The 57,671-nt window shown below is 56.1% G+C and carries 51 protein-coding genes, 1 other RNA gene and 3 pseudogenes; 24 read left to right on the forward strand and 31 right to left on the reverse strand.

All coding sequences use genetic code 11. From position 1 onward, the window contains the following. Window positions 1-71: 71 nt before the first annotated feature. The 9 genes and pseudogenes from QY76_RS06605 to QY76_RS06645 form a co-directional block, all read right to left on the reverse strand. On the reverse strand, window positions 72-755 hold the full coding sequence (locus QY76_RS06605; RefSeq protein ID WP_034165523.1) for an ABC transporter ATP-binding protein: 684 nt from the start codon (window positions 753-755) through the stop codon (window positions 72-74). Then, window positions 752-2,413: an iron ABC transporter permease gene (locus QY76_RS06610; protein ID WP_034165524.1), complete on the reverse strand. Its 1,662-nt coding sequence runs from the start codon at window positions 2,411-2,413 to the stop codon at window positions 752-754. The genes QY76_RS06605 and QY76_RS06610 overlap by 4 nt, the downstream gene beginning before the upstream one ends. A gap of 13 nt (window positions 2,414-2,426) precedes the next feature. After that, the gene (locus QY76_RS06615; protein ID WP_081854083.1) at window positions 2,427-3,473 is read right to left on the reverse strand and encodes an extracellular solute-binding protein; all 1,047 of its coding nucleotides are present in this window, start codon (window positions 3,471-3,473) and stop codon (window positions 2,427-2,429) included. A gap of 202 nt (window positions 3,474-3,675) precedes the next feature. Then, window positions 3,676-5,210: pseudogene (emrB, locus tag QY76_RS06620) on the reverse strand (multidrug efflux MFS transporter permease subunit EmrB). Between the two features lie 17 nt (window positions 5,211-5,227). Beyond that, window positions 5,228-6,403: a multidrug efflux MFS transporter periplasmic adaptor subunit EmrA gene (gene emrA, locus QY76_RS06625; RefSeq protein ID WP_045425685.1), complete on the reverse strand. Its 1,176-nt coding sequence runs from the start codon at window positions 6,401-6,403 to the stop codon at window positions 5,228-5,230. A 343-nt stretch (window positions 6,404-6,746) separates the two neighbouring features. Beyond that, complete coding sequence (gene mprA / locus QY76_RS06630) at window positions 6,747-7,265, reverse strand: transcriptional repressor MprA (protein ID WP_034165528.1); 519 nt, start codon at window positions 7,263-7,265, stop codon at window positions 6,747-6,749. 609 nt (window positions 7,266-7,874) lie between these two features. Beyond that, on the reverse strand, window positions 7,875-8,360 hold the full coding sequence (locus QY76_RS06635; protein WP_034165529.1) for a DUF1198 family protein: 486 nt from the start codon (window positions 8,358-8,360) through the stop codon (window positions 7,875-7,877). 152 nt (window positions 8,361-8,512) lie between these two features. Further along, complete coding sequence (locus QY76_RS06640; protein ID WP_012849587.1) at window positions 8,513-9,037, reverse strand: Dps family protein; 525 nt, start codon at window positions 9,035-9,037, stop codon at window positions 8,513-8,515. A 154-nt stretch (window positions 9,038-9,191) separates the two neighbouring features. After that, window positions 9,192-10,070, reverse strand: coding sequence for a LysR substrate-binding domain-containing protein (locus QY76_RS06645; protein WP_034165531.1), 879 nt, complete (start codon window positions 10,068-10,070; stop codon window positions 9,192-9,194). A gap of 107 nt (window positions 10,071-10,177) precedes the next feature. On the opposite strand from QY76_RS06645, the gene QY76_RS06650 reads away from it, so the two are divergent. After that, window positions 10,178-11,170 carry a TDT family transporter gene (locus tag QY76_RS06650; RefSeq protein WP_174434928.1) on the forward strand — a complete coding sequence of 331 codons (993 nt, stop codon included), beginning with the start codon at window positions 10,178-10,180 and terminating at the stop codon, window positions 11,168-11,170. Window positions 11,171-11,415: 245 nt separating this feature from the next. Further along, entirely contained in the window at window positions 11,416-12,885 is a 1,470-nt protein-coding gene (locus QY76_RS06655) for a sensor domain-containing diguanylate cyclase (RefSeq protein WP_045425690.1), read from the forward strand. A gap of 639 nt (window positions 12,886-13,524) precedes the next feature. On the opposite strand, the gene QY76_RS06660 is transcribed toward QY76_RS06655, so the two are convergent. Beyond that, a complete protein-coding gene (locus QY76_RS06660) occupies window positions 13,525-14,232 on the reverse strand; it encodes a ribonuclease (RefSeq protein ID WP_034165534.1) in 708 nt (235 codons plus the stop codon). A gap of 441 nt (window positions 14,233-14,673) precedes the next feature. On the opposite strand from QY76_RS06660, the gene QY76_RS06665 reads away from it, so the two are divergent. The 5 genes from QY76_RS06665 to QY76_RS06685 all read left to right on the forward strand — a co-directional run bounded on the left by QY76_RS06665 (window position 14,674) and on the right by QY76_RS06685 (window position 18,887). Further along, a complete protein-coding gene (locus QY76_RS06665; protein WP_034165536.1) occupies window positions 14,674-15,534 on the forward strand; it encodes an alpha/beta hydrolase in 861 nt (286 codons plus the stop codon). Between the two features lie 526 nt (window positions 15,535-16,060). Continuing rightward, window positions 16,061-17,344 carry a serine dehydratase subunit alpha family protein gene (locus QY76_RS06670; RefSeq protein WP_034165538.1) on the forward strand — a complete coding sequence of 428 codons (1,284 nt, stop codon included), beginning with the start codon at window positions 16,061-16,063 and terminating at the stop codon, window positions 17,342-17,344. A gap of 63 nt (window positions 17,345-17,407) precedes the next feature. Further along, window positions 17,408-18,145 (forward strand): AzlC family ABC transporter permease, encoded by a 738-nt coding sequence (locus QY76_RS06675; RefSeq protein ID WP_174434943.1) that lies wholly within the window; start codon window positions 17,408-17,410, stop codon window positions 18,143-18,145. Further along, entirely contained in the window at window positions 18,138-18,464 is a 327-nt protein-coding gene (locus QY76_RS06680; protein WP_034165540.1) for an AzlD domain-containing protein, read from the forward strand. The genes QY76_RS06675 and QY76_RS06680 overlap by 8 nt, the downstream gene beginning before the upstream one ends. 36 nt (window positions 18,465-18,500) lie before the next feature. After that, a complete protein-coding gene (locus tag QY76_RS06685) occupies window positions 18,501-18,887 on the forward strand; it encodes a RidA family protein (RefSeq protein WP_034165541.1) in 387 nt (128 codons plus the stop codon). A 116-nt stretch (window positions 18,888-19,003) separates the two neighbouring features. On the opposite strand, the gene QY76_RS06690 is transcribed toward QY76_RS06685, so the two are convergent. The 6 genes from QY76_RS06690 to QY76_RS06715 all read right to left on the reverse strand — a co-directional run bounded on the left by QY76_RS06690 (window position 19,004) and on the right by QY76_RS06715 (window position 23,742). Next, window positions 19,004-19,300, reverse strand: coding sequence for a YciI family protein (locus QY76_RS06690; protein WP_012849576.1), 297 nt, complete (start codon window positions 19,298-19,300; stop codon window positions 19,004-19,006). A 736-nt stretch (window positions 19,301-20,036) separates the two neighbouring features. Continuing rightward, window positions 20,037-22,373: a primase-like DNA-binding domain-containing protein gene (locus QY76_RS06695; RefSeq protein WP_045425698.1), complete on the reverse strand. Its 2,337-nt coding sequence runs from the start codon at window positions 22,371-22,373 to the stop codon at window positions 20,037-20,039. A gap of 14 nt (window positions 22,374-22,387) precedes the next feature. Beyond that, window positions 22,388-22,708, reverse strand: a complete 321-nt coding sequence (locus tag QY76_RS06700) for a DUF5375 domain-containing protein (RefSeq protein WP_045425701.1) — start codon at window positions 22,706-22,708, stop codon at window positions 22,388-22,390. After that, complete coding sequence (locus QY76_RS06705; protein WP_045425703.1) at window positions 22,705-22,932, reverse strand: hypothetical protein; 228 nt, start codon at window positions 22,930-22,932, stop codon at window positions 22,705-22,707. Before QY76_RS06705 ends, QY76_RS06700 begins: the two co-directional genes overlap by 4 nt. Next, window positions 22,929-23,501: an ash family protein gene (locus tag QY76_RS17765; RefSeq protein WP_071844217.1), complete on the reverse strand. Its 573-nt coding sequence runs from the start codon at window positions 23,499-23,501 to the stop codon at window positions 22,929-22,931. Before QY76_RS17765 ends, QY76_RS06705 begins: the two co-directional genes overlap by 4 nt. Then, complete coding sequence (locus tag QY76_RS06715; RefSeq protein WP_045425709.1) at window positions 23,476-23,742, reverse strand: AlpA family transcriptional regulator; 267 nt, start codon at window positions 23,740-23,742, stop codon at window positions 23,476-23,478. Before QY76_RS06715 ends, QY76_RS17765 begins: the two co-directional genes overlap by 26 nt. A gap of 572 nt (window positions 23,743-24,314) precedes the next feature. On the opposite strand from QY76_RS06715, the gene QY76_RS06720 reads away from it, so the two are divergent. The 3 genes from QY76_RS06720 to QY76_RS06725 are packed head-to-tail and all read left to right on the forward strand — an operon-like array spanning window position 24,315 to window position 25,896. Further along, a complete protein-coding gene (locus tag QY76_RS06720; protein ID WP_045425712.1) occupies window positions 24,315-25,067 on the forward strand; it encodes a hypothetical protein in 753 nt (250 codons plus the stop codon). Then, window positions 25,064-25,306 (forward strand): ogr/Delta-like zinc finger family protein, encoded by a 243-nt coding sequence (locus QY76_RS17770; RefSeq protein WP_071818543.1) that lies wholly within the window; start codon window positions 25,064-25,066, stop codon window positions 25,304-25,306. The genes QY76_RS06720 and QY76_RS17770 overlap by 4 nt, the downstream gene beginning before the upstream one ends. 14 nt (window positions 25,307-25,320) lie before the next feature. Beyond that, window positions 25,321-25,896, forward strand: a complete 576-nt coding sequence (locus QY76_RS06725) for a phage polarity suppression protein (protein WP_045425715.1) — start codon at window positions 25,321-25,323, stop codon at window positions 25,894-25,896. A 378-nt stretch (window positions 25,897-26,274) separates the two neighbouring features. Here QY76_RS06725 and QY76_RS06730 read toward each other — a convergent pair whose 3' ends face one another. The 7 genes from QY76_RS06730 to smpB form a co-directional block, all read right to left on the reverse strand. Further along, window positions 26,275-26,622, reverse strand: a complete 348-nt coding sequence (locus QY76_RS06730) for a hypothetical protein (protein ID WP_045425719.1) — start codon at window positions 26,620-26,622, stop codon at window positions 26,275-26,277. Between the two features lie 139 nt (window positions 26,623-26,761). Continuing rightward, the gene (locus QY76_RS06735; RefSeq protein ID WP_045425871.1) at window positions 26,762-27,097 is read right to left on the reverse strand and encodes an STAS-like domain-containing protein; all 336 of its coding nucleotides are present in this window, start codon (window positions 27,095-27,097) and stop codon (window positions 26,762-26,764) included. After that, window positions 27,078-27,326, reverse strand: coding sequence for a hypothetical protein (locus tag QY76_RS19205; protein ID WP_235439458.1), 249 nt, complete (start codon window positions 27,324-27,326; stop codon window positions 27,078-27,080). Before QY76_RS19205 ends, QY76_RS06735 begins: the two co-directional genes overlap by 20 nt. Window positions 27,327-27,343: 17 nt before the next feature. After that, a complete protein-coding gene (locus QY76_RS06740; protein ID WP_045425726.1) occupies window positions 27,344-28,189 on the reverse strand; it encodes a hypothetical protein in 846 nt (281 codons plus the stop codon). After that, on the reverse strand, window positions 28,186-29,409 hold the full coding sequence (locus QY76_RS06745) for an integrase domain-containing protein (protein WP_034165561.1): 1,224 nt from the start codon (window positions 29,407-29,409) through the stop codon (window positions 28,186-28,188). Before QY76_RS06745 ends, QY76_RS06740 begins: the two co-directional genes overlap by 4 nt. Window positions 29,410-29,593: 184 nt before the next feature. Then, window positions 29,594-29,957: a transfer-messenger RNA gene (gene ssrA, locus QY76_RS17775) on the reverse strand. A gap of 48 nt (window positions 29,958-30,005) precedes the next feature. Then, window positions 30,006-30,488 carry an SsrA-binding protein SmpB gene (gene smpB / locus QY76_RS06750; protein WP_015872308.1) on the reverse strand — a complete coding sequence of 161 codons (483 nt, stop codon included), beginning with the start codon at window positions 30,486-30,488 and terminating at the stop codon, window positions 30,006-30,008. Between the two features lie 153 nt (window positions 30,489-30,641). On the opposite strand from smpB, the gene QY76_RS06755 reads away from it, so the two are divergent. Beyond that, window positions 30,642-31,076, forward strand: a complete 435-nt coding sequence (locus QY76_RS06755) for a type II toxin-antitoxin system RatA family toxin (protein WP_034165562.1) — start codon at window positions 30,642-30,644, stop codon at window positions 31,074-31,076. Beyond that, window positions 31,069-31,353 (forward strand): RnfH family protein, encoded by a 285-nt coding sequence (locus QY76_RS06760; protein WP_034165564.1) that lies wholly within the window; start codon window positions 31,069-31,071, stop codon window positions 31,351-31,353. Before QY76_RS06755 ends, QY76_RS06760 begins: the two co-directional genes overlap by 8 nt. A 41-nt stretch (window positions 31,354-31,394) precedes the next feature. Here QY76_RS06760 and bamE read toward each other — a convergent pair whose 3' ends face one another. From bamE to nadK, 3 genes are all read right to left on the reverse strand, one after another. Beyond that, the gene (bamE, locus tag QY76_RS06765; protein ID WP_034165566.1) at window positions 31,395-31,745 is read right to left on the reverse strand and encodes an outer membrane protein assembly factor BamE; all 351 of its coding nucleotides are present in this window, start codon (window positions 31,743-31,745) and stop codon (window positions 31,395-31,397) included. 167 nt (window positions 31,746-31,912) lie between these two features. Beyond that, window positions 31,913-33,574 (reverse strand): DNA repair protein RecN, encoded by a 1,662-nt coding sequence (gene recN, locus QY76_RS06770; protein ID WP_034165568.1) that lies wholly within the window; start codon window positions 33,572-33,574, stop codon window positions 31,913-31,915. Window positions 33,575-33,685: 111 nt separating this feature from the next. After that, window positions 33,686-34,564 (reverse strand): NAD(+) kinase, encoded by an 879-nt coding sequence (nadK, locus tag QY76_RS06775; protein ID WP_015872303.1) that lies wholly within the window; start codon window positions 34,562-34,564, stop codon window positions 33,686-33,688. A gap of 172 nt (window positions 34,565-34,736) precedes the next feature. Here nadK and grpE point away from each other — a divergent pair, with 172 nt between their 5' ends. Further along, the gene (grpE, locus tag QY76_RS06780; protein ID WP_045425737.1) at window positions 34,737-35,315 is read left to right on the forward strand and encodes a nucleotide exchange factor GrpE; all 579 of its coding nucleotides are present in this window, start codon (window positions 34,737-34,739) and stop codon (window positions 35,313-35,315) included. Between the two features lie 45 nt (window positions 35,316-35,360). Here grpE and ung read toward each other — a convergent pair whose 3' ends face one another. Then, complete coding sequence (gene ung, locus QY76_RS06785; RefSeq protein ID WP_034165570.1) at window positions 35,361-36,056, reverse strand: uracil-DNA glycosylase; 696 nt, start codon at window positions 36,054-36,056, stop codon at window positions 35,361-35,363. Between the two features lie 399 nt (window positions 36,057-36,455). Between ung and grcA the strand changes: the two genes are divergently transcribed. After that, window positions 36,456-36,839, forward strand: coding sequence for an autonomous glycyl radical cofactor GrcA (gene grcA, locus QY76_RS06790; RefSeq protein WP_015872299.1), 384 nt, complete (start codon window positions 36,456-36,458; stop codon window positions 36,837-36,839). A gap of 79 nt (window positions 36,840-36,918) precedes the next feature. Here grcA and QY76_RS19210 read toward each other — a convergent pair. Next, window positions 36,919-37,346, reverse strand: a pseudogene (locus QY76_RS19210) (IS4 family transposase); the annotation flags it as partial. Window positions 37,347-38,016: 670 nt separating this feature from the next. Here QY76_RS19210 and QY76_RS06805 point away from each other — a divergent pair. The 9 genes from QY76_RS06805 to QY76_RS19570 all read left to right on the forward strand — a co-directional run bounded on the left by QY76_RS06805 (window position 38,017) and on the right by QY76_RS19570 (window position 53,974). After that, the gene (locus QY76_RS06805; protein ID WP_034165574.1) at window positions 38,017-39,756 is read left to right on the forward strand and encodes a ShlB/FhaC/HecB family hemolysin secretion/activation protein; all 1,740 of its coding nucleotides are present in this window, start codon (window positions 38,017-38,019) and stop codon (window positions 39,754-39,756) included. 64 nt (window positions 39,757-39,820) lie between these two features. Continuing rightward, a complete protein-coding gene (locus QY76_RS06810) occupies window positions 39,821-46,537 on the forward strand; it encodes a filamentous hemagglutinin N-terminal domain-containing protein (RefSeq protein ID WP_049648776.1) in 6,717 nt (2,238 codons plus the stop codon). Further along, a complete protein-coding gene (locus QY76_RS06815) occupies window positions 46,537-49,749 on the forward strand; it encodes a hemagglutinin repeat-containing protein (protein WP_049648777.1) in 3,213 nt (1,070 codons plus the stop codon). Before QY76_RS06810 ends, QY76_RS06815 begins: the two co-directional genes overlap by 1 nt. Next, on the forward strand, window positions 49,685-50,773 hold the full coding sequence (locus QY76_RS06820) for a VENN motif pre-toxin domain-containing protein (protein ID WP_052365574.1): 1,089 nt from the start codon (window positions 49,685-49,687) through the stop codon (window positions 50,771-50,773). Before QY76_RS06815 ends, QY76_RS06820 begins: the two co-directional genes overlap by 65 nt. Continuing rightward, window positions 50,770-51,012, forward strand: coding sequence for a hypothetical protein (locus QY76_RS06825; protein WP_045425743.1), 243 nt, complete (start codon window positions 50,770-50,772; stop codon window positions 51,010-51,012). Before QY76_RS06820 ends, QY76_RS06825 begins: the two co-directional genes overlap by 4 nt. A 298-nt stretch (window positions 51,013-51,310) precedes the next feature. Further along, entirely contained in the window at window positions 51,311-53,023 is a 1,713-nt protein-coding gene (locus QY76_RS19215) for a VENN motif pre-toxin domain-containing protein (protein ID WP_235439459.1), read from the forward strand. Then, a complete protein-coding gene (locus QY76_RS17795) occupies window positions 52,995-53,270 on the forward strand; it encodes a hypothetical protein (RefSeq protein ID WP_071844130.1) in 276 nt (91 codons plus the stop codon). The genes QY76_RS19215 and QY76_RS17795 overlap by 29 nt, the downstream gene beginning before the upstream one ends. A gap of 21 nt (window positions 53,271-53,291) precedes the next feature. Then, a complete protein-coding gene (locus tag QY76_RS06835; protein ID WP_049648778.1) occupies window positions 53,292-53,555 on the forward strand; it encodes a hypothetical protein in 264 nt (87 codons plus the stop codon). 290 nt (window positions 53,556-53,845) lie between these two features. Continuing rightward, entirely contained in the window at window positions 53,846-53,974 is a 129-nt protein-coding gene (locus QY76_RS19570; protein ID WP_256379294.1) for a hypothetical protein, read from the forward strand. A 107-nt stretch (window positions 53,975-54,081) separates the two neighbouring features. Here the strand turns inward: QY76_RS19570 and QY76_RS17805 are convergent, their stop codons facing one another. From QY76_RS17805 to QY76_RS17820, 3 genes and pseudogenes are all read right to left on the reverse strand, one after another. Further along, the gene (locus QY76_RS17805) at window positions 54,082-54,582 is read right to left on the reverse strand and encodes a hypothetical protein (RefSeq protein WP_071844132.1); all 501 of its coding nucleotides are present in this window, start codon (window positions 54,580-54,582) and stop codon (window positions 54,082-54,084) included. A 148-nt stretch (window positions 54,583-54,730) separates the two neighbouring features. Next, window positions 54,731-55,417 (reverse strand): Sir2 family NAD-dependent protein deacetylase, encoded by a 687-nt coding sequence (locus QY76_RS17810; RefSeq protein WP_072006776.1) that lies wholly within the window; start codon window positions 55,415-55,417, stop codon window positions 54,731-54,733. Window positions 55,418-55,948: 531 nt separating this feature from the next. Further along, window positions 55,949-57,049: pseudogene (locus tag QY76_RS17820) on the reverse strand (IS3 family transposase). A 370-nt stretch (window positions 57,050-57,419) separates the two neighbouring features. Here QY76_RS17820 and QY76_RS19685 point away from each other — a divergent pair. Beyond that, window positions 57,420-57,566: a VENN motif pre-toxin domain-containing protein gene (locus QY76_RS19685; RefSeq protein ID WP_081854092.1), complete on the forward strand. Its 147-nt coding sequence runs from the start codon at window positions 57,420-57,422 to the stop codon at window positions 57,564-57,566. Window positions 57,567-57,671: the final 105 nt, after the last annotated feature.

A 57,671-nucleotide genomic window follows, 5' to 3' on the forward strand; every position in this document is an offset into this window, starting at 1 on the left:
ATACCCCGTGAGCGTACTGCCCACGGGGTATTTTTTTATCCGCACCTCACCGCGGCGGCGGCGCGCGTGGGTTACGCCGCGTCGGCGCAGCTCAGCGCCTGACCGTGGGCGATATGCAGGATCGGGCCGCCCATCGTGCGCGCCTCCTGGGCGCTATGGGTCACCAGCAGCGCGGTCTGTCCGGCGGCGGCGAGGATCGCTCGCACCTCTTGTCCTAAGCGTTCGCGGGTGCCCTCGTCCAGGCTGGAGAAGGGCTCATCCAGCAGCAGGATATCCGGCTGGGGGGCCAGGGCCCGCGCCAGGGCGACGCGCTGCTGCTGGCCGCCGGATAGGGCGTGCGGGTAGCGTTCGCCGATCCCTGACAGCTCGATCAGCTGCAGCAGATCGGCGACGCGCGTCCGCTGGACGGCGCGCGGCTGGCGACGCAGGCCAAAGGCGATGTTCTGCGCTACGGTCAGGTGCGGGAACAGCGCGTAGTCCTGAAACACCATGCCGACGCGGCGCAGCTCCGGCGCCAGGTGCTGCTGTGGCGATGCCACGCAGCGCCCGGCGATGCGGATGCTGCCGTGGCTGAGGCGCTCAAATCCGGCGATCGCGCGTAGCACGGTGGTCTTACCGCTGCCGGAGGCGCCGAGCAGGCAGGCCAGCGTCCCCTGACGCAGAGACAGGGAGAAACCGTTCAGCACCGGCTGGGCACCGGCGCCCGCGCCATAGCTGACGTGCAGATTATCCAGGCATAAGGCCATTTCGTTCATCGCGACTCTCCCGCGTGTTTTAACTGGTTGCGTACCAACAGCGTCATGGGTAGGGTGCCGGCCAGTACGATCAGCAGCGCCGCGATGGCGCCGTCTTCGTAGGTGCCGCGCGCGGCCTCGGCATACAGCAGGGTCGCCAGCGTTTCCACGTTGACCGGACGCAGCAGCAGGGTAATGGGCAGCTCTTTCATGACGTCGGCGAAGACCAGCAGCGCGCTGCCGATCAGCGCCGGCCGCAGCAGCGGCAGGTGTATGCGCCAAAAGGTCGCTCCCTCTCGCTCGCCCAGCGAACGGGCCGCCTGCTCCAGCGATGGGGCGATACGCGCCAGCCCGGCGTCCAGCGCGCCGAGGGTAATGGTCTGAAAGCGCAGGGTGCAGCACAGAACCAGCAGCAGGCCGCAGGAGAACAGCGGCAGACCGCGTATCTCCAGCGCCGTCGCCAGCCAGGCATCGGCGCGCAGCGCCGGCGGCATAAAGCCAATGGCCAGAATGGTGCCCGGTACGGCATAGCCCAGCGAGGCGAGGCGCAGGGTGATCCGGCGCAGCGGCGGCGTGGGCGGCGCCAGCGCCCGAATACGCGCATACCAGCTCAGCGCCAGGCTGATCGCCACCGCCAGCAGCGTGACACCCAGCGACAGCAGTAGGGTATTGCGCAGCGCCGCCAGCAGCTCGGCGGAGAGCAGGGTCTGGCTTTCCAGCCGCTTCAGGCTCTGCCAGATCAGGTGCAGCAGCGGAATGATAAAGCCGAGCAGCAGCGGCAGCGCCGTCGCGGCGCTGAGCAGCCAGGCGCGCGCGCCGCGCAGGGGCTGCGGCTGCAGGGTGCGCAGGCCGCGGCCCGCATAGCGTTGGCGCCGGCGTCCGTATAGCTCCAGCGTCAGCAGCAGGAAGATAAATCCCAGCATCATGCAGGCGATCTGGGCGGCGGCGGCGATGTCTGAACGGGTGATCCAGGTGGTATAGACGGCGACGGTCAGGGTCTGCACCCCAAGGAACTCCGAGGCGCCGAGATCGTTCAGGGTCTCCAGCAGCGCCAGGCTGATGCCGACCGCCAGCGCCGGCCTGGCCATGGGCAGCACGACGCGCAGAAAGGTACCGCGCCCGTTTTCGCCGAGGGTGCGCGCCGCCTCGAGCAGGTGTGCGGGCTGGCTGATGAACATCGCCCGCATCGTCAGATAGATATAGGGGTAGAGTACCAGGCTAAACAGTACGATGGCCCCGGCGACGCCGCGAATATCCGGCAGGCGGAACTGGCGCGGGCTGTCATAGCCGAGCAGCAGGCGCAGCGCGCTCTGCAGCGGGCCAATCGGGTGCAGCAGATCCAGCCAGGAGAAGGCGACGATGTAGGTTGGCATCGCCAGCGGCAGCAGCAGTCCCCAGCTCAGCAGGCGCCGCCCGGGGAACTGAAAGGCGCTCACCGCCCAGGCGCAGCCGACGCCGATGGCGCCGGCCAGCAGCGCTACCCCGGCCAGCAGCAGCAGGGTATTCAGCGCGGCCTGCGGCAGGACATAGCGCCACAGATCGCGCCAGTGCTGAACCCCACCGTCGGCGGCCAGCCACAGCAGCGAGAGCAGCGGCGTGACCGCCAGCAGGGCGACGCTCATCGCGCCCAGCGCCAGCGGCGTCGGGCGCGGCAGGGCGTCGCGTATCCGGAGGCCCATCGGGGGCCATCGCTTACTGATCGAAGCCAACTTTATCCACCAGCAGGCTGGCCTGTTTACGGTGTTTGACGATCTCGGTCAGCGGCAGCGGATCCGGGGTAATGGTGCCAATGGCGTCGGCGATGGTTGGGTCCAGCGCCACGCCCTGGCGCACCGGGTATTCGTAGTTGGCGCGGGCATAGCGCTGCTGGGCTTCTGGGGAGACCAGATACTCCATCAGCTGTACGGCGGCCTGACGGTTTGGCGCATGGCGGGCCACGGCGGCGCCGCTGATGTTGACGTGGGTGCCGCCGTTGGCGAAGGTCGGTCTGATCACGTCGATCGCCTCGCCCCATTGGCGGGCATCGCTGCCCGGCTTGGCGTTTTTCAGGTGTCCCACATAGTAGGAGTTGGCGATACCGATATCACAGATGCCGCCCAGAATATCGCGCGCCACGTCGCGATCGCCGCCGGTCGGCTTACGCGCCAGATTGGCCTTCAGCGCCCGCAGCCATTGCTCGGTTTTGGCTTCGCCCTGATGGGCGATCATCGCTGCCACCAGCGCGGTGTTGTAGGGGTGCTGGCCCGACCGCATGCAGATGCGGTTGTGCCACTCCGGCTTGGCCAGATCCTGATACTGCAGCGTACGGCCGGGGAGATCCTTGGCGATGTAGAGTACGCGGGCGCGCATCGATAGCGCGAACCACTGGTTGTCGCTGCCGCGCAGGTTGGCGGGGATGGCCTGGGTCAGCGTTGCGGAGTCGACCGGCTGGGTGACGCCCGCCTCGACCAGATCCAGCAGATTACCGGCGTCGACGGTCATCAGCAGATCGGCCGGTGAGTTGGCGCCTTCGGCCTTCAGTCGCTCCAGCATTCCGTCTTTGATATAGACGGTGTTGACCTGCACGCCGCTCTGCTGTGTCCATCCCTCCAGCAGCGGTTTGATCAGACCCGGTTCCCGGGTGGTATACAGCGTCAGCGAGCCGTCGGCGGCGGCGGGCAGAGCGCTGAGGCCAAACAGCAGGCCGGCGGCACCGAGCCGCAGCCAGGCGGTAACGGCGGTGGATAAGCTACGCATCATCGGTTTTTCTCCTGGTCAGCGGGCCTGCGCACGACGTTCGGCGCCGCCCTGTGGAATGAGATAGTAAATGATAATTACTTTTAATTTCAATTTAATTCTGTTTATCGCCAACGAGGGCCCCAGGTAGAGGGGATGGCAGGGAAAAAACGTTAAAAAAAACCGCCCAGGATGGGCGGTTGAGAGAGGCACGTGGCGCGTTGGATCAGTGGGCGCCGCCGCTGTCGCCTGCGCTGGAGAAGGGGGGCTTGGCGAACCAAATCAGTATCAGCAGCACCAGGAAGACGCCGGCCGAGGCCCAGAAGATCTCGTTTGCCGAGATGATCAGGCCCTGGGCGGTGATGTCCTGGGCTATCAGGGCGGAGGCCTGGTGGCTGTTCAGCCCCAGCTTTTCCATTTCGCCATAGGCCTGCTGGGCGACGGGATTATACGGGGTGATCGATTCGGCCAGGTGGGTATGGTGCAGCGCTTCGCGCCGCGTCCACAGCGTGGTGGTGATCGAGACCCCGATCGAGCCGGCCAGGGTACGGCAGAAGTTGCTCAGGCTGGAGGCCGCGGCGATGCGCTCCGGCGGCAGACCGGACAGGCTGATGGTGGTCAGCGGCATAAAGAAGCAGGCCACGGCAAACCCCTGGACAAACTGCGGCCAGGCCGAGGCGCCAAAGTCCATGCCTGGCTCAAAGCTGTAGGCACGCCAATAGAAGCAGACGGCATACATGATGAAGCTGAAGGTGACCAGCCGTCGCATGTCGAGCCGGGCGCCGAAGCGGCCGATGATCGGGGAGAGCAGCACCGGAATTAACCCTACCGGCGCCGAGGCCAGTCCGGCCCAGGTGGCGGTATAGCCATACACCTCCTGCAGCAGCTGCGGCAGCAGCACGATGGCGCCAAAGTAGAGCATGTAGGCCAGGCTGATGCACAGGACGCCGATGGTAAAGTTGCGGATCTTGAACAGCGAAAGATCTACCACCGGGTGATCGTCCGTCAGCTCCCAGATCAGCAGGAAGATCAGCGACACGACGGCGATCACCGTCAGCAGAACGATCTCCGGCGAGTTAAACCAGTCCAGCTCCTTGCCTTTGTCCAGCATCACCTGCAGGCAGCCGACGCCCAGCGCCAGCAGGATCAGGCCGACGGTATCGATAGGCTTATGCTCGATGCGCGTCTCTCGCCCTTTCAGGGTCGACATGCTCACCAGCACCACGCCGATCCCCAGCGGCACGTTGATAAAGAAGATCCAGCCCCAGTGGTAGTTGTCGCTGATATAGCCGCCGAGTATAGGCCCACAGATCGGGGCGACGATCACCGTCATCGACCAGAGGGCCAGCGCCATGTTGCGTTTGGCGGGGGATAGTTACCGAGCAGCAGACTCTGAGAGAGCGGGATCAGCGGCCCGGCGACCAGTCCCTGCAGCACGCGGAACAGGATCAGCATCTCCAGGCTTTGAGATATCCCGCACAGCCAAGAGGTCAGGGCGAAGAGCCCGGTTGACCACAGAAATAGCCGCACCTCGCCAAAGCGCTTGGCCAGCCATCCGGTGATGGGGATCGAAATGGCGTTGGCCACCCCAAACGAGGTGATGACCCAGGTTCCCTGAGAGTTGGAGGCGCCCAGGTTTCCGGAGATGGTCGGGATGGCCACGTTGGCGATCGTGGAGTCCAGCACCTGCATGAAGGTGGCCATCGACAGCGCGATGGTCACCCAGGCAAGCTTGGCTCCCTCAAGCGGTTTTTGTTGCACAGTCACCTCGGCGCAGATTAAGCGGCATTGGCCTGGATGATCCCGGCGATCTCGCGATTCACCGGCGCCAGATCCAGCGTCAGCACATTGCTCTGGTAGGCCGGCGTCTTACGCACCTGTTGGGCTAGCACCTCGCCGCGGGTATTGGCGGTGTCGACGGTGACCAGCGTGGAAAGCCCGATGCGCAGCGGATGCTGCGCCAGCTGCTGAGGATCCAGCTCAATGCGTACCGGCAGGCGCTGCACGACCTTGATCCAGTTGCCGGTGGCGTTCTGCGCCGGCAGCAGAGAGAAGGCGCTGCCGGTGCCCATATCCAAACCGGCCACTTTGCCTTTAAACACCACGCCGTCGCCGTACATATCGCTGACGACGGTGGCCGGCTGGCCGATACGCATATTGGCCAGCTGAGTCTCTTTGAAGTTGGCGTCTATCCACATCTGGCTGGCTGGGACGATGGCCATCAGCGGCGTGTTGGGGCTGATTTGAGCGCCGACCTGTACGCTGCGTTGGGAGACATAGCCGGTTACCGGGCTGCGGATCTGGGTACGCTCCAGCGCCAGCCAGGCATCGCGCACCTGGGCAGCGGCCTGCAGCACCGCCGGCTGTTTTTCCAGCGGGGTATTCAGGATCAGCGCCTGATTAGCGTTGTACTGCTGGACCGCGACGTCCAGCGCGGCGCGGGCGCTCTCCATGGCGTCCTGCGCATGCTGCAGCTCCTCGCGGCCAATGGCGCCGGAGCGGCTCAGCGCCAGACGGCGCTGGTAGTCGCTGCTAGCCTTACTCAGTGCCACCTGACTCATGGCGATGTTGGCCTGGTACTGCTTGGCGTTGACCATCAGCTGGTGGGTCTGGCGTACGCTGTTGGCCAGCGCGGTTTTCGCCCGCTCATAGGCCTGCTGGGCGTCGGTTTTATCCAGCGTGACCAGGATGTCGCCCGCCTTCACCAGATCGGTGCCCTCAAAGTTAACCCGGGTTACGCTGCCGGAGACCTGGGCGTTGATCTGTACCAGGTTGCCGGTGACATAGGCATCATCGGTCTCCTGGTGGTGGCGCAGAACGATAAACCAATAGACCAGGTAGGCAGCGGCGATCAGGATGAACACGCCGGTCATCCCTAGCATCCAGGTTTTACGTTGTTTCTTTTTATTGGGTGCAGGCGGCAGGGTTGCCTGTGTCGCCAGGTTTTCACTCATGGTGTTTCTCCGCATTTCCTCTTGGAACCATAGTCATATGATGGGTATTGCATGTCGAATTTTCCCCGCGCGCACGCTGATAACCACCGTCGCCGTGCCGCCGGCGTTGGGCAGCATAGGAGAGTGGGCGGAGGAATGAAAAGATAGATCGTCTTAACCGCGCATTGAAACAGACACGGATACACATCGTCTGGTGGATACGTGCGCTGTGCGGTCAGAGAAAGAGCGATTGTACATTCTGGATGGCGGGTCAGACCGCGCGTCGTTCGGCGCTGCCCCGAGGGCTGGCGATACAAACGCGCGATCGTCTACGTAACGGTAAGCATAATCTCAGGTGAATGGCTTACTGTGGCAATCCGGACTGTTCCATCTCTTCAATGCGCGATAACAGCTTACGAGTCAACACTTCCAGCTGCTGCTGCTCCTCCTGAGTCAGCGTTGACCATAAGAAGTGTAGACACTTATGCTGCGGCGGAATGATCTCGGCCAGAAATGCCTTGCCTGCCTCCGTCAGGTGCAGATGCAGGCAGCGGCGATCGTTGTCACTTTCGCGGCGCTCGATCCAGCCGCGCTTCTCCAGCTCATCGGCGATACGGGTCGCGTTAGTACGCGATGATCCCAGCGCCGCGCTCAGCTCGGAGGGTTGAATACTATAGTCTTCCTGCGCATCCAGCGTAATCAGCGCCATGAACAGCGTTTCATTAATCCCTTGTTCTTTCAGCATCTTGTTGCGATTTTCCAGCAACTTATTCTGCATATGCATGCACAGACGGGTCAGCAGAATCTCCTGATAGGGAAAATCCAGCTGTCGCTTAGCGCGCTGCTTTAGCATCTCTTCGATTTGAGTGATAGAACGTGGCATTGGATCATGACCTCATTAGTTTCATTGGGTATAGTAACTTTGGTTATCAGTCTTGTAAACGATGTTTCTGAGAAAAAAGTGAAGCCGCGTGCTAATAAATTTAATGGCGAAATCATAACGGCATTAATGAATTTTTTTAATGATCTCTTACGCAAGGGCGCACGGAGACTGCCGTGGGCGCGGGAGCGCTGCGGATGCCACAGTGCCGTCAGGCGACGCTCGTCTGCCGGACGGAGTGGGAAGTGTGCGTGTGAGTTATACATTTTTTCACTGTTATTGAGTTAGGCCAGTAACTCTTTATTTTTATAAAAAATGTCCTTACTGATGGCACCGGGTCGATCGGCCGGCACAGGCATCCGCCGTGGACGCCTGGGTATTGCACCGCCGTCATGGCCATGACGGCGGTGTCGGTTCAGGGAGCCATGCCCACGGGAAACGGGTACGCCGCAGTACGACGCGACGACCTTGTCCGAGGAGAAAACGCACGGATTGAACCATATCGTTAATTAGTTAGTGTGAGAATGAAAAGTTCTGGTTTTTAATATGCAACAGATTACATGTCAGATTTGTGACATGTGCCGCAAGAAACGTTAACGGCCCTTATTATAGTCAACGGAAATGGTCAAGGATGTAGACATTATCACCATTTTCTTCTGTCTCCAGCGCCTGCGGTGCAAACAATTGCTGATAGCGCAGGCGGAATGCCAACATTTCATCTGTATCTGGCTCCAGATCGCGTAAAAAATCGAGCGTCAGACGCACCTGATGCGGGCTGATATCGGCGTTAAAACCGGCCTTGCGCAGCAGTGAGCGCCAGTAGCGCAGGTTGTCGTCGTCACCGTTAACGATAAACGTTTGATAGATGAGTAACACCACCGCGCCATTATTGAGGTGAGATTCACCGCCGCACTGCAGATAGCGGACAAATGCCTCCCCCTGCGTCTTCCCCATCTGGCTGAGCAGCGACTCGACGTGCACGGGCTCGATATTCAGACGCTGGGTCAGGCGTTGGCAGGCCCGTCGGGTGGGGGTATTGAGAACGCGGAAGCCGGCGATAAACACCAGTGCCAGCGTGGCGAGCATTAACCAAATCATGCCGGTCTCCGGGAGTGACAGTCGCTCCATCATACGGATAAAGGGTCGGTTCAGCCAGCGCAGGGGGGAGACAGGGCACGCAGCGCCCTACGAAAGTACCACGCAGGAAAACGGCGCCGCAGAGGGCGCCGTGACAGCGACAATAAACGATCTTATGCGCGGCGGCAGGCTTCAAACAGGAACCAGACGCGGCGTTCAGTTTCGTCGATCCAGTTTTCGATCAGGCTGGCGCTGGAGATGTCGTGATACTCATCGCAGACCGCATGGGCGGCGCGCAGCTCAGCGGCGACCTGTTTGTTGTCTTCACACAGCTCGGCCAGCATGTCGATGGGATCGACGTACTCGGCATCGTTGTCCTTAATGCGCTGCATCCGGGAGATTTCGCCGATGGAGTGCAGGGTATTGCCGCCAACTTTACGTACGCGTTCAGCAATATCATCGGTCATGGCAAACAGCTGTGCGCTTTGCTCGTCCAGCAGCAGATGGTAGTCGCGGAAATGCGGGCCACTCATATGCCAGTGGAAATTCTTGGTTTTCAGGTAAAGGGCAAAAATGTCGGCCAGCAGTGCGTTCATTGCTGCGCTGATTGCTTTGGTTGCCTCATGGCCCAGATCGGTTGGCGTGGCCAGGGGAAGGCGTTGGCGTGCTTGGACGTCGCTTTTTTTAACCGTGCTCATCTTGATCTCCTTAGAATTAGATAATCAAAGCAGCAGTAGTGCTCAGTACCCAAGCAGTATAGATCATTCAACGTCAGTGTGGATTTATTTGTAATACAAAGAGTTTCAAGTAGATGCGGCCAGTAATCGTTACACGGGCGTGTATGGCGCCCGCCTAAGCTGACCAGTGACGGCAAAATTCAAGCCATAGATTTAGGGTGGGGGAGATATACTTGCTGCGCTGCAGGCACAGGGAGAAACGGCGGCTAAAGCGCGGTTCGCAGGGGAGGATACAGAACTGCCCTGCGTACAGCGGCTGCTCCAGCATGCGGCGGGAAATAAAGGTAATGCCCAGATTGTTTTTGACGCACGCCAGGATAGCGTCAAAGGCATCCAGCGACAGCACCACCTGTGGGTTGTCCAGGCGGGGCGCCAGCTGGTGGTCAAAGAATGCCCGGCTGGCTGAACCCGCCTCGCGCAGCAGCCAGCGCTCCCGGCTGAGCTGCGCATAGCTCAGCGGGCCCCGTCCGGCCAGCGGGTGTTCAAGGCTCGCGACCACCACCATCTCATCCTCCAGCCACGGCTGGCTGATTAGCGCAGGGTCGGTGACCGGCCCCTCCAGCAGCGCCACATCTAGCTCAAATCCGGCCACCATGCCGGCAATGCTCTGGGTGTTGGCGATGATCGGCAGGGGCAGCCAGCCGTAGCGCAGCTGGAATGCGCTGAGCAGCTCCGGCAGCAGATAGCTGCCGATGGTCTTGGTGCAGCCGACCATCAGCCGAGTATCGCCGTTGCCATTGTTGAACAGACTCTCCACCCCCTGCATCCGGGTCAGCAGCTCGTCGGCCACCGGCAGTAGGCGCTGTCCCTCATGGTTCAGCAGCAGGCGGGCGTGCTGGCGCTCAAACAGCCGCACCTCGAGCTGGTTTTCCAGCTCGCTCAGGGTTTGCGACAGGGCCCCCTTGGTCATAAACAACTGCGACGCCGCCTGGGTCAGGGTGCCGCTGCGGGCAATGGCGACAAAGACGCGCAGCTGTTTGAAGGTGATGTTCATTGTTTAGGTTTCCTAAACCAATGGTAAGAAATTTATTGATTTTTTAAATAATATCCTGTGGCTATAGTATGCGCCATAGAAACAATGAAAAACGTAGAGGTGTTCAAGTGTTAAGATTAATTCATCGCAAGGTTCGCAGCATGCCGACGCCGGCGGCTGGATTGGCTCTGGGTATTGCCAGCATTGGCTGGGGATTGGAAAACGCGCTACCGTTGCACGGCATCGGACAGAATATTGGCGCGCTGATCGCTGCCGCGATCCTGCTGGCGTTGACCGTTCGCTTTATTTTTCACCCCGACACTCTGATGCAGGATATTAAGCATCCGGTGGTGGGCAGTATCGTACCGACCTTCGCCATGGCGACGATGGTGGTCTCCGTGGCCGTAGGCCACTACTTTCCCCGCGTAGGGCAGGGGCTGTGGTTGGCGGCGGTCGCGGTACACCTGATCGCGCTGGCGCTGTTTTTCTTCCACCGCGCCCGTGAGCCGCGCATGCACCATATGGTGCCGAGCTGGTTCGTGCCGCCGGTCGGTATCATTGTCGCCGATGTCTGCTGCCCTGGCGCCGCCTTTATCCCGTTCGCACAGGTCCTGCTGGTGATCGGGATGGTCAGCTACCTGATCATGCTGCCGCTGATGATTTACCGCTTCATGTTCTGCAATGAGGTGCCGGATGCCGCGAAGCCGACGATCGCCATTATGGCCGCTCCGGCAAGCCTCTCTCTGGCCGGCTACCTGACCGTCGTTCAGCAGCCGTCATTACTGATCTGCGCCATTCTGCTGGGGATCGCCCTGCTGATGACGGTCGTGATTTACTGCTCCTTCTTCCGTCTGCTGCAGCTGCCGTTCAGCCCGGGCTATGCGGCCTTTACCTTCCCTATGGCCATCGGCGCCACCGCGCTGTACAAGATGTCCCATCTGGTTGCCCAGTATCCGGGGGCGGCGGACTACGCGGCGCAGCTTCACCTGATGGCGACGGTAGAGGTGGCGGTGGCCACGGTGATCATCGCCTATGTCGCCCTGCGCTATGCCCACAACTACTGGCTGCCGGGTCTGCGTCTGGCCGGCAAGAACGATACAACGTTTAACAACGTGGCTTAAGGTGTGGAATATCGTATGAAGAGCAACTGCATTAACGTCGTACCCTTGATGGCTATCGTCCTATTTATCGGCTGTACAGCTTGGGCTCTGTTTCTTTAAAACTGTGATGACTCTGTAAGTGTTCTGTCGTATTCCCCGGCCCACTGCGCCGGGGTTTTTTTTATATTCTCCCCGCCCACAGCAGCCGCCCCGGCTGTTCTATAGTAATAAAGTGATATCCCCCGATGTCCTGAAGGAGAGAGGCCGTGAACGACAGCGATCCGCAGCTGGCGCGTTACTCCCCCGAGCTGGTATCCCTTACCTCGCGGCAGCATGACGCGGGCGATGAGGTGTACCACCATATCCTGGGGCTGGGGCTGAAGATCCTTAACATGCAGATCGGGGTTATCAGCCGGGTGAACAATCGGATCGCCAGCGTCGTCTTTCAGTATCCCGCGCTCGCGGGGCTGCAGGAGGGGCACCATCTCGCGCTCGCAGCGGGCTTCAGCGCCAGCGTGGTGGATCAGAGGACGCTGGTCGTGCAGACCGCGGTCTCCGATGCGCAGCGTCAGCGCCTGCCGCCGCCCTACCGCGCGCTTCCCGTTGCCAGCTATATCGGTATTCCGCTGACGGTGGACGGCGAGTTTTACGGCCTGCTGGAGCTGCTGTCACGCAATGGACGTAATCGCCCCTTCAGCAGTGGACAGATCGCCTGCGTGCGCTTTATGGCCAGCAGCATCGGCCATATGCTGTATCAGGCGACGCTGCTCCAGCGTAACGCGCAGCTGCTGCGGGAGAATCAGCGTATCAATGAGATCATTGATAAGGCGTTTAAATACGCGGCGATTGGGATGGCGTTGGCATCGCCGGAGGGCTACTTCCGACGGGCCAACCGCACCTTTTGTAAGATGCTGGGATACAGCGAGGCGGAGATGCTGCATACCAGCTTTCAGTCGATAACCCATCCGGATGATCTGGCGCTGGATTTGCAATACCTGCAGGATCTGGCACAGCGCCGCATTGAGTTTTACTCGGTGGAGAAGCGCTACCTGAAGCGGGATGGCGCCTATCTGTGGGTACGTCTGAGCGTATCGGCCATTTTTGAGCAGGATGTGGTGCTGTTTTATATTTCACAGATCCAGGACATTGGCGCAGATAAAGTCGTGCTGCAGGCGCTGGCCACCCAGCGTGAGCAGCTGGAGCAGCTAAACCAGGCGCTGACCCTGCAGGCCAGCATCGACTATCTGACCGGGATCCGCAATCGACGCAGCTTTGTTCAACGCTTTGCGCCGCTGCTGCAGCATGCCAGGTCGCTGGTAGCGCTGGCGTTGTTCGATCTGGACTACTTTAAGCATTACAACGATACCTATGGTCATCAGGCTGGAGATGAAGCGCTGATCTACTTTTCCAGTGAAATGCGTCGTCATTTTAAGGAGCCGGACAGCCTGATCGGCCGCTTCGGCGGCGAGGAGTTTATTGCGCTGTGCAGCGCTGATGGCCAGTGCGATATCTTAGAACGGCTGGATAAGCTGCGCGAGTCCCTGGATTACGGTAGCGATGAGTCCTTGCCGGGCCATCTCACTGTCAGCATCGGCTGCGTGCTGGTGCCACGGGAGTGCGTAACGCCTCAGTCATTCGATGTGCTGGTGCGCTACGCCGATGAAATGCTGTATCAGGCCAAAAATACCGGGCGTAACCGGCTGAAGCACCGCGTGCTCACGTCACTTAAGCGATAAATGGCGGCGCTATGGGGTGAGGCGATAGGGGCGGGGATTAACCCATGAACCACATGGGTCTGACTATGCTGATAGCGAATGTCCCATCTTGTGGGCCCCGGTTGTCTGCGTTGGCCCGTTGGCTCTGTTGGGCGTCGGAGTGTTATTTTGCCGCTCTGCGCTGCGTCGGATGTGGTTTTTTCTACGCCTTGCCTGAGTGCCGCCCGGTGGTTATGGCGTATCTTTGGCTGCTGGACCGTCACCGTGTGAAGAGGTACCGTTTATCTGCGTCCGTTAACCTCCAAGTCAGGGATGATGGTGATTCTCTCTGAGTTATCGCGTCAGCCCTGTTTTACCGAGTGACGGTGTACTGCGCCGCGGTATTCACCCCGGGGCCCTATGGCCAGGATATTCTCTTTACACGGTAGCTATCTTATTCCGGGGAGATAGCGGATTACCGTGGCTAAACTCCGGCGCGGCGTCACCCGGGACCGCGCGGCACTGACCGGCGCGCGCTGTCAGGTGCTTGGGCGGCGGCGTACAGGCCGCCCTGCGCGAGGGCGCACCGCCGGTGAGCCCACTCCTCGCCGGGATGCGCAGCGATGCCGCTCCGGCGTGGCGTTATGGGATTGGTGGTACGCCTTAGCGCGCATCGGGCGGCTACGGCGCGGGGATCCAGATCGCATCTAACGGGCAGGGGTCGCCTATCTGCAGCGTGGCGTCGCGGCCATCGGGTGCGCCCTGCCTGTCCAGCAGGTAAAACGCTTCAAAGAGATAGTGCCTGCCGCCGTGGGTTGCGCAGCGAAAGCGAACGTTATCGGGGAACCAGGCGCGCAGGGTGTGCAGAGAGACGGACTGTCCCATATGCTTTTTGAATTCATCGTCATATTTCACCGCCGATCTCAGCTGCGTAAAGCGGGTAAAATATTCCCGCTGACCGCTGCCGAGGCAGGTGCCGTGCTTACTCCACTCGTGCTTCATCAGCCCTTCGGGCTGGGCGCTGACGATTTTTCGGAACGCCGTATCCTGCAGCAGGGTGTCGATCACCTCCGGCAATAATGTGCAGCTGCTGCCCGTGGGGCAGCCGGGCGATTGGATACAGTGGGAGGGATGGCGGTTGGCGCTCCGCTCGGTAGAGAGGAAGTAGGGCCAGATCCCATGGGTATAAAAGTCGGCGCGGTAGGCTTTACACCCCGGCGCCGTCGGATTCAGCAGACAAAACGTGGGTTGCCAGGTGACGGCGTAAACCAGATAGTCGTAGGCGCCGCTGGGCAGGCCAGGAAGATCCTGCTCATCTTTATCCAGCGCATACAGGGAGCCGGAAACGCAAAGCAGGCTCAGTAACAGCAAATATTGAATTTGGCGCACGGTCGTCTCTCTCCGTCAGGTAGCCGTATAGCTTATTTCGGGTTTAGCGAAGCTCGGGTCATCACGCGATCGTATCCTTCGCGTATTGATGAATATCGAGGTACAGACTAACACTAAAAATAAAACCCTGTCTCAACGGAGAGGGTGAGAATTGGGATGATCGTTGATTATTGTGTAGAAATGCAAAGCTGCCACACTAATACTAAAGCGCGATGCCCGTCTTTACAATAAATCGTCCAGTATCGGGTTACCTCAAAATAAGTATATCGGCGCGGCGTCATCGCCGCGATTCTGGACACGTTTAGGCGTTATCTTACTGTTTTAATGTGATTGTCAACGAGAGCTAAACGGTGCTCTGGCGCTTATTTGATTTTCCTTGAATGCCTATCGTATTTTGGCCGATAGTAGTATTCCTAATAAAAAACGGATCGTTCCTGACTAATGCAAATATCAACTCATACCTTACCTGACGGTATTGCCCTGACCTGGTATCACCCCGCTGAGATGACCGCTTCCCCAGTGATTATTTTATGTCATGGATTTTGTGGTATTCAGCAGGCGCTATTACCCGCATTTGCAGAAGCCTTCGCGCAGGCTGGATTCTCTGCGCTGACCTTTGATTATCGCGGATTTGGCGCCAGCGCGGGAGAGCGTGGTCGTCTAGTGCCCGCTATGCAGACGGCGGATATTACAAGCGTGATTGACTGGGCGGCGGCCCAGCCGGCTATCGATGCCGGGCGCATTGGCCTGTGGGGCACCTCATTTGGCGGCTGTCATGTCTTTGCCGCTGCCGCCGGTGACGCCCGGGTGAAGTGTATTGTGAGCCAGCTGGCCTTTGCCGACGGCGAGGCCATGGTCACCGGGCAGATGACGGAAGAGGAGAAGGGCGCCTTTATCGCCTCTCTGCTGCGGATGGAGGAGAAAAAGAACGCCAGCGGTAAAGAGATGATGGTGGCCGTTACGCGGGTGCTGAGCGATGAGGAGTCCAAGGCTTTCTTTGCCGACTATCGGCTGCGTTATCCCCAGATGGATATCAAAATTCCCTTTCTGACGGTGCTGGAAACCGTTCGCTATCAGCCGGCGCGCTTTGCGGCGCAGGTACAGTGTCCCACGCTGGTGGTGGTGGCGGAACAGGATACGGTGAATCCCCCGCAGCAGGGGATCGCCCTGTTTGCCGCCGCGGGTGCCGCGACCAAGCGGTTGTATGTCGAAGAGGGAGCGCACCACTACGATATGTACGACGGTGAGCACTTCTGCCGCTCTCTCGCCGAGCAGCTGGCGTGGTTTAACGCGCACCTGTAATCAATTCAGGCCTTACCGCCGGGGTCTGGCGGTAAGGCGTTCGCGTCGCCGACATTATCGATAAGGGTACCTGACCGTATCATTGGCAATCTCTTTTTACCTCCCCTTTTTATTATCTCTACTGCGAGATTTACTTATTGAAAATAATATTTCATATTTTTATAAATATATTTAAATAGTGGTGTTTACAGAAACGATTAGAAACAGATTACTAGGATTTTTTGCTGCAATGTGGTGGCTTGATGAAAATTGTTTACTGTATTTTATTTGGAATAAGAAAATTATTCTCTTTGTGAAGTGTGATGCAATGCACTAAAAACCGACAATTGATAATTGATATCATTATTAAATCAATAAAAATCAATCAATTAACATTTTTATCATTTGCTTTTTTCTATTTTTTAAAAATAGAGTGTTTTTTCTTTTTATTGTCAATAAGACGCATGATTATAGAAAGTTATTTCCTGAAGATTCCCATAGAGTATTTGCCAGAGCATTTGCTTTTTTAATCTTGAGGGAAATCATAATGACTACGCCAATTACCGCGACACCGTTATTCGTGCAATGGCTGAAAAAAGAGGTCGCACCGGCGCTGGGTTGCACTGAGCCTGTCGCCGTTGCCTATGCGGCCGCCTATGCCCAGCGGCTCCTGGGGGAGCCGGTGGAGACCATTCACGGCGCCATCTCGGAAAACCTGTATAAAAACGCCATGGGGGTCACCATCCCCGGCACCACCTGCTGCGGTGTTAATCTGGCGGCGGCCATCGGCGCCCTCGGGGGCGATGCCAGCCGTGGCCTGGAAACCTTAAAAGGGATCGGCGATGCGTGCGTCGAACAGGCAAAAACGATGGTTGCCTGCGGCAGGGTGAATATCGGCGCCGCCGATACCGAGGACTTTATCCATCTGGATCTGACCCTGCGCAGCCAGCACAGCGAGTGCCGTATCGTGGTGAACGGCAGCCATACCAACGTGACCGAACTGTACCTGAACGGTGAGGCGGTCGCCGTGGAACAACCGCGCGGCAAGGAGGATACGGCGGGTGAGCTGCCGCTGTTTACGCTGCGTGAGGCCTTTGATTATGTGAATCAGGCGCCGTTTGATGAGCTGGCGTTTATCCTGCAGGCCGCCGAGATTAACGGCACCCTGTCGAAGGCCGGTAAGGCTCAGCCCTATGGCCTGAACATTAACCAGACCCTCTCCGCCGCCATTGATGAGGGGATGATGAGCGATTCGCTGATGACCCGGGTGCTGATCGACACGGTGGCCGCCTCTGATGCCCGTATGGGCGGCGCGCCGGTTCCTGCCATGTCTAACTTTGGCTCAGGTAATCAGGGGATTGCCGCGACCCTGCCGGTCGTTGCGGTGGCTCGCCACCTCAGGGTTAACGATGACCAACTGGCCCGTGCGCTGGCGCTCTCCCATCTGGTGGCGATCTCGATTCATGCGCGCTATACCCGCCTGTCCGCGCTGTGCGCCGCCTCGACGGCCGCCATGGGCTCGGCCGCCGGCATGGCCTGGCTGTTTACCCACAGCTTCCAGGCGATCGGTCAAGCGATTACCAACATGATCAGCGACGTCAGCGGCATTATCTGCGACGGCGCCTCCAACAGCTGTGCGATGAAAGTCTCTACGACCACCATGAGCGCCTTTAAATCGGTGCTGATGGCGCGGCAGAACCACTGCGCCGGTGAAAATGACGGCATCGTGGCCCATGACGTGGAAGACTCGATTCAGAATCTGTGCCGCCTGGTGATAAAACCGATGCGCTTCACCGATAAAGAAATTATTAGCATCATGACTCAAAAATAATTGAAAAATTAGCGCCGCAGGATGAAGGCTAATATGAAAAGAAAGCAAGCAATACTCAGCGGAATGAAGATGATTTTTCCGCTGTGCGTCGGGGACTTTCCATTCTCATTTATCGTTGGCGCGCTGAGCGTCGGTGCGGGAATGAGTATCTGGCAGAGCACCGCCTGGTCCTGCATTGTTATCGCCGGATCGGCGCAGATGCTGGCGCTGAATATGATTAGAACCGGTGCCTCGATAGGGGTTATCGTATTAACGACGCTGATCATTAACCTGCGTCATGTGCTGTATAGCGCATCCATGTCGGATAAAATGCGCCACTACGCACTCTGGAAAAAATGTCTGATGGCATACGGGCTGACGGATGAGGTGTATGCGATTACCGTTAAACCGATGCAGGAAAATAAGCACGAGAAAGTCTATTTCTATATGTCCGCGATGCTGACCTTCTGGTTTATCTGGGTGGTAGCCGACTTTCTCGGCGCATTGCTGGGGGCGGCGTTTCCCAACATTGAAAAATATGGGCTGGATTTCGCGATGATCGCCGCCTTTATTGCCATCGTGATCCCGCAGGTGAAAAGCCGCGCCTGTATCATTGCCGCGGTGGTGGCCAGCGTCTCCGGCGTGCTGCTGGTGATCCTGCCTTACTCCCTGGGGATCGTCGTGGCCTCGGTGCTGGGCGTCGCCGCCGGTCTGGCGGTCGATCTGGCGGATGAAAGGCAGGAGGCTCTGCGTGAAACCCAAGAGCAGCATAAGATATTTAACGAACTTAAGGAGATGCGTGAGGTGAGCGTAAATGACTAATGCTTTTTTTGCTATGCTCACGATCGGCATGGCCGCAGTCACCTTTGCGATCCGCTTCTCCCTAATCGGGCTGGGCAGCCGCATCAACATGTCACCCCGGGTAAAAAAGACGCTGCGCTTCGTGCCGGTCACCGTACTGCCGGCCATCATTGCGATCCAGATCCTCAGCGTTGACTCCCATATGGAGTTTGATCTGCGCAACCCGAAGGTGATCGCCGCGGTGATCTGTACTCTGGTCAGCCTGCGCTTTGGCCTGATCTGGGTGGTTATCAGCGGCGTTGTCTCGCTGATCCTGCTGAATCAGTTTGTCTTTGTGTAATCCCCGTCCGCGCTGAAGGCGCATTCAGGAGTCATTATGTCTAACGTTATCAACACACCGTACGCCCCGGCCGCCATTGGCCCCTATGTTCAGGGCATCGATCTGGGCAGCATGGTGCTGACCTCCGGCCAGCTTCCGCTGGATCCCGTCAGCGGCGCCATGCCGCAGGACGTCGCGGAGCAGACCCGCCAGTCGCTGGAGAATGTTAAGGCTATCGTCGACGCCGCCGGGCTGAGCGTGGCCTCCATCGTGAAAACGACGGTGTTTGTTAAGGATCTCAATGCGTTCACCGCCGTCAACGCCGCCTATGAGGCGTTTTTCACGGCTCACGGCGCCCCCTTTCCAGCGCGCTCCTGCGTCGAGGTTGCTCGTCTGCCAAAGGATGCCCTGATCGAGATCGAGGCCATCGCCGTGCGACGCTAATCTGCCGGGGATCAACCCGCGGATGACGTCGCCATGTCGCCCAAACGCCACCCGTCGGTGGCGTTGTTTATGGAAACGCAGAGGCTGTCCCGTCAGTACAGCCGATGACGGTCGCCTTACGCCAACAGCCCCTGGATCGTATCGGCGCAGCGGCTGGCCTCAAAGGGGATGATCTCGGTAGCGACCAGCCCATGCTGCTGAAACGGATCGCGCTGCAGTCTCGCCTGTAGAGCCTCCAGCGTGTCGCTGCGCGCCAGGATCACGCCGCCGCTGCGCGGAATACGCCGCCCAGAGGTCAGAAAAACCCCCTCATCATAGCCCTGGTTCAGCCACTCGATATGCGCCGCCATCTGCGCATCGATTTCGGACAGGGGTTTACTATAGGTCAACACCACAACGTAAATGACGCTCATCGGATTATCCCGTTTAAAGAAGAGTGCGTATCGCTCGGCCCATGGCGGTGTATGTCCACCGCCGCGGCCGCGCCTATCCGGCGATGCTGCGCCGTGAGCGAAAACGTTATCATGTCATGGCGCGGGGAGCGAACGTGGATTGTGTTTTCCGAGACGGTATGCTTGAGAGGCGAGCGGCTCGCGCTGGCGGGAGTTGAATCTGCGTCCGGCGTTACTACGCGGTAAGAGTCATCGGCCATAGCCGAGGGGCTGTAACGCCTCAATGGGCCTAAAAGATTCGGATTTAATTAGTTCTCTTCGGACTTCGCGGGACAAATTGAGGGCACAAAAAAGCCCGCAGGGCTTGCGCCGTGCGGGTTCTTAGGACTTCATCGGATGACTCTGGTAATCACCGATGGAGAATTTTGGTGGCCTGGCGGAGTCTGAATAAAATTCCCATCATATTGAAATACATGTTATTTATTTGATTCAACTTTAATTCGTGTACCTAAACGTGTACCAATTATGCATTGCAAGCGCTCTCTAATAGGCTATCTAGCTTCTCCTCTTTATCGTGAGTACTAAGAAAAAAACTTTTTTTAGGAAAAACCGTTCACACTGTTCACTGTGTATTTTTATCGTTTAAATTCATTGTATTACACCGTGAACGGTTGGTGAACAGTGAACACTTTACTGTTCATTTTTGCGGATTTTCAGGCAAAAAAAGACCGGCGGCTGCCGGTCTGGTTCGGTGCTCTTACTCTGGCGCGTCACACTTTGGTAGCCAATCGGCGTTACTCTCCTCCCTCAACGCAAGATTGGTCTGTATACCTTGATTTTTGCGGCGCTTCTCATAATTCACCCCGTACTCTTTCAGCATCGCGGGCAACCCCTTGCCGAACATGGTGAGGCTGAGCGTGTTCTTGTAGCCGTGCGCCTCCATATACGCCAGATAGGCATGATACAGATACAGGCGCGGCTGACGTGGGATGATGTTGGCATTGCCAATATACATGCCATCCGGCTCTGGCTGCGCCTCAAGGTAGCCACAAAAATCAAATGCCGGATCGGCATCGCGTTTGATGCAGAGCGCCTCATCGGAGTTCTGCTGTGCCTGGAGCAGTGTGCGGGCCGTCATCGGGTCGCTGAACTGCTGCATCAACTGGCGCACAATCACCGCCAATTCGCAGGCGATTTTATCCTTAAGCTGTGGGTCGCGCTCCTCCGGGGCAATCTGCTCCGGGAAATGCAGAATTACCCGGCAGCGGGAAACGCCGCCGCTGCGATCGGTAAAGCGCATCGGGTTATTGTTCACCGCCAGGATCACCGCCGGAATATGGGTGGAGTACGGGTTCTGGTATTTCGGATCAACGGAGACCGCATCGCCGCCGGTAATGGCCTTAAGTCCCGCGCCGTCACCGCTCCACTTCTCCTGATCAGGTAGACGTATCAGCGAGAAACCAATCAGGGATGCGCGCTTGCGCGGATCTTCCAGTGTGTCGATGTCAGCCGAGGTGGCGTTATCCGCCCCGGCCAGCAAGGTGGCAATCTCGGCCAGAATGCTTTTTCCGCTGCCGCCCGGCCCGGTCACTTCGAGAAAAAGCTGCCAGTCGTAACGGTTCGCCAGCACCATAAACAGGGCGGCCAGTATCACATCGCGTTTATCGGCACGACCACCGGCGGCACGGTCAAGCCAGCGCCAAAAATTCGGTGCATGGGTTTCCAACGTTTCACCCGCCACGGGTGGGGTGAAATCCACGTCGCACAGCGTGCGCAGCCAGTGTGATTTACAGTGTGGGCTAAAGATCCCGGTGCTGGTATCGAGTACCCCGTTACGAAAGCCAATCAGACGACGCGCCGGTATATCCTGCTGCGGAATAATCAGTTTCAGGGTATCAATGACCGAGGCAATTTTCCCCGACGAGAACGGCGCGCGCAGGCGCTGAAACAGCCCGGCCACATCACGGGCAAAATCGGATGACGGAATGATTTTCCATATCCCGGCCTCATAGCGTGACAGGAGCTGGCCGTTAGCATCGACGGCCAGCGCTTCGCCGTAATGCTCATGCACCCGCATCGCCTTTTCACTGGTACTCATGGCGGTAAACTCCGCCTCGCTCATGGTGTTAAACGGGCTCTCCGCTACGGGGCGGATCGCGTCATAAATCGCTTTCCGCGTGGCCTCCTCGCCTTTCTGCATAAAGGCATCATTCCAGTCACCGAACACCGGCGGCAGGGCAACCATGCCCTCACAGGCTTCTGCGGCCGCGGCGGCTTTGGTCTGGCCGTTGCCGTTGAGGTCACGGTCGGCCGCCAGGACAATCTGACAGGCCGGGTATTTCTGACGGGCAAGGCTAGCCAGAGAAAGGAGGTTCACGGACGACAGCGCCACCATCACCGTTTCATCAGTCAGATGATGTACGGTGAGGGCCGTGGCATAGCCCTCCGCAATCCACAGGCGTTTCCCGGCCTGTTTTTGGCCATCAATGGTATGGCTGGTGCCTTTTACCTGTCCGCCTTTCAACGTGCGTTTCAGGCCGTCTGTGTTGATAAGCTGGAGATTCACCAGCGATCCGCCCTCGTCATACAGCGGCACCACCAGATCCCCGGCCCGATAAATGACCCCGCCGGTTTTGTGCGTGGCTGTCAGCACTACGCACGCATGAGCGGGGAACCCCTTGCGGGTCAGGTAGGCATTCGCGGAGGCCGTGCGGGTTTTGGCCATCAGTTTTACGGCCAGCGCGGCTGCCGCTTTCCGATCTGCATCGGTTTTAGCCTCTGCGGCCGCAATCACCTCCGGGGCAACCGGCGGTAGGGTGCCGATCACCGCATTCACCTTATCGGCGGCCTCTACGGCCAACACACCGAACACCTTTTCGACCAGCCTGAGCCCGTCTCCTGAACCACACCGATTGCAGTACCACGTACCCCGCCCCTCCAGATCATCAAGACGAAAGCGGTCGCTACGCGCATCACCACCACAAATCGGGCAGGGCTGATGGCGGTTTTTCACTATCTTCATCCCCAGTGCCGATAAAATATGTAACCAGTGGCCGCGCGCCAGATTAACGGTATCCGTAACGTTCATGTTCATTGTTGTTTTCTCCCTCAGTGCAATACCGGCGCATTAATGTGACGGGCGCAGAGTTCATCCATCACGACAATGCCGAGAAAGGACAGTGACGGGGCGGCCTTGAGTGGTCCAGCTTCCATTAAATCTTCCAGTAACGCACAGGCAATCTGGCGGCCCTTCTCCTCGCCGTGTTGGTGCAGGTAAAAACCCTCCAGCTCGGTGGCAATGGCATTTTCCAGCGTATCGAGGGTGAATGCCTGATAGCGGTGCTGACGCGCGCACAGGGTCAGCCAGGCGCAGGCAACGGCACGGCGGTACAACGCGGCACGCAGGACAGGCGGTAATGGCGTAGTCATACATTGTCCTCCCCGGCAAGCCAATGCTGGTTACAGCGCTCGACCACGCTATCGAGCTGGGCGGTCATCAGGTATATCAGGGAGGTGAGCTGGAGATTTTGCTCCGGGTTACGTTGAACGCTGATACATGCTCGCTCTTGCATCAGTTCACCGACCAGTTGGCCAACATTGCGCAGGTGATCGAGGCATTCGAGGTCTTGCAAGGCGATAGTCGTGTGTTTCATGCGCACACCCCCGCCACCGGCAGGCGACCGGCAAAGGACAGAACATACTCACGGACAAGGGAACGGCGGGCGCTGTACTCGTTATCGGCCACGGTGCGCAGCATACAGATAGGGGAGTGACGATCAGCGCGGCGGACAGCGGCGAAGATAAAGACAAACTGCGGGTGTGACGGGGTGAGGATCGTAGCCATGATGGCAACCTCCAATAAGTAGCGGTAAATGCCACCACCGGAGTTCCTACGCTCATGGGTGGTGACCCGGACGGGGGTAGGAATACCGGCCTTATTGGAAACCGGCCAGCCCGAAGGCTGCCCCGCCCGGGCCACCATTATCTGACAGGGGCCATGGTGTAAGCACCACAGCCCAGAAAATGGGTGTGCCTGGACAACGACGCAAAAAAAGACGCCTGGCGCGTCTGGTGTCGCCAATAAGTAACTCGGGTTCCTACGCCCGGCTGCCGATTTTGCGACAGCGGAAAAACTATACCCAGAAACAGCCAACAGAAGCAAGCCAGAAAAAGGGGGGTTTGCGGTGCGAGGATCATCATGCGTCGTAGCCCCGGTTACGATCGGCGATACGATCGGCCATCCACGCGGTGATTTCTGACTGTACCCAGGCCACATTTTTACCGCCGAGAGAGATTTGTTTCGGAAAGGCCTCGCGGCTGATGAGATCGTAAATGGTTGAGCGCGACAACCCGCAAAGGTGGATCACTTCGGGCAGGCGGATAAAGCGTTCCTGGACCGTATCAGGAGCAGGCATCATCGGGGCGGCAGGGGCTGAGGACGGGGAAGAAAAAGCAGTGTGCATAGGGCTACCTCATAAAATCCATACAAGTCCGGTCGTGTCCATCCGGCTTCGGGTAGCTCTCTATTTTGTGAATATTTTTACGTAGGGCAACAAGTCATTTTGTAGTGTACCACCACACAACAGAGCAATTTTCATACAAAAAATAATAACTGCCCGCCGTTGCACTCCATTGCACCACATTGACACTCCGTAGTACTGCATTTAGATGATTAACGGGTATTAATTAAGATATCTACCCGAAATAACTATAAATAATTAAAGGAGACTCATAGAGCAGAGCATCGTCAACGGTGAACAGTAGTGAACAGTCGGTGAATAGTTTTATCTCAACTGTTCACTGTTTAATTTACTGTATTACTTATCTTTTTCTTTATAGTGAATAGTAGTGAACAGTTATTTATAGAAAAACAAACAGAGAGAGAAGCTTACCCGCCCCTTTCTCTGGCTAGCCCTCCTGATTGCCGTTCTGCCCGATTCTGTTTGTGCCATCCCTGCGACAACCGTGATCGCTCGTGTGGTTGTGTGGTGCGTTGCAGAATGATTTCACCTTGATAACGCAGCAGGAGAACACCATGAAACCAACCACTCACCCCCAACAAGAGACGGCGATCCCCGCCGTGCTGGATAAGGCACTCCAAGTGCTGGAGAGCGCCAAAACTCATCATCTGAATAACGTGCACCGGATGGATGAAATCCAGCATGCCATCGAGCAGGCCAAACAGCAGAAAACCCGTCTGGAACAAACGGGCCTCGATGATACGCAAGCCTGGCGCGAGCAATTCCTGCGCAATGGCGCCGTGCTCACCGATGCGCTCAAGCAACAGCATATGGAGCGTGTCGCCCGCCGGGAGCTGATGCAAGAGTGTGAGAACGCTGCCGAGGTATTGGCTTATGAACTCGAGCAGGGAAAGGGCACATGTTGCAGCTCGGCAAAAGCCTACCGTGATGCACACTTTTCGCTGTTGAACGACTACGTGCAGCGCGAGTTTGAGACCACCCTGTCACAGGGAGTCTCTGCGCTCATCCGGGCAATCAAGCTCAAAATTTTCGCCCTGCAACAACAACGCTATCGCGCTGGCCATCATGACATTGAATCGGCCGAAAAAGAGGTTCTGGCAGAAATCAGTCGCTGGCTGAAAGCGCAAGTAGACCAATATGAGATCCGTTTAAACGATGAGCCGGTACTGTACAAAATAGGGTTATCGCCCAGCCCGCTTCCCCATATGGACTATGAGCTCGCCGCAACACCGGCACAGAGCATGCGTTTTTACGAAGAAATGCAGCAGCGTAAAGCCCAGCTTCAGGCGCGGGGGCTGATCGCATGATGCATTGTCCTTTTTGCGGTAAATCCGCCCATACCCGCAGCAGCCGATACTTATCGGATAACGTCAAGCAACGCTATCACCAGTGCACCAATGTTCACTGCTCGGCGACGTTCCGCACGCTGGAATCCATCGATGAAATTATCCATCAACCAGCCAAGCCGGTAACGGCAGAACGGCCAACACCACAGGCGGAGCCGCGCCGGGTATCCGGTTGCTATCGCTCTCCCTTTTCACATTAACCGAGAACACCAACATGACGACAACCCCATTACAAAAAGCGGCAATGGCGTGCCAAGCGGCCAAAACACGTTGGCAGGATAGCCGTCAGGCATGGACCAAGGCGACGCTAGAGATGGCTAGCCTACAGGCCGATAGCAGCGGCAAGTCTGGCGATCGCCTGGCCTATCTGCGTGAATTGATCGCCGTGAAACAGTGGGAGATGAATCAACACGCTGATCGATACCTACATGCCCATGATGAACTGTTGCGTGTCAGTGTGCGTACGGAGCTGCGCAGCTTCATGCAGCGTCACGGCACCGAGCTGCTCAGAGCCCTGGCCCCGGAGTTAATGGGGCTGAATCATCAACCGGAGCTGTTACGTACACGGGCCGCCGATCGGGCACTGGAATACCTGCGGGAAGCGCTGGCCGTCAGTATGGCCATCAGCCCGGCCATTGAGTACGCAGAGGCCAGTCGGGATATTTTAAACAGTGCGGGACTACGGCCAGAAACAGCGGCCCGGCAGGATGCCATCAGCCGCACGACGCCTGCCGAAAACCTGAAATTTATGCACCGAAAAATCGCACTGGAACAGCAGCACCCGGCATAAAAAAATTGCCATAAATTCCCGCATTTTTTCTCTAAAAAGCCATGCATGCATAGCGTGCATGGTTTTGCATGCGCCTTACGATATTTTTTAACCCTCGCCGCGCCAGTCCTGGCGCGCCCTGTGCCGTCTCATGCATCTGCATTAAAAGCGCCCCATGAAGCGGGCAGGCGAGGCGGGGAAAGCATTGCGCGCAGGATGTTAATAGCATCCAGTTCCGGACATGATCTGATTATTGCTCAGTTATTAGCTTTTTCGTAAAGAAGTGTGATTAAATGGATAGGAATAGGCTGAAGGTTTTATTAATTTAAATGCAGTTGAGGTATTAGCGAACCTGATGAAAGAATCACCTCGCAAAATAATGAGAGGTGATGTGAATTGTTATTTTTGAAAGAGGAGTGACTTGAGTTTCATCCAGTGATATTTAGTGGAGTTTCTGAAATACCATTCCGTATAGTTTTCTTCAATAAGCTCTAGCGTATTGAATTTTAAGTCGTTTAGTTTTTTCTTATAATCACCGTTAGATGATGTTAGGTAATCATATGGTTCACTTCTAATTTTATTTATATGTTCATCAGAAATTAGCTTGATGTTTATCTTTTTGTCCAAATGATTCAAGTGTAGTTCTATTAAAGTAAGTTTTCCTGCAATTAAATCATCAAGTTCAGTTTCCTTAATACCCCTTGATTTTATTTTTTCCTCAAGGGAGTCAAAGAAGGTTTCAACCATGGACGAGATTTTATCTTTAAGCTTAGATGTTTCATTTCGCTTAAAGGTTCGAGTGTTAATATAAGACGAAATAAGCCATCCAAACACCGCGATTATAGAGGAAATAATCACGGCAATATATTTCAGATCTAGAGCGTGGCTAGTATTTTCTGGTATCATTTGCGGCTTTCTCGATACGTTCCGTAATTAATAACTCAAAACTCTTTAGATCATTGTGATAATACTCGAGTTTTTTGTCTAAATCAGATTTAGTAAAGTTTTCTTCGCGAATAAGTCCGCCAAAGGCTTCATCGATAAATGAGCGGCCATATCTATTATAACCTGTCAAGTCTACTATAACTTTATCATGGCTATTCAGGGCTGGCACCAAGATTTCTTGACGAAAAACCTGACCGTTCCACTTGCCATCAGAAGGATATCGGCCATAGGGGCTCTTGCTGAATTCATTGACGATACTAATTTTTTTCAAGTTCATCTTGATCAACCTTAATGTTCCACTGTAGCAAGGTGCCTGGCATCGGCTTTTGCAAATCGTATGTTTCAACTATACCAGAGTTTAGCTTATATAATCCATTGTTACTGTAAATCCACAGAGTTCCTTGGTCATTTTCTGTAACTAAAGCTTTAATGCTTTTACTTCCTTGCCCATGCTTGCTCTCCTCGGTCCCTGTAACATCACCAACCATAGAAATGGCTATTTTCATCGCGTCGCTGATAATGCCTAATTTGTAACTAAGTAAATCTTTTTTGCAATGCCTTCTTCTTCCAGCTCTCGCTTAATTTGAGATACTAAATCTGGATATGTGCTTTGAAGAATTTGCTCAAACCACGTTCTGTTCATGACCGTTTTAGGTATGCCTACGCCTTTATCGTATATTGCTAAAAATAATTGGTCACCTGCAAGATCGCATTTCACCCACCATTTTTTCATGTCGGACTCAGGAATATCTGGGTACGCATGATATGCAACATTGTTAATGGCCTCCTGCACTGCACCCCCATATTTACTTTCCGTATCAGGCGTCATCTTGTTTTTGTAAATTTTATGCTGAATAAAATCTACGATTTCATCGCGAAAATCACCACCGCTACCACTTATAACCGGTATAGAATCCCCATCAAAATTAGGTTGATGTGTATTTTCTTTGCATAATACCTCTAAGCCTGAACGTTTTATTATTCTAGTGGCTTTAAAATCTTTCGGAAAAGCAACAATTCTAAAATTAACTCCAGATTTTATAGCTTGTTCAATAGTAGCGTAAAGAATTAATATAGAAGCAGCTTTGATATATTCCATTTGGGAAAAATCAAGATGAACTTTTTTAGTTTCCATATCTGCCATGCGAGAAATAGCATATATGATATTCATAGTGTCTCTATAATGCTTGTTTTTATCAGCGGAATAGATACTGAAATTAGCAGGGAATCTAATGTATTCAACTGCTTTTTTTGACTTGTTCTTTTTCTTAGGGCGATAAGGACAATATTCTATGTCCTTACGCAATACCTCATATTGCCAACGCTTTCTTGCGATTGCAGATCTTATTAACTCATTGTTTTTTTTCATTTTTCTTCCTTGTTGTGAAATTCATTAAAACTATTGGTCGCTACTTTTTTTCCCCACCAATTTAGTAGTTCAATTCGCTGAGTGAGATACTGTGCTCGGTTATACGCTTTTCGAATTTCGTTTCTATCACTATGTGCAAGAGCTGCTTCAATCACGTCTGGGTTGAATTCGGCTTCGTTTAAGATAGTACTTGCGAGCGATCGAAGCCCATGAGCAACAAGTTTCCCTCCATAACCAATACGCTTAAGGGCTGCATTTGCAGTTTGGCTGTTCATAGGCACCATTGGGTTGATTCTACTGGGAAAGACATGCTCACGGTGTTTACTTATGGCTTTCATTCTATCCAAAACATCTAACGCTTGTGGAGATAATGGAACAACATGCTCTCTTTTTGCTTTCATTCGATTGGCTGGGATTGTCCAAAGTTTAGTGTCGAGATCAATTTCAGCCCATTGAGCACCAGAAGCTTCAGAAGGACGCACAAGGGTCAGGAGCTGCCACTCGATAAGACAACGAGTCGGAACTGACAGGTTTGACATGACTAAAGAGTGCATCAGTTTAGGTAATTCTTCTGGCCGCAGCGTTGGCATATTTTGCTTTTTTGGTTTCTCAAAAGCCATACCAACACCTGATGCTGGATTGGCATCAATCAAACCGGTGTTAACCGCGTAAATCATTATTTCGTTGATACGCTGTACCAGACGACGAACTGTTTCCAGCGCTCCACGAGCTTTGATTGGTTCAAGCGCTTCAACCAATGTGCGGGCTTTGATCTGCTGTACAGGAGTCTCACCGATGGCAGGGAATATGTCTTTTTCCAGTGAGCGCCAAATATCTTTCGCGTAATCAGGAGTGACGCTCTTACTTTTGAGCTGGAACCAGTTTGCCGCAACGGTCGAAAAAATACTGTCCTGAGCGATTTGTTGCTGTTCCTTTGCAACTTCAGCTTGAATTTGCGGGTCGATTTCGTTGGCTAATAGGGCAAGGTAATCCGCTCTTAACCCTCGGGCATCAGCAAGTGAAAGGGCAGGGAAGGAACCGAGCCCCATCATTGTTCGCTGCTTTGTTGCCGGACGTTGATAACGGAAACGCCAGAGCTTCTTCCCGTTGGTTTTCACTATCAGGAAAAGCCCATCACCATCATGCAGCGTTAGATCCTTCTCTAACGCCTTAGCGCGCAGAACTTCGGTGTTGGTCAGGGGGCGTGTTGTCCGTGCCACTGTGGCCGCTCCTTCATGAATTGGTATACACTTTTAAGTATACATCCTACCGTATACCTAAACGTATACCAATAATCATCGGATTTAGCCGGATGCTCTCGGACGAAAACAGACACAAAAAAGCCCGCAGAGCTTGTGCCATGCGGGCTTTCTAGACTTTCCCGGACGTCTCCGGAAGCGTATGTGGTGGACCTGGCGGGAGTTGAACCCGCGTCCGAAATTACTACGCTGTCGGTACTACATGCTTAGTCTGGTCTTTACATTCGCTTGCCAGCTGCGGACAGACACGCCACTAACAAACTAGCCTGATTGGATTTAACGCTTCACCCCCAGGCAGGAGCTCCACGCGATCTCTTTTGGGTTTGACCTCTCTTGATCCCCGTCCTAAGAGCGGAGGCTAGGGAGAGAGGGCTCTGCGCAGGTTATTAAGCTGCGAGTGCGTAGTTTTCGTCGTTTGCGACTATTTTTTTGCGGCTTTTTACGAGGCAAACCGCCCCTCGGCATGCACCTTGAGTTTCGCAAATCCCGTCGAATCCAGAATCAGGCCCAAGTGTGTAGGCGGCAGTATACCAGAGTTTACCGCCGCTGCGCCAGCGTTAGCGGTTGGCGTTTTTCATAATCCGCGCTTTGTCCTGCTTCCATTCGCGGGTTTTGATGTCGTCGCGTTTGTCGTGCTCTTTCTTACCCTTAGCCACGCCGATCTTCAGCTTGGCCCAGGCGTTCTTCCAGTACAGCGACAGCGGGACGATGGTGTAACCGTCGCGGTTGGCGCTGCCGAACAGGCTCGCCAGCTCGCGCTCTTTGAGCAGCAGCTTGCGGGTGCGCGTCGGATCGCACACCACGTGGCTGGAGGCTACGTTCAGCGGGGTAAAGGTGGCGCCAAACAGAAACGCCTCGCCGTTTTGCAGCAGAATATAGCTTTCGCTGATGTTGGCCTTGCCGGCCCGCAGGGATTTGACCTCCCAGCCTTGCAGCGACAGCCCGGCCTCGAACTCTTCTTCAATGAAGTAGTCGTGGCGCGCGCGCTTGTTCATGGCAATGGTTGCCGAACCCGGTTTGTATGCTTTTTTCTTTGTCATAGTAGCGTCATTATACTGTTACAAGCGGCGAATGAATACTTTTTGCCGGGGGTGGCCACGGATCCCTGGACGGCATCCAGTGTGCGTAAGCCAATTCTCTCTGTCTAGCAATAAATGGTATTATGCCTCGGTTTATGTTGTCCGGGAATTGATATGCCGCAGATTAGCCGTTCCGCGCTGGTGCCGTTCAGCGCGCAGCAGATGTACCAGTTGGTCAACGACGTTGATGCCTATCCAGCCTTTTTGCCGGGCTGTGTCGGCAGTCGGGTGCTGGAGAGTTCGCCGCAGAGCATGACCGCTTCGGTCGATGTCTGTAAGGCGGGGATTAGTAAGACCTTTACCACCCGCAATACGTTGTCGGACAACCGTAATATTAAGATGCAGCTGATCGAGGGGCCATTTCGCCGCCTGATGGGGGATTGGCGCTTTACTCCTCTGGGAGAGGAGGCCTGTAAGGTGGAGCTGCATCTGGATTTTGAGTTTACCAATAAGCTGGTTGAGCTGGCCTTTGGCAAGATATTTAAGGAGTTGGCTGGCAGTATGGTACAGGCGTTTACCCTGCGGGCCAAAGAGGTTTACCGTGTCTGAGATGAGCATTGAGGTGGTGTACGCGCTGCCGGAAAAACAGTATCTGCGCCGCCTGACCCTGCCGCAGGGCAGCAGCGTGGGAGTGGCTATCGAGCGCTCCGGGCTGCTGGCGCAGCGCAGCGAGATCGATCTGGGTAAGAATAAGGTGGGGATTTTCAGTCGCCCGGTGCGCCTGGAGGATCCGCTGCGCGACGGTGATCGGGTGGAGATCTATCGCCCGCTGATCGCCGATCCGCGTGAGCTGCGGCGCCAGCGCGCCGAGCGGGCCAAAAAATAAGGCGCCGTGGGCGCCTTATTTTTTTAACTGCCGCTGCACGCCTAGGCGTCGCCGTCGTTCGGCAGCTTTTTGGTGTTTTCAACGTTGGTCAGCACGCCGCTCGCGTTAAAGGTCAGGGTCAGGGTCTGCTGGGTAATTCCCTCGTGGCTAGGCTCCTGGCGGAATACGTAGAACCATGTGCTGCTGCCGAAGGGATCCTGTAGCAGCGGGGTGCCCAGGGTATAGGCGACCTGCTGCTGCGTCATGCCACGGTGGATTTTGGCGACGTCGGCCGCGGTCAGATAGTTGCCCTGGTTGATGTCAGGACGGTAAACCACTTTTTCCACGGTGGCGCAGCCTGCGGTCAGCATAACCAGGACCACGGCGGCGGCAGTCAGCATTTTACAACGCATAGTTAATTCATTCCTTTTGGACACAAAGCCAGGGTAGCTGCGGCGCGACTCTGCATCTTGGTGCAGGATCTTCTGGGCGTCGAGATTACCACGCCGACGGGAGTATAGGCAACGGCGCGGGGAATTGGTTCCCGGATTATGCGCTTTTCCCGCGCCGTCGGCGGCTCTCAGGCGGCCAGCAGTTCGCGGGCATTGGCCAGGGTATTGCGGGTGACCTCGCTGCCGCCCAGCAGACGCGCCAGCTCCTGCAGCCGCGCCTTTTTATTCAGCGCCCGCATGCGGGTTTCGGTCTCTTCGCCGTCGGTCTCTTTGCTAACGTAGTAGTGCTGGTGTCCACAGCCGGCCACCTGCGGCAGATGGGTCACGCACATCACCTGGGTCGATTCACCCAGCTGGCGCAGCAGGCGCCCGACGATGGCGGCGGTCGGTCCGCTGATGCCGACGTCCACTTCATCAAAGATCAGCGCCGGGGTATCCATCTTCTGGGCGGTGATCACCTGGATGGCCAGCGCGATGCGCGACAGTTCGCCGCCGGAGGCCACCTTGCCCAGCGGCTGCAGCGGCTGGCCGGGGTTGGTGGTGACGCGGAATTCGATGCGATCGGCGCCGTCGGCGGTCAGCGCATCGGGGGTAAAGGTCACGTCGATGGTAAAGCGGCCGTGGGGCATGGCCAGCTCCTGCATGCGGGCGCTGATCTGGCCGCACAGCTCTGCCGCACAGGCGCTGCGCTGCTGGTGCAGGCGCTGTGCCAGGCTGAGCGCCTGCTGATGGTGCTGGCGCACGGTGTCCTCAAGCTGGGCTTCATCATCCTGCTGGCGATCCAGCGCGTGCAGTTCCTCCAGCAGCTGCTGATGGAGCTGCGGTAGCTGCTCCGGCGCCACCTGATGCTTGCGCGCCAGCGCGATCTGGCGCGACAGGCGCTGCTCCAGCTGCTGCAGGCGGGCGGGATCCATCTCAATGCTATCGCCGTAGTGGCGCAGTTCGTTGCCGGCTTCGTCGATCTGGATCGCCGCCTCCTCCAGCATCTCCAGCAGCGGGGCAAAGCGCGCGTCGTAGCTGATAAGCTCGCCCAGGCTGTGGCGCGCGCTGTGTACCAGGCTCAGGGCGTTGCCGTCGTCGCCGTCGCAGAGCGCCGCCAGGATCTGCTGGCTCAGGCTGAGCAGCTGGCCGCTGTTGGCCTGACGCTTGTACTCCTCGTCGATCTGTTCGTACTCGCCGGGCTGCGGCGCAAACTCATTCAGCTCTTTTAGCTGGTACTGCAGCAGCTCGCGGCGCGCCTCGCGATCGCTGATCTGGCGGCGGTGGTCGGCCAGCAGGCGCACGCTGTGGTGCCATTGGCGATAGGCGGCCTGCATCTCGTGCAGTAGGGGGTGCTGCTGCCCATAGGCATCCAGCAGGTGGCGCTGGTGCTCCGGCTTCAGCAGCAGCTGGTGCGCGTGCTGACCGTGGATTTGGATCAGCAGCTGGCCCAGATCGCGCAGCTGGGACAGGGGAACCGCGGTGCCGTTGATAAAGCCGCGCGAGCGCCCGTCGGCGCTGATCACTCGGCGCAGCAGGCATTCGTTGCTGTCGTCGAGCTGGTTGGACTCCAGCCAGGCGCGGGCAGAGGGGGTATCGGCCAGCGAGAAGCGGGCGCAGATATCGGCGCGCGGCATATTCATCCGCACCATGGCGGCTTCGCTGCGCCCCCCCAGGCACAGGGTCAGGGCGTCGATGGCGATAGATTTACCGGCCCCGGTTTCGCCGGTAATGGCGGTCATTCCGCGCTGGAAGTCGACTTCCAGTTCACGGACGATGGCAAAGTTGGCGACGGTCAGCTGCGTCAGCATGGATATTCCCCTGTACGGAATCACACTACTGTGTTTAATGCCAGTATAAACTGGTTTTTTATACAGTAAAGTGTCCGGCGCAAATATTTGCGCGCCGCGCCGTATACCCGGTTAAAACAGCTTCTTTGACCAGCCCAGCTTGCTGCTGAGGGTATTGAAGTAGCTGTAATCCTTAGGGTGGATCAGGCTCAGATAAAACGGGCTGCGCTGAACGATCACCTCCTCTCCCTGCTGAATAGGCAGCGCAATTTGGCTGTCGCAGCTGATCTCCAGCTCATTGCTGAAGTGGGAGAAGCGCAGGTGAATTTTGCTGTTGCTGTCGATCACCAGCGGGCGCGCCGAGAGGGTATGGGGGAACATCGGTACCAGGGCGATAGCGTCCAGGGTGGGGGCCAGAATCGGCCCGCCGGCGGAGAGTGAATAGGCGGTGGATCCGGTCGGCGTGGAGATGATCAGTCCGTCGGAGCGCTGGGAAAAGGCGAAGGTGTCGTTGATGTACACCTCAAACTCGATCATGTGCGCCACTTTGCCCGGGTGCAGCACCACTTCGTTGATGGCGGTACTACGCCGGTGCATCTGTCCGTCGCGGCAGACCTTGACCTCCAGCAGAAAGCGGCGTTCGCGGCTATATTCTCCCTCCAGCACGCAGGAGAGCTGCTGTTTAGCGTTGTCCGGGTCGAGATCGGTCAGAAAGCCCAGATTGCCCCGGTTGACGCCGATGACGTCGACGTCATAGCGCGCCAGAATGCGCGCCGCCCCCAGCATATTGCCGTCGCCGCCGACCACCACCGCCAGATCGGCCTGTTGGCCGATGTCGGCCAGGGTGCCGGTCAGCGCATGCTGTAGCTTTAAATCGCGGGCGATCTGCCGCTCCACGATCACCGGGTAGCCCTTCCCCGTCAGCCAGTGAAACAGCATCTCATGGGTCGCCAGTGCGGCGGGGTGGCGCGGGTGACCGACCAGCCCAATGGATTCAAAGCGTTTGTTCATGTTCCGATTTTCCTTGGCTGCGCGCCATCGTCTGGGCGGCGGCGCAGGTGGATCTCAGCCTGATGCGGGCGACAGAATGACGCCCATTGTGCCCGGCTCTCTTGAATCGCCGGCTTTCATCCCCATAATAAGCCAAGTAGCGAGATAAATGCCAAAAACCGCGGAGAATTCCATGAGCAGTGAACAACAAAACATGACGCAAGAGCCGGCTAACGTAGAACAGGTTGAAAACGAAGCGCTTCAGGCTGAGACTCAGGGCGCCGGTGCGGAGCCGGACGCGCGTGATGCCCGCATTGCAGAGCTGGAGGCCCAGCTGAAGGCCACGGGGGAGCATGAGCGTGAGACGATGCTGCGCGCCCGTGCCGACGTGGACAATATCCGCCGCCGCGCCGAGCAGGATGTCGAGAAGGCGCATAAGTTCGCGCTGGAGAAGTTTTCCGGGGAGCTGCTGCCGGTGATCGATAACCTGGAGCGTGCGCTGGAGCTTGCCGACAAGTCCAATACCGAGCTGGTGTCGATGATCGAAGGGGTGGAGCTGACCCTGAAATCCCTGCTGGACGTCGTACGTAAGTTCGGCGTGGAGCAGGTGGCGGAGGTGAACGTGCCGTTCAACCCCGAGGTTCACCAGGCGATGACCATGATGGATTCGCCGGATCATGCGCCGAACCAGGTGATGATGGTGATGCAGAAAGGCTATACCCTGAACGGTCGCCTGATCCGCCCGGCGATGGTCGCTGTCTCTAAAGGCTGATTCGGTTCAGGATAGGCGCAAAAACCAGCCCGCGGGCTGGTTTTTTTATGCCTGCGGCTCATCCTGCGGCAGGCGTGGCTGCCAGTCGATAGGCGTCATCCCCTGCTCCTGCAGAAGTTGGTTGGTCATGGAGAAGTGTTTGCAGCCCAAAAAGCCGCGGTGAGCCGACAGGGGAGAGGGGTGCGGCGCCTTCAGCACGCGGTGGCGCTGGGTATCGATGATGCGTCCCTTCTTCTGAGCATGGGCGCCCCACAGCAGAAAGACGATGCCGCTGCGCTGGCTGTTCAGCGCCTCAACCACCCGATCGGTAAACTGCTCCCAGCCCAGTTGGGCGTGAGAGTGCGCCTGGCCGCGCTCGACGGTCAGTACGGTGTTGAGCAGCAGCACCCCCTGATCGGCCCAGCTTTTCAGATAGCCATGGCTGGGGATCTCAAAGCCGGGAATGTCGCTCTTTAGCTCTTTGTACATATTCTGCAGGGAGGGCGGTGTCGGCACGCCGGGCAGTACCGAAAAGGAGAGGCCGTGCGCCTGATTCGGGCCGTGATAGGGATCCTGCCCCAGGATCACCACCTTCACGTCGTTGAACTCGGTAAAGCGGAATGCGTTGAACACATCCTGCTGTGGAGGGTAAATGGTCTTACCATTACTGCGCTCAGTGGCAACAAAGGTCAGTGTGTCGCGGAAATAGGGCTGATCTTTCTCGGCACCGATTACGTCATGCCAGGTGAGTGACGTGGTCATCTGCACTTCCTTTGTTTTTATTCGTTGATTCTCATGTGGTTGCAGCGCCTGTGCGCGTCCGGTTTTCCGGTGCGCACAGGCTTTGGGCTGCCTTAAGGGTAGCTTACCCTGTCCCCGCTAGTAGGGGAACCGCCCAGCGGCGCATTTCACGCCGTCTCCTTAGCAAAAAAACTCTTTTTACCTTATGGCAATTTTTATCAAACTTGATGTAAAACATAAATTTGCCAATATGGTAAAAATTCCAAGCCAAATAAAATTGATTTAGATCAAAGAGTGCGGGGTATTTAACTGGTATATAACACATCAAGACAACATTGGTTTTACCAAATGGCCCGCCGACGGGGCTGGCACCATGACCGAATTGGCCGATTTTTGCTCTATCTCAATTGGAGGCAACAAATGATTAAAGGTATTCAGATCACCAAGGCTGACAACGCTGACCTGCTGAACTCTTTCTGGCTGCTGGACACAGAGAAAGGCGCCGCGCGCTGCCTGTGCGCCAAGGGCGGCTACGCTGAGGATCAGATGGTCGCGCTGGACGAGCTGGGCGCATTCGAATCCCGTGACGTGGAGCTGGACGTCGCGCCGAGCGTGCGCGTGGAAGGCGGTCAGCACCTGAACGTTAACGTGCTGCGCCGTGAAACGCTGGAAGACGCCGTGAAGCATCCGGAAAAGTACCCGCAGCTGACCATCCGTGTGTCCGGCTACGCGGTGCGCTTCAACTCCCTGACCCCGGAGCAGCAGCGCGACGTGATCACCCGTACCTTCACCCAGAGCCTGTAAGGGGCGGCGGCACGGGCCGCACGGTGGCGTCAATCAAACAAAAAGGAGCCGAAAGGTCTGAGGGCTCCTGGAAACATTGTCAATGTACCACGGTGATGTTTCTGTAGGCCCGCGCTATCTCAGCGTATACCTGTCGGGGTTTATCCCCGACAGTTTCTCCGGTGGCTGACGGTGCGCATTTTCACTCAACGTCAGATACGACAACATCCGTCCCGACTTCACATTGCCCGCTTATATTTTTTCCGGGGCAATACTCCGTGAATCATATAATGATGCTATAGATCAGACACAATGCGGGTATTTACATATCTCCCCGGCTCAGATCATAACGCCCACGTTTCCCATCCCGAAAATTCTGCACCATCTGCATCCGGTAACGGTAGATCTTCACTCTCTTGTGCGGCTTATCCCCCATTAGAATGGTAAAGACAGTCACGGCTGACGGACGTTTTTCCGGTATTTTCTGTCAGTGTTGGGGTAGTGCTGCCTGCTTTTCCTGCCCGTCGCAGTGAGCGCGCTGCAGGCGGTCATGACGGGGAGGAGGCTCACCGCGATATCCCACTGACTGGGAAAGGCGGAAAACATCTTCTTGCATACCGCCAGCGGTGAGATATGAAGACGTTGTGCGATTTCGTCGCCAGCTGGGCGGCGATGCGTGTATTGGTGGCAGCGGATATTGATGGTATAGGGCGAGTCGTCGCGGGTGCGATGGTTCCGGCCTGTATGCCTGCCCTGCGGGAACGGCCCTATGATGGTATCCAACACCCCATATGGAAGGAGATACACCAGCAACAGATTGACGTTTTACACGGCCCTGGCCTGGTTCTCCCTTCCCGGGCGTATTGCGCCGGATATTTGCGCGAAGCTGGCGCGTCTTACGTGAATGGATATTGCTGAGAAGATCAGGGAAGTTATGCAACAGACAGCCTGCGCCTCGCCGGTGTTGCCGAACTCCCCCACGATGTTACTGCCACCCTCTCCCGGTAGCATCATCAGGAAAACCTGTGACTCAAAAGCGATCTGGTCGGGTCACCGCTCCTCAATTATCGACTTTTCAGAGAAAGTGAATCCCAGCGGAGGTCAGTTATGCATCCAGTCTGGTTGTTTTATGAACAACCCCTGTGGATAATATATGCTTATTTACACTTTGTTACAGTGGCCATTTCAGGGATCATACATGCAGGGAAGACTCAGGCCGCGCTTATCAGCCCGGTCACTATGGCTGGGGATGCTGGGAGGTTGGATGGTGTCGGGTGCCCTGGCGGCACCGGGAGAGGAAAGCAGACTGCAACAGGATGCCGCCCGGCAGTTTCAGCAGCAGGAGCTGCAGCAAAAAGCCCGCAATGATGCCCTGACGCCAAAAGCGCCGGATATCCGCCTTTCTGAGAATGCCCCCTCTCCCTCTCATCTGATCTTTCCTGAAGAAACGCCCTGCTTTGCGATTAACCAGGTAATGCTGACCGGGCAGGATGCCCTGCCTCACTGGATTCCGCTCACACGTCTGGCGAACCAGGCTGTGGGGCACTGCGTGGGGGTAAAGGGCATCAATCTACTGATGAGTGCGCTGCAAAACCGGCTGATCAACCATGGATGGGTGACATCCCGGGTGCTGGCACCACAACAGGACTTGAGCCGTGGGGTGCTGCAGTTGCGCATCGTTCCGGGGATCGTGCGGGATGTGCAGCTGACGCCTTCATCGTCATCCCGGTTCAGCCTGTATTCAGCGATGCCAGCCCGTCGTGGCAACCTGCTGGACGTGCGGGATATTGAACAGGGGCTGGAGAATCTGCAGCGGTTACCGACGGTGACCGCCCGGATGGCCCTCCACCCGGGCGAGGCACCGGGGGAAAGCGATATTCTGGTAGAGCGTACCCAGTCACGCTTTTGGCGTGTCGGTGCCTGGGTCGATGACACCGGCACCCGAGATACCGGTCGTTACCAGGGCGGCGTGATGCTGGCGCTGGATAATCCGACCTCGTTTTCCGACCTGCTTTACGTCACTGCCAGCCGGGACCTGGGGTTTACCGGCGGGAAAAGCAATAAAAGCCTGTCCGGTCACTATTCGGTGCCGTTTGGTTACTGGCTGCTGGGCATCACCGCCAGTGATTATGACTATCATCAGACCGTTGCGGGGCGCAATGCCGATATCCTGTATGCGGGTAAAAGCCGTTCGCTGGATGTGCAGCTCAGCCGCGTGCTGCATCGTAACGCCACCTCAAAAACCATCGCCACCTATGACGTACTGGTGCGCGAAACCCGCAATTTTATCAGTAACGTTGAAATCGGTGACCAGCAGCGGCGTACCAGCGCCTGGCGGCTGGGGTTAACCCACCATCGTTATCTGGGCGGGGCAACGCTGGATGTGGGGGGGAGTTATCAGCGCGGTACGCGCTGGTTCGGCGCTCTGCCGGCACCGGAAGAGCAGTGGGACGACTATGGTGGCGTGACCGCGCTATCAAAAATTCTCAGTTGGAATGCGTCGATCACTGTGCCCTTTACGCTCGCCGGGCAGGCGTTCAGCTGGAATACCACCTGGCGACGACAAATGAGCAATACGCCGCTCACGCCGCAGGATGAGTTCTCCATTGGCAACCGCTGGACGGTGCGCGGCTTTGATGGTGAACGTATGCTCAGCGCCACCAACGGCTGGACGGTACAGAATACGCTGGCCTGGCGCACACCGTTGCCAGCGCAGGAGCTGTATCTGGGGGCGGACTACGGGGAAGTGAGCGGCAACAGCACCACGCTGAGCGACCTGACGGGCCGTCATCTGGCCGGTTCGGTTCTGGGGGTACGCGGTGCCGTCTCCTCCGTCGGTGTCAGTTATGACCTGTTTACCGGGCTCCCCCTGTCTAAACCGACGGGGTTCAAAACCGACCCGGTGACGTTTGGCTTTAGCCTGAGCTGGAACTATTAACCCTTTATGACGAGCGGCGACCCGCTTGGGTCTGTCACCTAAGATACCCGGGGAGCTCCTGATCATGAACAAACACCTCTACCGCATTGTTTTTAGCTATGTCCGCGGCATGTTGATGGTGGTGGCTGAGATTGCCCGCAGCGGGCGGTTCCGTACGGCGCGCCGCCGTTCACCTGCGGGTGGTCCAGAGGCCCAGGTGCGACTCTCCCCGCTATCTCTGGCACTGTGGCTGGCGGCGGGGTTCATCACTCTGCCGGCGCAGGCCAATATTGTGGCGGATGGTAATGCTCCCGGTAACCGGCAGCCTACCGTGCTGTCCACGGCCAACGGGCTACCGCAGGTCAATATCCAGACCCCGAACGACCGCGGGGTTTCGCGCAACCAGTATACCCAGTTTGAGGTGGGCGCTCGCGGCGCCATTCTGAATAACAGCCATAAAAATACCGCCACTCAGCTCGCGGGAATGGTTGCGGGTAACCCCTGGTTGGCGAAACAGGAGGCCAGCATCATCCTCAACGAGGTCAACAGCCGTAACCCCAGCCAACTGAACGGGTTCATCGAAGTTGCCGGCAGACGTGCCGAGGTGGTGATTGCCAATCCGTCCGGCATCACCTGCAGTGGCTGCGGCTTTATTAATGCCAATCGTGCCACATTGGCCGCGGGTCAGGCACAAATGGATAACGGTCAACTGAAAGGGTTTGATGTGAATGGTGGCCGCATCAATATCGACGGCAAGGGGCTGAATGCCAGTGATACCGATTATACGGCGCTGATTGCCCGGGCGGTAACGGTTAACGGTAAGGTACATGCCCGCGAGCTCAAGGTGACCGTCGGCCAGAACGTAACGGACAGCCAGGGCAGCGTTACCCGGATAAAACCCCCGGGCGCTGACGATAAACCGGCGTTTGCTCTTGATGTGGCGGCGCTGGGCGGCATGTATGCCAATAAAATCACCCTGGTGGGCACCGAAAAGGGCCTGGGGGTGCGTAACGGTGGTGAGCTGGGCGCTGGCGCGGGTGAGCTGACGCTTAATGTGGACGGCACGCTGGATAACCGCGGCCAGCTGCAAAGCCAGAGCTCTCTGCTGATAGCCAGCCAGGGAGATGTTAACAATCCCGGGCGCCTGACGGCGGGCAAAAATGTCAGCCTGTCAGTCGGCGGCATGTTGCATAACGATGGGCTGATTGGCGCGGGGAATAATGCCTCCCTGACCGCACGCCGCATTGAGAGTACATCCGGCAGCCAGCTGGCCGCCGGAGTGGACGCTCAGGGCGGGATAACCCAGCCGGGCAATCTGGTACTGACCAGCCAGGGAGTGTTAAAAGCCCATGGCCAGAATCTGGTACAGCATACGCTGGAGGCCCGGGGTAGCCGGGTTGATATCAGTGGCAGTCAGACCTCTGCGAAAAACCTGACGCTGACGGCGACACACGACGACGTCCGCACGGCGGGGGCAACCCTAAAGGCAGAACATGCTCATATACAGGCCGCCACCGGATTTAATAACGACGACGGCCGACTGTCGGTGGGCTCATTGTCGTTGCGTGCACAGAGCATCGACAATAATCACGGATTGTTGCGTCAGGAGCGTATGCAGGATCTGATCCTCGACAGCGGGCTGATACGCAACAACCAGGGTATGCTGATCAGTGGGGGCAATACCGTTATCCGGGCCGGGCGGGTGGAGAATCGTGGGGGGCTGTTGGCCGGTAACGGGCGGGATCTCAGCGTCACCGCCGCGCTGCTGGATAATCAGCAGGGCACGGTACAGCTGGCCGGGAACGGGACGCTGTCAGTACAGGCTGACGCCCTGCAGGGGCATCAGGGTACCCTCCAGTCGGCGGGGGCACTGCGCCTCGCCGGTCATGACCTGGACCTTTCCGGTGGACAAACCCGGGCGCAGCAACTTTCGGTCACCGCTGACACACTGAATAGCCAGAACGGCTTGCTGTCGCAACGCGGTGACGGCGGGATGATGGTGATCCTCAGCGGTCATGCGGACAACCGCGCTGGATGGGTAGAAAGCGACGGCAGCCTGACGTTCAGCGCGGCGGAGCTGGATAATACCGATGGCACCCTGCAGGCCGCCGGCCATGGCAATCTGACGCTGAATATACAGGGCGATATCACCAACAGCCGTGGCAAACTGCTGGCCAGTGGGGCCGTGAGTCTGACCGCCCGTCAGCTGGACAGCCAGAGTGGGCTGGTTTCCGCCCGCGGCGGAGATGCGACCCTTTCCCTGAGTCAGGCGCTGAATAACGCCGGTGGACGCATTGAGGCCAGGTACGCGGTTGACACCCGCAGCCAGGTGCTCAGTAACGTCGTGGGTACCGTGCTGGGGAAATGGGTATCCATCGATACCCGACAGGGCCAACTGTTCAATACCGGCGGCAGCATAGTGGCTGACGGACGTCTGCAGATTAACAGCGGCGGGCTTGACAACGCAGGCGGACGCCTGCAGGCCGGGGACTATCTGCGTCTGGATACCCACGGCCAGGCACTGAGCAATACCCGGACTGCATCAGCGGGGATACTGAGCGGGGGCGCTCTGTCGTTGATCACCGGGGATATCGACAATAGCCAGGGGGTGATGGCAGCCACGGGCGGAATGACCATTACCAGCCAGGAACTCAACAATACCGCGGGCAAGCTGCTCGCCGGCCAGGGGCTGACCCTGACCGGCCTCGCTCTCAACAACGCACGCGGGCTGCTGCAGTCAGGCGCGCAGCTGTCCCTGAATACGCAGGGTGAACGGCTGACCAACAGCGACAGCGGTGCCACGGGAGGGCTGGTCGCCCGGGGTGATCTGCTGCTGAATACCGGGCTATTCGACGGCCATCAGGGTGTGATTTTCGGGGAAAATGTCCGTATCGATACCCATCGGCAGGCATTCAGCCACCAGAACGGTCAACTGATGGCCGGTGGGGAATTGCAGCTCGATAGCGGTCTGCTGGATAACAGCGCGGGGCTCATCCAGTCGGGAGGCAACGGGCAACTCAACACCCACGGACAGACGTTGATCAACCGGGAGAGCAGTAAGCGCGGGGGGATCGTCACCGGCGGAGCGCTGACGCTCAGCGCGGGCAATATTGATAACCTGCTGGGCACGCTTATCGGCCACGGCGATACCACCGTGACGGCGGGGCATCTCGATAACCGTACCGGCACCCTGGCAAGCGCCGCCGGACACCTCCGTCTGGCCGTGGGTGAAACCCACAACCAGGGCGGTCTGCTGCAGGGGGCGAGCGCCCTGACGCTGGATACACAGGGGCAATCGTTGTTCAACGCCGACAGCGGGGACACCGGCGGCATTCGCAGTCAGGGTGTGCTGACCCTGACGAGCGGCACGCTCGACAACCCACGGGGTGTGATAGCGTCATCGGGGCTGGCCCGACTGAATACCACTGACCTGAATAATCAGCGCGGGCAGCTGGCCGGTCATGACGGACTGGTACTCACCACCCACACATTGACCAATACCGCGGGTCGCCTTTACTCTGGCGCCGGTTTGACGCTCGACACACAGGGGTATGCGCTGGAAAACACCGACAGTGGTGAACAGGGCGGTATCGTCGCACTGAACGATCTCCGCCTCAGCAGTGGCTACCTGAATAATTATGCGGGTTTTATCGCCGCCAGCGGACAGGCTGATCTTGTTACCGCCATATTGAACAACGCCGATGGGCAGGTGGCCGGTAACGGTGGCCTGTCAGTTCATAGCCTGGCGCTCAGCAACACGAACGGTAAATTGCAGTCGGCGGCAAAGCTACTGATCGATACGGCAGGGCACGCGCTCGACAATCAGCGCGGACAGATAACGGGTGATGCCCAGACACGCATCGACAGCGGCGCGCTGGATAACCGGTACGGAACCCTTCAGGGGGGCACTGGCCTGACGGTCAATACCCGGCAGAATGGTCTGGCCAATCAGCATGGCACCCTGCTTGCTGTGGAAGCATTGACGCTTGAGGCCGCTCAGCTCAACAATCATTCCGGTGAGATAACCAGCCTGGGTAACGGGCAACTTACTCTCAGTCAGCAACTTGATAACACGCAGGGACGGGTGCGAGCGGGTCAGTCCTTGGCCATCACCGCCCGCCAGATCATAAACCGGGAGACCAACGCGCAGGGCACCGGGATTGAGGCGGCATCGCTCACGCTGTCAGCGCGGCGGCTGGACAACACCCACGGCGCGCTCAGGGCGAGCGCGCAACTGGTGGCCACCGTGCGTCAGGCGCTGGATAATGTGGCCGGATTGATTTCATCAGGCGGGGAGCTGACGGTTCAGGATGACGCGCAGGGGCAGACACTGTCGATACATAACCTGCGTGGTACGCTCATTGCCGGGACGGAGGGGCAGATCACCGCCGCCGCACTGAGCGGCGACGGCCAGGTGTTGTCCCGGGGCAATCTGGGTCTCCATCTGGCCCGCACTTTCCACAATACGCAGACGGCGGGTGCCAATGGCCATCTGACCCTGGAGACGCCGGCAGCTGTCGTCAACGACGGACGTATCACTGCCGGCGATACGCTCACCCTCACGGGACAGCAGGTCATCAACAGCGCACAGGCTGAAATCGGTGCGCAGGAGACCCATGTCACCGCCCGGGAGTTACTCAGCAATAGCGGGCTGATAGACGGCGCGCTTACCCACCTGACCGCAAATATCCTCACGAACACCGGTACCGGGCGTCTTTACGGCAACCATGTGGCCATTCAGGCCGCTACGCTCAATAATCTGAATGCCGATAACAGGGCGGCGGTTATCGCCGCGCGTGAACGGCTGGAGATTGGTGCCGACAGTGTCAATAACCATGACCATGCCCTGATAACCAGCCAGGGTGACCTGCACATTGGCGGGCAGTTGGATACGCAGTATCAGGCTACCGGTCAGGGGGGTGTGCTCAATAACCACGGCGCCATCCTTGAAGCGGGCCGTGACGGCAGCATCAGCATGCGGGCGGTGAATAACACCAACCGTCATCTGGAGACAGAAGTGGTACAGGTGGAGGAAAGCCTGCATCACGACGCGGTGCTGCAAGGGCAGACCACCCGCTATGACTGGGATAAGGTGGATACCCGTGAACAGAACAAGTATGGCGTTCACACCGCAGTGATGCCGGACGGCAGCCGCAATGACGAGTTTTACGAATACCGGTACACCCGCACCGTTATGGAGACCCAAATCAAGGATACCGATCCGGGCAAAATTCTTGCCGGGGGCAACCTGACGCTGACGGCCGACCGGGTGGTCAACCACGACAGCCATATGGTGGCTGGCGGTACCTTGGGCGGCGTTATCGGTGAGGTCAATAATCAGGCCACGAAAGGTGAGCGCACCACCACAGATGTCGGCCGGCAAAAACGCTGGTATGCGAAGAAGACAAAGAAAATAATTGGCGGCACCGAAACCTCTCAGGGGCAGAGCACCAGTAATTACAGCCCGCCACCGGTGACAGAAACCATCGACCTGAACAGCCTGATATGGCGCGGAGAGACCGCGCCGGATGGCAGCGGCTACCGGGCAGACGGGCGTCAGACGGCCCGCGTCGGTACAGCGGTAGCCAGCGTCAGCAACATCGATGCCATCAGCGCGCGGGGGCCGGTGCCCATGACGGCATTACCGGGCGGCACCGTCACCCTGACGGGCCTGACGGGCCTGGCGGAAATGAAGGACCGTCCGCTGGTACTGCCGGCCGGCCAGCGGTTTGCGCTGACGCTGCCGCCCACGCTGGCCGACGGACAATCCGTGACGCCGGTTATCAGGATAGTGTCCCCGGACACGCGCCTGCCGGACAACAGCCTGTTCACCCTGCACCAGAGTATCGACAGCCACTATCTGGTGGAGGCCGACCCAAGGTTCACCGACCAGAGACAATGGCTGGACAGCGACTATATGCAAAACGCCCTGCTCAGTGACCCCGCCAGGATGCATAAACGCCTGGGTGACGGGTACTATGAGCAGCGGCTGATACGCGATCAGGTCACGCAACTGACCGGCAGCCGTTATCTGGCCGGTTACGGCAGTGATGAAGAGCAGTATCTGGGGCTGATGAACAGCGGCATCGTGTTTGCCAGGCAGTATGGTCTTGAGCTGGGGGTGGCCCTAAGCGCGGCCCAGATGGCGTTGTTGACCGCGGACATGGTCTGGCTGGTGGATCAGACCGTCACCCTGCCGGACGGCAGCTCGCAGACGGTGCGGGTGCCGCAGGTGTACGCCAGGATGAGGGAGGGTGACCTGACCGGTGACGGCGCCCTGCTGGGGGGAACACAGGCGGTGCTTAACAGCCGCGGCGATCTCACCAACAGCGGTACGATTATAGGGCGTGAGGTGACGCAACTGACTGGGCAGACCCTGACCAACAGCGGGTATATTCAGGGTAACAGCGTTGATCTGACCGCCCGTCAGGATATCCATAACGTCGGTGGCCGGCTGCGGGGTGACTCGTCGCTTTCCCTGCTGGCCGGGCGCGATATTGTCAGCCAGACCACCGCCCGCACGGACGGCAGCGAGCGCTGGCTTGACCGGCCGGCGGGGATATATGTACAGGCTCCGAACGGTATGTTGATGCTCAGCGCGCTCAACGATATCACGCTCTCCGCGACGGACATCAATAATGCCGGCGATAACGGCACGAGCCGGCTTCAGGCGGGTAACGACCTGCGGCTGAACGCGGTAACCACCCGTCACAGCGAGTACGGTGACTGGGGGGTGGTACTACCCGGGACCTCGTACAGCAGGCCGATGTCGGCACCCGGCTCAGCACCCGGGGGGCACTGATGCTCGGTGCCGGCCGGGACCTCACCACCACCGCGGCGGATGTCGCCGCCGGGGGCGCCCTGACGGTGCTGGCGGGGCGGGATATCCGGCTCACCACCGGCGATGCCATCACTGACCTGGTTGAACACAGTAAACAACGCAGCCGGGGCCTGCTGTCCTCCTCATCGCTGGAAACGCACGACGAAGCCCATGACCTCCGGGCGCTCAGCTCCACCCTTTCCGGCGCCAGCGTCAGAATCGCCTCAGGGGGAAATACGCGGGTCACCGGCAGCAATGTGGTGGCAGAAAAGGATGTGCGGATCAGTGCCGCCAAAAACGTTACGGTGGAGGCGGCCACGGATCGCAGTAACGTTTACCACAGGACAGAGACGAAGAGATCGGGTGTTTTTGGCAGCGGCTCTGGTATCGGCATCAGCGTCGGCTCGCAGTCGTCAGAATCTACCCGTCAGCGTACCGAAACCACGCAAAGCGATACACGCAGCACGGTGGGTACCCCCGGCGGTAATGTCATCATCCGCGGTGGAAACCAGGCGACGCTGAGCGCTGCCGATATCATCGCCGGCCGGATAGTGGATGGCACATCCCGTACCACCGGACATATCGATATTACCGGTAGCAATATCGCCATTATCCCGGGACGGGACACCGTCACTGACTCGGTGATGCATGAGAGCAAATTCTCCGGTATTACCGTCAGCGTGAAAGCGCCGTTTGAAAATACCGTGCGTAACATACGTGACACGCTTCGCGGAAGGGATAAAAACGGCAGCGCGATCGTCGATAAGGTGAAGTCTCTGAGTGCGGAAGGGGCGGCACTGGCGCTGGACGGTCCGGGGCAGGCGATGGCGCTCTCCGTGGGTCGCAGTAAATCTTCTGCTGAATCGCATTACCAGGGGGAATTTAACCACGGTAGTCACCTTGCCGCTGCGGGCAATATTCAGATGACCGCCACCGGCAAAACGGGGGGCAGCGACAGCGGAAATATTCTGATCGTCGGAAGCCGGGTGAGCGCGGGCGAGGCGACGATGCTGGAGGCGAAGCGTGACGTTAATATCACCACCGCCATGGATACCGAACAGTACAGCAACAGCAGTAAATCCTCCGGCTGGGGTATCACCTCTGAAATGCCGACTGCCGGCAGCGTCGTCCGGGCCATAACCGGAGGCGGAAAACACGGCAGCCAGCTCCTGCCGGGCGGCATGATCCGCTCAGAGGACAACAGTAACGGCACCAGGACCATGGAGCGCGCGTCGGCCGTTCAGGGCACGGATATTTACGTCAACAGCCGTCAGGGCAGCGTAAACATCGGTGGCAGCCGGCTTAGCGCCACGGACGACCTGCTGCTGTCGGCCATTAAGGGTAATATTACGGTGGCCGCCGGGCGTGACACGTCTCACAGTGAACACAGCAGCAGCAGCCAAACTTTCGGCACCCTGGGCGGGGACGGCTACAGCGCCACGGTGGGTTACCGTCGCGAGCAACACAGCAGCCGTGAGGATGCGGTCAGCGAAAGCGGACAGCGCAGCCGGTTAACGGGCGCCAACGGCAACATCATCGCCCGGGCAGGAGGGGATATCTCCCTGTCGGGGACGGATGTCCGGGCCGGGAAGTCGGCCAGCCTGAGCGGTCAGAACGTGCTGATGGACGTCAGCCGTGACAGCCGTGACGGTGAAACTCACAGCCGCAGCTCGCAGTACGGGGTGACGGCCACCGCCGGAGGCTGGGCGATTGACGCGGCCAAAGCGGCTGAGGCCGCAGCCCGCCGGATGGAGAGCGGTGACAATGCATATCTGACCGCCCTCAGGGCTGGCCGGGCAGGCGCCACGGCGGCACAGGGCGCACTGTCGGACAGCGCCGTCATCAAAGGCGGGGTCTCTGTCACTCTGGGCTCCTCCGCGCAGGACAGCCGATACCACAGTACCCGTACGCAGGGCACCACCATCAATGCCGGTGAGAAGGTCTCCATTAACGCCCGCGGCGATATCGCCGGTCAGGGTGTACAGATTGGCGCTAAGCAGGGGGTGCTGGATGCGGGACGGGATATCCTGCTGACCGCTTCCCAGGATACAAACGGCCATGAAAGCCAAAGCCGCGGCCGTCAGTTCAGCGCCGGGGTGGGCGTGAGCCTGATGGGTGCCCAGAACGGTATCTCGGTGGAGCTGGGGGCGTCGCAGCAGAAGGGGAGGGAACACAGCCAGTCACTGGGCAACACCAACAGCGTCATCCGTGCTGACGGGCAGCTTACGGTAAACAGCGGGCGGGACTCCGTGCTGAAAGGCGCAGAGCTGAAGGGTAACCGTGTGGTGGTAAGCAGCGGACGAGACCTGATCCTCAGCAGCGTTCAGGATACCGCCAGCTATGACAGTAAATTCTCCTCCTCCGGTGCAGGCCTGAGCCTGTGCATTCCCCCGCTGTGCTATGGCGTGTCTTCCGGTAACGTCAGCGCATCAGGGGAAAACGTCACCCAGAATGGCCGGAGTGTGTCCAGCCAGACCGGCATTTTTGCCGCTGAGGGCGGCTTTGACATCACCGTGGGTAACCATACCCAGATGGACGGGGCGGTTATCGCCTCTGGCGCCGCTGGCGGCAATAACCGGCTGTTTACTATCCATCCGGTGCGGGCAATAAAGCAAAGTATTTTCTCTTATTATCAAAATACACATAGCGGGACGGATATCCGTAACACAATCGAAACGAGCGGTAATAGTCATACCTTGGCGATATCGGGCAGTGCGGGCGGGGGTGAAAACCGCAATGTGGCGCCGGCTGTCGGTAGCGGGCAGGCGGCAGAGCGCGGCAGTGGCATCACGTCAGCGGCCATCAGTCACGGCAGCATAATCATTGGGGATAAAGATAATCAGATTCAGGATATTGCGGGTCTGAGCCGTGATACAGCGAATGCCCATCAGGGTGTGGGGGTGAGTGGCGTGGTGCAAAAGGTGAGGGATAGCCTGGCGGCGCAGAGTGAGGGGATGGCGCTGGGGGTTGCCGCGCTGGATGTGTACGGCAAGTATGCGGAGCAGAAGGCGAGGGAGTCTAATACCGCGCTGGCAGCCAGACTGACGGCGGAGGGGCGAATGGAGGGGAAAACGGCGCAGGAGCGGGAGGCGTACCTGAAGAGCCAGCCGGGTTATCAGAGTACAGACTATGGTCCCGGAAGCGAGTTCTGGACAAAGGGCAGCGCGGCTGCTGGCGGGTGCGCTCGGAGGTAACCTGAAGGCGGGAGCGGCGGCCGGAGCGGCACCGCTGCTGGCCTCTCTGGTCAGGGATGTGCAGAACGACGCGGCGCGGGCGGCCCTTCATGGGATAGTGGCGGCGGCATTAACGGAGCTGGGTGGCGGGCATGGCGGTGACGGGCTGAAGGCAGGTGCCGCGGGTGCGGTGACGGCGTCGCTGGCAGGGCCGCGTCTGGTGAGGGCGCTGTACGGCAAAGAGGATATGGACGGGCTGAGCCCGGATGAGAAACGTCTGGTGAGCAATCTGGTGTCTGTTATTGGTGGCATCGCGGGCTATACGGCGGGTGACACCGATATAGCAATGGCCGTCATCGGTGCAAACGCAGCCCGGGTGGAGGTGGAGAATAACCTTCTTGGCGGTAGTGAGTGGCTTCAGACCGATAAAGCCAGGGAGCACGCTGCGGATGTTCTCTCCTGTCGTGATAATCCGTCGGGAGAAGCCTGCAGGCGAGGACTGGCCGAAAATAAAGCTTATGCCGCTGCATTAGCTACAGGTAGCGTTGCACTGTTACCCGGTGGAGCTCAGGCGATGTGGGGACTTGGTGCTGGGGCGAATGCGGGGATCGGCTATCTAGCAGACGGTTCGATAGATCCGGCAAACGTAGCGATTGCTGGCTGGGTAAACGTTATCTCCATGGGTAATGGCCTTGCGGGCACCGTGGGCTGGAATGCCGCAGGTGGTGCGCTGGGTAGCTGGATAGATGATAAAGATCCGTTGTCAGGTGCGCTAATCAATGGCGCCGGTTCGGGCATTGGCTATGGTATTGGAAAAGGACTTTCATGGGGTGTTAATGCAGGGGCAAATTGGTGGAAAGGTGGCTGGGATCCGAAGTTTAATGCTGAGCTGAGAAGTGTTACTGAAGTGAAAGGGGAACTTGGGCTTTCAAAAGAAATGAAACCAAGCAACCTGCCTAGGAGCTTTGGTGATATTAGTTCTTCTTTCTCATCTGAGTATGGTGGGAAAAAACTTGAGCCGATCATTGAGGATAAATTGAAATGAAAACCCTCAATGAAAAGGTGTTCAGCCTGCTAATTATTTTTTTCATTTGTACACTGGGGATTGTTATTAGCTTCCTGTCTATTGCCTTGGTTATAGATATTTTAATATGGCTACTGACTGGAACTTTCGATTTAACAAAAACTGAAATGTTTAAAGTCATTAGGATTGGTTGCATTGTTGGTGGTTTCACCGGTTTTGTGTTTGTCATTGCAAGGCTGTTGAGGTTGAAAGGTTTTTAAGTCGAAAAAGAATTACTTCGATAGTCTTAAAAGGTGTGTCGGGGCAAAAAGTTCCTTGGCCGGCAGTATAGTAGGTGAAAATGGTTGTCATTAACTGAAATAACAGAGAAACACTGTTGTCAGAGCAGGGGGCATCGGATCGAGTTGTTGTTGAGAATAACTCGCTGGCTGGATGGGAAGGTCTGCCGAAAGGGCTGATTGACTATGGAGTTGCTGCACTGTCTTGGAATCAATATGTCGAAGCAAATGGCCTGACACCCGAACAGAAGCAGGCTGGGCTGGATAGGCTGACAAGATCATGAATTACCTGATGGTTCTATCGGGCAGTGCGGGAGGGGGTGAAAACCGCAATGTGGCGCCGGCTGTCGGTAGCGGGCAGGCAGCAGAGCGCGGCAGTGGTATCACGTCAGCGGCCATCAGTCACGGCAGCATAATCATTGGGGATAAAGATAATCAGATTCAGGATATTGCGGGTCTGAGCCGTGATACAGCGAATGCCCATCAGGGTGTGGGGGTGAGTGGCGCGGTGCAAAAGGTGAGGGATAGCCTGGCGGCGCAGAGTGAGGGGATGGCGCTGGGGGTTGCCGCGCTGGATGTGTACGGCAAGTATGCGGAGCAGAAGGCGAGGGAGTCTAATACCGCGCTGGCAGCCAGACTGACGGCGGAGGGGCGAATGGAGGGGAAAACGGCGCAGGAGCGGGAGGCGTACCTGAAGAGCCAGCCGGGTTATCAGGGGACAGACTATGGTCCCGGAAGCGAGTTCTGGACAAAGGGCAGCGCGGCAGCGGGGCTGCTGGCGGGTGCGCTCGGAGGCAACCTGAAGGCGGGAGCGGCGGCCGGAGCGGCACCGCTGCTGGCCTCTCTGGTTAGGGATGTGCAGAACGACGCGGCGCGGGCGGCCCTGCATGGGATAGTGGCGGCGGCATTAACGGAGCTGGGTGGCGGGCATGGCGGTGACGGGCTGAAGGCAGGTGCCGCGGGTGCGGTGACGGCGTCGCTGGCAGGGCCGCGTCTGGTGAGGGCGCTGTACGGCAAAGAGGATATGGACGGGCTGAGCCCGGATGAGAAACGTCTGGTGAGCAATCTGGTGTCTGTTATCGGTGGCATCGCGGGCTATACGGCGGGTGACACCGATATAGCAATGGCCGCCATCGGTGCAAACGCAGCCCGGGTGGAGGTGGAGAATAATCTGCTGGGTGCAACATCTTCAGACAAGCTTGAGAAGGTTATTGAAAAGATCAAAAACGGTGATAAGACATTAGCCATCGCGAATGACCTTATTAAACTGGAGAATGCCGATAAGCGCAGCGATGCGCTGATCTCAAAATATCTTAAAGATCCTTCACAGATGAGCAGCGCGGAACAAGCTGAGCTGGCGACTTATCTACGCATTTACGCTAGTGAAATGGAAAAAGAATATGGCCAAGCGGTGTCCCAGGAACTGGTTAAGGGGTTGCTGTCTGGGCAAGATTACATAAAACGCAATCCAGATTCTGAGGCGATGGCGAAGGCCCAGAACATTATGAATACATGGGGTTACCATAAATCGAATGCCAGTATTGGTGATGCGCCTGTAATGTTCGGAGGCAGCGTGCTGGGACTTACTGTGAAAAGTATGGCAGCTAATGCCGCAATTGGTGTTGGAGTTAACTCTGCCGCTCAGCTTACCGGAAAAGACCCATTTAGTTATGTGGATGCGATAATGGCTGGCGTAACAGCAGCAGCGACAACAGGAAAAGGTATTATCGTCTCAACCCCTATCAATATGGGTGGTGCGGCAATTGGTAGTAGTATTAAGGGGGAGGAACCGACGAACTCAGTAATTGGAACGGGATTAGGTTCATTATTTGGTGGCGGTATGGGAAAAATTATATCAGGGTCTATGGGGTCGTCTGTCAAGGAAGGGACATCGGATATCATTAGTAATATTGGGGGCTCGATTACTAGTGAAACTATTGGGAATGTGACAAAAGGAACACTTGATGAAGCTGATAAATCCATTAAAAAGTGATCAGGGGATTAACCTGAACACCCTCATTATACTAATATTACGTTGTGTAATATGTATTTTTATTCTAGCAGTAGTTGGCTGTCTCCTTGGCAGGTTAATGGTGTTTTTTAAAACTAATGTCTTGTTTTTTGATTGGACAAAGGATCTTTTTTACTCTTTGAAAGTAGGTGTTTTTGCTGGTACGTTAGCAGGTGGCGGTATCTGGATAAAGGCAAAACTACAAGAAAGAAAAAAAGATGGTAAATAATTCAATAATAATCTCAGTTTTTTGACTGGGATTGTTGTTGAGAATAACTCGCTCGGTGATGGATTTAAGCTGCCAAAAGGGCTGATGGATTATGGTGCAGCAGCACAATCTTGGAATCAATATGCCGAAGAAAATGGCCTGACACCCGAACAGAAGCAGGCTGGGCTGGATAGGCTGGCGAAAGGCGATCTGCCAGAGGGTGTCAATATCACCAAAGCTATTGTTGAAGGTTATCAGGATGGGGTGATGATTGCAGGAGCGTGGTATCTATTTTTATTGTATTAAATGTCGTGACTATTTTTTTGGCATCAATTACTTTATACGTCTCAGGAGAGTTATTGTTCTTTTTTTTAAAAGGGGTGCCAATAAACTTCACTATGGAAAATATATTTATACTCAGTAAGATTAGTCTTGGTGTTGGAGGGTTTGTCGGCGGTGGAATGTGGATGGCTCGTTTATTAAAATTAAAAGGATTCTAAGATCCTATCTCAGTAGGCATATATTGTTGCATCCAGTTTAGACTCGGGCAGCACGCAACAAGCGGAGCGTACACGCAGTATGTGAGGATTGTGAGCATGGCCCAAGACCAAAATGGAAAATCAATGCCTATTGAGATAGGCTCTAAGGCGGAGTTTACCAAAGCGGTAAACTCATTAGGTAATTTAAATTTGATTGTTAGATCTTCTAAAAGTAAGAAAAAATAGGTTCGCTGTTAATTGTGGTATAACAAAAGATTAACATCCGTTTTCATCTTGTTATGCTCATACCATATTACTGCCGCAGCACGATGCTGCGGCGAATTAAGTATTTATTATTCACACTCCTCTTGTCCAAATATTCTGTATGTTGGGAAGTGTACATTATCGTTATATAGATATCTAAATACCGAAACTTCAGGTAATAGATTTCTTCTGTTACCCCAATTATAGACATGTGTCTCTAGCGGAATGTCATTACTGATGGTATTTATGTTTGAAGAGTTTAATGCTGGAGAGTGCGTGAAGATGAGTAGTTTTTCTGCTACAGAGATCTGCTCGTTCCACTCCTTATCGGAAACTTCCTCATTTCCAGCAAATCGCCCAACATAAATTTTTAGTTCATTTTCATCTTGCACATATCCCCATTTGGTATGTTGAAGAATACGAACACCAAATGTTTGATATGTAGCTTGACCTATGTATAGCAAGACGTTTGAACCATAAACTGTATGAACTCCATAGGCTTGGTATAGACCATAATCTTTTCCAGAGTTCATGCTCTTAATTTGTTCTAGTGAGTATGGGCCATCCCATTGGATATGTATCTTTTTCATATTACTAGCATTAACCTTCGCTATAATTGTTTATTGATTCGATATAATCTATTTTGTGATTTGTTTGTGAAGTAAAGTGTGATTTTTTATGCGCTACTTGTTCTCGCTTAGTAATTTGCTAGCCATTTAGTAACAAGATTCGGTACTGCTATGCTTGCTCGGTCTTGAATAAATTAAAATCCGTAATGTCATTTTTGAGAATGTAAATAAATGATGATTTTTTCGAATTTTTAGGTGATAGCTTTAGCGGTATATTAATAGGGTATACTGATAGTGATGTGCCAATAACCAAAACCTTATCTGCGGGAGGCATGTAACGTTGGCATAGTTCAAGATTGTGCATATCTTCACCAAATAGGACAACGTCTGGGCGAAGTTGATGATGGCCACTTGCCAAGTTACCAATAAAAAGAGGTTTTCCGTTTAATTTTAATCGTACAGTAGCGTTATGTTCACTGTGGGCATAATCGATCTCGCTATGAACATATATGACTGTTTGTGATCCCACTTTTTCGTGCAGGTTATCTATATTTTGAGTTATTATGAAGACTTCATATCTATCTTCTAAGCGTTTTAGTGATAAATTTGCCTCATTTGGAGCTATTAGTTCTCTTATGTAATTAAAAAAATCAAGTAGCGCAGCGGGATCAGGCAGCCAAGCATCGATACTGGCAAGTTTAGTCCACGAAAATATCTGCCAAAGTCCATCTGAACTTCTAATCGTTGGGATTCCACTTTCTGCACTGACTCCAGCGCCAGAAAGGATAACAATCTTTTGAGTATGTAGTGATTGTATGCAGTGCATATGAACTTTAAAAATAATTATTATTGACACAGTGTCGTATAAATTCTATAGACCATATCATAACTCAGCTTATTGTAGTAGTCATATGGGATTTGTATGATGATTTTTCTTGATGGCGAGCGGGTAACTCCACCCGGAAGGGTTAGAACATATTGGCATGATGAGGCAATTAAGTTATTAGAACCGGGGGCGTGAAAGAAATTAGCCCTGCTCATGATTTAGGCGATGATACCTGTGGTACTGGATATGACGTCATAGTTTGGATCTAGGAAGAAGTAATAACCCGTGGTTTTATACTTCCAATAATAAAAATTCGCTCAGAAAATTCTTCTGCTAAGATTAAGGTGCAACTTGGCATTGATGATATAAATAGATATAGGTGATTTTATTTTTAAGTTATCATTTTGATAGCAACAAGTTCAAACAGGGATATTGTGAAATTGGCATTCATTGTGTGAATTTTACGCCTATTTCAAACCGCTGCGTACGCAAGCGCACATACGCTATGCAGTTTAACTGAATGTTAGGATTGCGGTAGTGTTAAGTATTCTCCCCCTAATATTAGGGCCTGGCTAAATCAGAGAACCGGGCCTTTTGCAGACTTTGGATGAATTTCTCCGGAGTCTGGTTATTTAACGATGAATGGGGTCTGCTTCAGCTACATTCTTGTCGCCACTGTTCGATCTTTTCCTGCGTATCGTCCAGTGACAGGAATCAATGAACGTTCAGACACTCATCCCGAAAACTACCGCTAAATGACTCGATCGGCGCATTATCCATCAGTTTTCCTGGCCGTGAGAAGTCCATTGTTATACCGTTTTCATATGCCCAGTGATCCAGTGCTTTAGATATAAATTCACTATCATTGTCTGTCTGAATCCGTTCGGGCATTCGCTGTCTTAACGCTTTTAAACGTACCATCACTGTGACGACATCTTCCCCATGTAGCCCTTGAGCTACATGGATCGCCAGGCACTCACGACTAAAATTATCGACTACAGTCAATGCACGGATACGGCGTCCGTTGAACGGATTATCAGCAACGAAGTCCATGCTCCAGCACTGGTCTATGGCCGTCACTTCTGGAGGGATACTTCTATGTTGGGCTGTCACATGCCGGCGGGAGCGTTTCGTCCGTAAACTCAGACCTTCCTGACAATAAATTCGGTGTGTTTTCTTATGATTAATCAGCTACTCTTCCCGGCGTAGAAGAATATGAATACGCTGAACACCGTAGCGAATGCGGGTTTTAGCTATTTCCCTTATCCGTAAGGTGATGGCTCGATCAGCACGGCAGCTACGATAGTTATACACCGTGTGGCTTTGCAGCATCAGACGACAAGCCGACGTAACCCGATACGGTAGGCCTCCAACAGTCAGGCGATGACCTCGCGCTTCTGCGCCGTTTTGATAAACCTCCTGCAGCATCTCTTTGTCCAAGCTTAAATCTGCCACCAGACGTTTCAAACGTAGATTTTCTTCCTCGAGCTGGCGCAAACGACGCAATTCGGTTATGCCCATGCCGCCAAACTTTTTTTCCAATTGTAAAAAGTGGCCTCAGAAATTCCCATCTTTCTGCAGAATTCCCCCTACTCGAGTGCCGGTTTCGGTCTGTTTCAGCGCAAAAGCAACCTGTTCCTCGGTATAACATGTCTTTTTCATACCAGATAATCTCTTTTTTCAGGAAAATGAAGACCGAAAGCTCTACTTTACACTGTTCCTGAACAAAGGGAGTGAATCACCCCGTCAGACCGAATGCTGGTTAACGATAGTCGCTGGTTAAACTGCGTGTTTGCTATTGTCGCCTCCGTTGGGAGTGGGACACCAAAGGATAATTTTCTGGATGGTGGATACTATCAATAGATAGATCAATATCCAGATCTGGCTAATATAGGCTGTCCCGCTCCATCTGCTCCACATTAAAAGCTACATCATCAGAGCGCGCTTGCCGAGGCTACCACGGGCGAAATCGTAGGTATGCTGGTGTCAGAGATTAGCAGAAACTGGTCGATAAACTGAGCGAGAGCGAGGAATAGACGGTTTCGATCCCGGTGGTTGCTGTGCTGCCGGGCTTGTTGGCGGCCTTATAGGTAATGCCGGGGATTCCGTTTTGACCACGGCCCGGTCGTGCAAGACGGCGATTGAGAATAACTCTATGGGATTAAGCCAGTCATTCTGATATTAATCATCTCTGATGATGAGTCGTAGAATAATAATAATCGGTTATGCTTATTTAGATACCAATGCAATATCACAATACGACATGCCATCAAAAATACTGTAT

This window comes from Edwardsiella sp. EA181011 (genome assembly GCF_000800725.1).
Taxonomy (GTDB): Bacteria; Pseudomonadota; Gammaproteobacteria; order Enterobacterales; family Enterobacteriaceae; genus Edwardsiella; species Edwardsiella anguillarum.

Bases quoted from the DNA above. Each gene is read 5' to 3' on its own strand.
- QY76_RS06605 (WP_034165523.1), bottom strand. From the start codon at position 755: ATGAACGAAATGGCCTTATGCCTGGATAATCTGCACGTCAGCTATGGC.
- QY76_RS06610 (WP_034165524.1), bottom strand. From the start codon at position 2,413: ATGGGCCTCCGGATACGCGACGCCCTGCCGCGCCCGACGCCGCTGGCG.
- QY76_RS06615 (WP_081854083.1), bottom strand. From the start codon at position 3,473: ATGATGCGTAGCTTATCCACCGCCGTTACCGCCTGGCTGCGGCTCGGT.
- emrA (WP_045425685.1), bottom strand. From the start codon at position 6,403: ATGAGTGAAAACCTGGCGACACAGGCAACCCTGCCGCCTGCACCCAAT.
- mprA (WP_034165528.1), bottom strand. From the start codon at position 7,265: ATGCCACGTTCTATCACTCAAATCGAAGAGATGCTAAAGCAGCGCGCT.
- QY76_RS06635 (WP_034165529.1), bottom strand. From the start codon at position 8,360: ATGATTTGGTTAATGCTCGCCACGCTGGCACTGGTGTTTATCGCCGGC.
- QY76_RS06640 (WP_012849587.1), bottom strand. From the start codon at position 9,037: ATGAGCACGGTTAAAAAAAGCGACGTCCAAGCACGCCAACGCCTTCCC.
- QY76_RS06645 (WP_034165531.1), bottom strand. From the start codon at position 10,070: ATGAACATCACCTTCAAACAGCTGCGCGTCTTTGTCGCCATTGCCCGC.
- QY76_RS06665 (WP_034165536.1), top strand. From the start codon at position 14,674: ATGCAAATATCAACTCATACCTTACCTGACGGTATTGCCCTGACCTGG.
- QY76_RS06670 (WP_034165538.1), top strand. From the start codon at position 16,061: ATGACTACGCCAATTACCGCGACACCGTTATTCGTGCAATGGCTGAAA.
- QY76_RS06675 (WP_174434943.1), top strand. From the start codon at position 17,408: ATGAAGATGATTTTTCCGCTGTGCGTCGGGGACTTTCCATTCTCATTT.
- QY76_RS06680 (WP_034165540.1), top strand. From the start codon at position 18,138: ATGACTAATGCTTTTTTTGCTATGCTCACGATCGGCATGGCCGCAGTC.
- QY76_RS06685 (WP_034165541.1), top strand. From the start codon at position 18,501: ATGTCTAACGTTATCAACACACCGTACGCCCCGGCCGCCATTGGCCCC.
- QY76_RS06690 (WP_012849576.1), bottom strand. From the start codon at position 19,300: ATGAGCGTCATTTACGTTGTGGTGTTGACCTATAGTAAACCCCTGTCC.
- QY76_RS06695 (WP_045425698.1), bottom strand. From the start codon at position 22,373: ATGAACATGAACGTTACGGATACCGTTAATCTGGCGCGCGGCCACTGG.
- QY76_RS06700 (WP_045425701.1), bottom strand. From the start codon at position 22,708: ATGACTACGCCATTACCGCCTGTCCTGCGTGCCGCGTTGTACCGCCGT.
- QY76_RS06705 (WP_045425703.1), bottom strand. From the start codon at position 22,932: ATGAAACACACGACTATCGCCTTGCAAGACCTCGAATGCCTCGATCAC.
- QY76_RS06715 (WP_045425709.1), bottom strand. From the start codon at position 23,742: ATGCACACTGCTTTTTCTTCCCCGTCCTCAGCCCCTGCCGCCCCGATG.
- QY76_RS06720 (WP_045425712.1), top strand. From the start codon at position 24,315: ATGAAACCAACCACTCACCCCCAACAAGAGACGGCGATCCCCGCCGTG.
- QY76_RS17770 (WP_071818543.1), top strand. From the start codon at position 25,064: ATGATGCATTGTCCTTTTTGCGGTAAATCCGCCCATACCCGCAGCAGC.
- QY76_RS06725 (WP_045425715.1), top strand. From the start codon at position 25,321: ATGACGACAACCCCATTACAAAAAGCGGCAATGGCGTGCCAAGCGGCC.
- QY76_RS06730 (WP_045425719.1), bottom strand. From the start codon at position 26,622: ATGGTTGAAACCTTCTTTGACTCCCTTGAGGAAAAAATAAAATCAAGG.
- QY76_RS06735 (WP_045425871.1), bottom strand. From the start codon at position 27,097: ATGAACTTGAAAAAAATTAGTATCGTCAATGAATTCAGCAAGAGCCCC.
- QY76_RS19205 (WP_235439458.1), bottom strand. From the start codon at position 27,326: ATGAAAATAGCCATTTCTATGGTTGGTGATGTTACAGGGACCGAGGAG.
- QY76_RS06740 (WP_045425726.1), bottom strand. From the start codon at position 28,189: ATGAAAAAAAACAATGAGTTAATAAGATCTGCAATCGCAAGAAAGCGT.
- smpB (WP_015872308.1), bottom strand. From the start codon at position 30,488: ATGACAAAGAAAAAAGCATACAAACCGGGTTCGGCAACCATTGCCATG.
- QY76_RS06755 (WP_034165562.1), top strand. From the start codon at position 30,642: ATGCCGCAGATTAGCCGTTCCGCGCTGGTGCCGTTCAGCGCGCAGCAG.
- bamE (WP_034165566.1), bottom strand. From the start codon at position 31,745: ATGCGTTGTAAAATGCTGACTGCCGCCGCCGTGGTCCTGGTTATGCTG.
- recN (WP_034165568.1), bottom strand. From the start codon at position 33,574: ATGCTGACGCAGCTGACCGTCGCCAACTTTGCCATCGTCCGTGAACTG.
- nadK (WP_015872303.1), bottom strand. From the start codon at position 34,564: ATGAACAAACGCTTTGAATCCATTGGGCTGGTCGGTCACCCGCGCCAC.
- grpE (WP_045425737.1), top strand. From the start codon at position 34,737: ATGAGCAGTGAACAACAAAACATGACGCAAGAGCCGGCTAACGTAGAA.
- ung (WP_034165570.1), bottom strand. From the start codon at position 36,056: ATGACCACGTCACTCACCTGGCATGACGTAATCGGTGCCGAGAAAGAT.
- grcA (WP_015872299.1), top strand. From the start codon at position 36,456: ATGATTAAAGGTATTCAGATCACCAAGGCTGACAACGCTGACCTGCTG.
- QY76_RS06805 (WP_034165574.1), top strand. From the start codon at position 38,017: ATGCAGGGAAGACTCAGGCCGCGCTTATCAGCCCGGTCACTATGGCTG.
- QY76_RS06810 (WP_049648776.1), top strand. From the start codon at position 39,821: ATGAACAAACACCTCTACCGCATTGTTTTTAGCTATGTCCGCGGCATG.
- QY76_RS06815 (WP_049648777.1), top strand. From the start codon at position 46,537: ATGCTCGGTGCCGGCCGGGACCTCACCACCACCGCGGCGGATGTCGCC.
- QY76_RS06820 (WP_052365574.1), top strand. From the start codon at position 49,685: ATGGTCCCGGAAGCGAGTTCTGGACAAAGGGCAGCGCGGCTGCTGGCG.
- QY76_RS06825 (WP_045425743.1), top strand. From the start codon at position 50,770: ATGAAAACCCTCAATGAAAAGGTGTTCAGCCTGCTAATTATTTTTTTC.
- QY76_RS19215 (WP_235439459.1), top strand. From the start codon at position 51,311: ATGAATTACCTGATGGTTCTATCGGGCAGTGCGGGAGGGGGTGAAAAC.
- QY76_RS17795 (WP_071844130.1), top strand. From the start codon at position 52,995: ATGAAGCTGATAAATCCATTAAAAAGTGATCAGGGGATTAACCTGAAC.
- QY76_RS19570 (WP_256379294.1), top strand. From the start codon at position 53,846: ATGGCCCAAGACCAAAATGGAAAATCAATGCCTATTGAGATAGGCTCT.
- QY76_RS17805 (WP_071844132.1), bottom strand. From the start codon at position 54,582: ATGAAAAAGATACATATCCAATGGGATGGCCCATACTCACTAGAACAA.